Here is a 57,671-nt window from a genome sequence, read left to right as displayed (position 1 = left end):
AGGACTCGGCCAGTTCGGCCAGGGGGATCGCGAGGGCCTCGGCGAGGCCGACGACAGTGCCGAAGGCCGGAGAGGGCAGCCGGCCCGACTCGATCTTGCGCAGCGTCTCCGGGGAGATACCGGCTCGCAGGGCCACCTCGGCGAGGTCGCGGTCGCCGCGGGCGGTGCGAAGGCGGCGGCCGAGACGACGGCCCGCTTCGACCTGCGCGGGGCTGAGCGGGAGACGGACCATGCGCTCGATGGTATGTCCTCGCGAACAGGTTGGCCAAGTCGAGTAGGGATCTCCGTTTCGCCTCGCCCGGGGCGGTGGCGGTGGTAGGTGTCAAGGGAGGACATCGAGGTTCGAAAGGCATGGGAATGACACGACGGTTCGAGGGCAAGGTCGCTTTCGTCACGGGAGCGGCGCGCGGGCAGGGCAGGGCGGAGGCGGTGCGTTTCGCCGAGGAAGGCGCCGACGTGATCGCGATCGACGCGTGCGCGGAGTTCGCCAGCACCAGCTACCCGGGCGCGACGGAGGCGGATCTGGCCGAGACCGTGAAGCTGGTCGAAGCGGCAGGCGGCAAGATCGTCGCGAGCAAGGTCGATGTGCGCGATTTCGACGCGCTCTCGGCGGCGCTGACGGCGGGCATCGAACAGTTGGGCAGGCTCGATGTGGTGGTGGCCAACGCGGGGATCTGTTCGGCGGCGATGTCGTGGGAGATCACCGCCGAGCAGTGGCGCGAGACCATCGACGTCAACCTCACGGGCGTCTTTCACACCGCGAAAGCCGCTGTGCCACACCTGATCGCGCAGGGCGAGGGCGGCGCGATGGTGTTCACCAGTTCGGTGGCGGGCATCAAGGGCATTCCGTTCACCGGTCACTACGTCGCGACCAAACACGCGATCACGGGGCTGGCCAAGACGATGGCGAACGAGCTCGGCGCACATCGGATCCGGGTGAACACCATCCACCCGGCGGGGGTGGCGACCGGCATGCAGATCAACGAGATGGGGCCATTGTTCGAGGAATACGGCGCCACCCTCGCGCCCATCTTCATGAACGCGCTGCCCAGCCACATCTGCCAGCCCGAGGAGATCGCGGCGACCGTGGCGTGGTTGTGCTCGTACGAGGCGAGCCAGATCACCGGCGCGCAGATTCCCGTGGACATGGGCAACCTGAACCGCTGAGATTGGTATTTTTATACCGCCGCCGCTAGTGTCGGTATGAAAATACCAATGGAGGCGTGATGGTGGAGTTGAAATCGCCCGCGGAGATCGAGCGCATGCGGGTGACCGGCCGGTTCGTCGCCGACGTGCTGGCCGGGGTGCGCGACCGCGCGGCGGTCGGGGTGAACCTGCTCGAGCTGGAAGCGTATGTGCGGGAACGGATTCGCGAGCGCGGCGCGGTGTCGTGCTACTGGGACTACTCGCCGTCGTTCGGGCGCGGACCGTTCCGCAATACGGTGTGCCTGGCGGTGAACGATGCTGTGCTGCACGGACTTCCGCACGACTACGTGCTGCGCGAAGGCGACCTGTTGACGGCTGACCTGGCCGTGTCGATCGACGGGTGGGTCGCCGACTCGGCGATCTCGTTCATCGTCGGAGCCCCGGCGCCCGCGGACGAGCGCCTGGTGCGGGCCACCGAGGAAGCTCTGGCCGCCGGGATCGCGGCCGCGCAGCCGGACAACCGGATCGGTGACATCTCCGCCGCGATCGCGCAGGTCGCACGCGGGTACGGATATCCGGTCAACACCGAGTTCGGTGGGCACGGACTCGGGCGGACCATGCACGAGGATCCGCATATCGCCAACGATGGCAGGGCGGGCCGTGGGTTCCGGCTGCGACCCGGTCTCACCGTCGCAATCGAGCCGTGGTTCGCGGCGAGCACCGCGAAGGTCTACACCGACGCCGACGGATGGACCATCCGCTCCGCCGACGGCTCTCGCTGTGCGCACAGCGAGCACACCATCGCCGTCACCGCCGACGGCCCGCGGATTCTCACCTCCCAGGACTGACCTGTCGTTCCCTAGCGACTGCGTCGCTGCTATCCGCGTCGGCTGTCGACGAAGGCATTGTCGGTGAGCACCGGCACCGTGGAGTCGGCATCCCGTTCGATCGCGATGGCTACATCGTCGGCGAAGCCGATCGCGGCGAGTTCGCGGCCGGACGCGCAGTCGGTGATCGAGGCGCCGACGTCTGCTGTCGCCTCGAACGCGTTCGCCGCCGTGTGTGCTTCGGGGGAGGGGGTGGTGAGGCCGCGATCGATCAGCGCGGCGGCGAGCGCACCGGCGCCGAGCCAGTCCTCGAGCGCCGGTCGCACGGTATCGGTGCCCGGCCAGTGCTCGCCCGAGGCGATGATCGCGATCGGGTGATCGGCAGTGCCCCAGTGCTGGGAGACGAGCCAGTCGGCAACCGCGCTGACATTGCGCAGGCACGCCGCGACGACCGGCGTCCCCTCGACAGCGGCGGCGATGGTGGAGCCGTTGGGTGAGGGCAACACCAGTCGGGGGGTGAACGGTGCCCGCCGGATCGCCGCGGGCGACAACGACCACGGACCGGCCTCCCGCCGTCCGACGGCCAGTTCGGCGGCGTTCTCCTGGGCGAAGACCCGCGCCGACTCGTCCCGCCACCGATACGGGAACACCGCGGTGCCCGCCGCGGTGGCGACCGATACCGATGTGGTGAACGACAGCACATCGATCACCACCAGGCACCGGACCCCGGGGCCCAGTACCGCCGCTCCGGTCCGCCCCCAATCGACCCGAATCCCGAACCCGTCCTGCCGTGCCCACTGCGGCGCCGATCGCACGCTGACCTCCCGATAGCCGAATTCGCCAGTCCACCAAGAAGATCGCCCATCGCGCTACTGCTCGACGCACGATGCGCGAAACTCCGATCGCTCCGGGTGCCCTGTCCGGCGAGGGGTCAACGGGCGAAGTACCGGCCCGGCGAGGTGCCGACCGCTCGTCGGAACGCGGCGACGTAAGCACTGGCACTGCGGTAGCCGACCCGGGCGGCGATGCGGGTCACCGGTACACCGTCGGCCAGGGGCGTCAGCGACGCGGCCAAACGGATCTGGGTCCGCCACTGCGCGAAGGTCATGCCGGTCTCGGCGCGGAACGCGCGGGCCAGGGTGCGGGCGCTGGCCGCGGCGTGCGGACCCCATGCTGCGAGGGTGCGGTCGTCGGCCGGGTTGTCGAGCAGGGCCTGGGCAACCACCCGAGCTCGTGGGTCGGTCGGCAGTGGTGCGCCGATCGGGATGACGTCGACCGGCTCGAGAAGGTCGAAGACCATCGCCTCGGCGCGTACTCGTTCATCGTCGGACAACTGTCGCGACGTCATGTGGTCGAAGAGTTCTCGCAGCAGCGCGGAGACGCTCAGCAGGGTGGGCCCGGCGAACAGGGCGGCGGGGCACCGGTCGGGTTCGACGAAGATGCCGCGCAGATCGGCGCCGGCCGTCGTCCCGGTGCGATGGGCGATCCCGCCGGGGATCCACAAGGCCCTGGTCGGCGGTAGCACCCACTGGTTGGCGCCGATCTCGATTCCGATGACTCCTCTTCCCGCCCAGGCAATCTGGTGCTGGGGATGGCGGTGCTCATCGAACCAGTACCCGGCCGGGAGCACTCCGGCGCCGAACACCATCGCCGTCGGACCGGTGTCCGCGGCCAGAACAAGCTGTTGTCTGTTCTGCGACATGGTCTGTCAGTGTAGTGACTATCGGCCACGGCCCAGGGCTCCTAGCGTCGTAGCCATGGCGATGAATTATTGGCACAGGCTGATGTGTCGGACCGCGGCGTGGGAGTGGGTGACGGCGACACAGATCGTGCCGTGGGTGACGCGCGAGGTGGAACTCGGCCCGTCGGCATTGGAGATCGGCCCGGGTTTCGGCGCGAATGTGGCGCCCCTGCGGGACCGGACGGTCGCCCTCGCCGGCCTCGAGATCGACCCGATACTGGCCGCGCGGCTCCGCACCCGATTCGCCGGAAGTCTGCGGGTGGTGGACGGCGACGCGACAGCGATGCCGTTGCCGGACAAGGAGTTCGACTCGGTCGTCTGCTTCACGATGCTGCACCACGTGCCGTCGCCGGCTCAGCAGGACGACCTGTTCGCCGAAGCGCTGCGGGTGTTGCGACCGGGCGGAGTCTTCGCGGGCTCGGACGGCCTCGACAATCGCCTGTTTCGGCTCCAGCACCTGGGTGACACGTGTGTGCCGGTCCCGCCGGACACCCTCGCCGACCGACTGGCATCGGCAGGCTTCACGGGCATCGACGTCGAAACCGGCCGTGCCATGTTCCGTTTCCGGGCCGAGCGACCCGCCGACCGGCCATCGGCGGAGGGTTTCAGCGAACGAAGGAAGGCGTGAGGTCCAGCGCGGCAGGCGGGCGGAGGCGACGGAGGGTGCCGTCGATGCTGGTGACGTAGAGGGACCAGGCTCCGGTGGTGGGGTCGGGGGCGAGGCGGGCCGAGGTGGGGCCGATGGGCGGAGGGGTGGGAAGGGGCCCTCGCGGGGTGGTCCAGCCGGTGGCGAGGGTGCACCAGGTGCCCGTGGCCGGGTCGACCTGGTAGACACTGCCGGAATAGTCGCCGGTGACGAAGGCGAGCCCGGCGGCGGTGACATCGAGGTCGTCGAGTGCGGGCAGCAGGCCGTCGTTCACGGTGGCGAGAGGGGTGGGGCGGTCGGGCGCATCGAGGGGGACTCGCAGGAGTTGGGAGGTCAGCACGTCCTCGGTGATCACTGCCCGGTGGTCGGGTGTGAGTGCGAGGCCGTTGGGGCGGGGCACGGGGGACCAGGCGAGGGTGAATTCGCCGGTGGCCGGGCGGTAGCGGCTGATGCCGACCGGGGGCCAGGGGACGGAGAGCTGGGAGATGAGCAGGTCGCCGTCGGGGAGCAGGAGCAATCCGTTGGGCTGCACCAGATTCGGAAGCAGGACGGTGACTTCGCCGGTGCCGAGGTGGAGTCGGCTCAGGGTGCCGCCGCCGTTCGGTGTGGTGCCGTCACCGGTGACGAAATAGAGGTCCTCGCCGATCAGCCGTAGCCCGGCGGGGTTGTCCAGACCGGTGCGGACGGTGGAGACGTGCCCGTCGGCGTCGATGTGCAGGAGCTCGCCGCGAACGATGCCACTGAGGTAGAAGCCGCCGCGTCCGTCGTACTCGAGATTCTCCAAGCCGCCGAGATCGGCCGCCAGCACCTCGGCGTGCCAGCCGTCGGCGCACGAGGGCGCACCGGCCTGTGCGGTACCCACCGGGCCGACCCCGAGGACGGCGGCAACCGTGACTGCTGTTGCCAGACAACGGGTCCGCCGCCCACGGGTGGCGAGTTCCTTCGATCGACCGCGCATGGTCGAAGCCTACTGGCCGACCGGAGGTGAGGCCGGTTCAGTCGGTCACGGTGGGCGCGGCCGTGAGTAGATCGTCCGCGATCGCCGCGCGTTGCTCGGCGGTCAATTCGACGGTGTCGAGTTCGGCTTTCCAGTGTGCGAGCCGGTCGCTGTCCTCGGCGACGCCGGCGAGTTCGGCGAGGGCGGTGTAGGCGCGAGCCCGGTCGAGCGCGGTCGCGGTGGCGCCGAACCGGCGCAAGCCGGTCTCCAAAACACGGGTGGCCGCGCGGTCGTCGTTCTTGAAATCGCGCAGGATGCGGGCATTGTCGAGAACCCGGGCCAGGCCTTCGAGCTCGCGCGAGCCGCCGTACTCGAGTTCCATGGGCTCGTCGCGCTGGATCACGAGGACGGTGTTGCCGACCGGATCGACCAGGGAGAACCGGGACTGACCCGGACGGAACCGGGTGATCCGCGGGCGACCCTTGCTCGGAATCCTGCCGTAGTGCGCGCGCAGTGCGGCGGTGTACTCGGCATGGCGTGCGGCCACGTCGTCGACCATCACCAGCGCGCCCGCGTGCTCCACCGGCAGCTCGATGCCCTTCGGCGCGGGTGCGAAATGCAGGGCGCAGCCGTGGTGTTCGATCGCGCCGTAGACATAGGGGCGGGTTTGCTCATGGGTCACGGTGTAGCCGAGCGCCCGGTAGAACTCGAGGGTGCTCGGCAGGTCTCCGCTCCACAGCAGGGGTACCGCGGTATCGGTCATCGTCGGCCTTTCGCCAGAGAGTCGATTCGTTTCCGAGGCTACGAAGACTTTCGCGCGAGCGCCCATAATCTTTCGACCGATTAGGCTGCGGACATGACTAACCGCCTCGGCGAACTGGCGACCGCGAATTACGTACTCCTCACCACCTTCCGCAAAGACGGCACACCGGTCGGGACGCCGCTGTGGGCTGTCGCCCGCGAGGACAAGCTGTATGTCTGGACGGTCACCGACAGCTGGAAAGTGAAGCGCATCCGACGCAATCCGGAGGTGACGCTGCAACCGTGCAACGCGCGTGGAGCCGCACACGGCGCCGTCGTCACCGGGACCGCCCGACTGCTCGACGCCGCCGAAACCGAGCAGGTGCGGTCGGGGGTGCGCCGTAAGTACTGGCTGACCGGGCCGCTGGTGATCCTCGCCAGCAACTTGCGCCGCGGGAAAGCGGGCACGATCGGCATCGAGATCACGCCGGCCTGATCCCGTTCCCGGAATCAGTACCTAGTACTGCCGGTATCGGATACCGTGGGGGTTCACTCGCTCTTCGAGAGGACCCCCATGGCCGAAAAGCGCCGCCGCGCCGTTGTCGTCGCGGGTGCTCGCACCCCCTTCGTGCGCGCGTTCACCGACTTCACCCGCCTCGACAGCATCGCCTTGGCCGGTGCGGCCGTCCAGGGGCTGATCGAACGCACCGGGATCGCGCCCGGCGAGATCGAGTCGATCGTCTGGGGCGGGGTGGTCCTGCCCAGTCACGCGCCGAATATCGCGCGCGAGATCGCCCTTGACCTGAATCTGGACTTCGGTTGTGAGGGGTACACGGTCACCCGCGCGTGCGCGTCCGGCCTGCAGGCGGTGACCTCGGCGGCGGCGGCGATCGAGCGCGGTGAGTACGACATCATGATCGCCGGCGGTAGCGACTCCACCAGCAATGCCGAGATCAAGTTGCCGCAGAAGGTCGTGCACGCGGTCGCGCCGGTGGCACTGGGCAAGCCCAAGGCGATGGACTACCTCGACGTGGTCCGCCAGCTCGCGCCGTTCACCGACATCCTGCCGCGTCAGCCGAAGATCGCCGAGCGCACCACCGGCGAGGTGATGGGCGAGTCCGCGGAGAAGATGGCCCGCATCAACGGGATCTCACGCGCTGATCAAGACGCGTTCGCCGCCCGATCGCACCAGCGTGCCGCGGCGGCGATCGCCTCGGGACGTTTCGACGACGAGGTCGTGGCGGTCACCACCCCGTCGGGCACGCTGATCGATGTCGACGGACTGGTCCGCGCGAACACCAGCATCGAGAAGCTCGCCACTCTGAAGCCGGTGTTCGAGAAGAACGGTACGGTCACCGCGGGCAATGCCAGCCCGCTCACCGACGGTGCGTCGGCGGTGTTGCTGATGAGCGAGGAGAAGGCGCGCGCCCTCGGGTTCACCCCGCAGGCCGCTTTCCGCTCCTGGAGTTTCGTCAGTGTCGACCCCGCCGATCAGGTCCTCATCGGTCCCGCGATCTCGATGCCGCGCGCCCTCGACAAGGCGGGCATGACTCTGGCTGACATCGACCTCGTCGATATCCACGAAGCCTTTGCCGCGCAGACTCTTTCGGTGCTGCGCATGCTCGAGAGCACCGACTGGGCCAAGGCCAGGCTCGATCGTGACGAGCCGGTCGGCTCCGTCGACATCGACAAGCTGAACGTGCACGGCGGCTCGATCTCGCTGGGTCATCCCTTCGGCGCCACCGGTGCCCGCATGGTCACCACCATGGCCAACGAACTGGCCCGCACGGGGAAAGAGACCGCGCTGCTGGGGATCTGCGCGGCAGGCGGCATCGGCGCGTCGGCGGTGCTCGAGCGGGTCTGAGGAGATCAGCCGGGCGCACCGGGGCGGGGACGGTGCGCCCGGATGTCCACCGGGCGTCCATCGGGGTCCTCGGCTGACATCGTCCACTGTGTGGGCAGGGTTTCGATCGGGCCGACCGGCAAACCGGCCGCCGCGAGGCGATCACGGACCGCGCGGAGTCCCTCGAGCGTGCCCACGCGCAGACCCCATCCCGCGCGGCCGAGGGGATCGCGATCGGTGCGCGGCGCGGTGGTGGTCTCCACGAGCATCAGGTGGTCGGCGCCGCCGACGTCGACGACGGCGATCCGGGGGTCGGTCGAGGTGGCAGACCGCTCGAAAGCCATAGTCGCGCCGAGGAATTCGGTGTAGTACCGGACGAGCCGATCGAGGTCGGTGGTCGCGAGCGTCAGATGATTGATTCCGAGAAGATCAGGCATGGTCGGTCCAGACTAGCGGCGCAGTACGGCCGAATATCGGCTCAGCGCGGCGGCGGCGTCGAGCATGGCGATGCCCTGGGCGGTGAGTCCGGCTCGCCAGTCGGCGAGGGCTTTCGCCAACGCTTCGGTGCTGCCCGCGGCGCGGATCTGCCCGATGACGGTGGCGATGTGGTCGAGGCGGTAGTGGCCGCGGCGCAGGATGTGCGCCAGTTCGGCATCGCGGAGATCGGTGGGGCCGTAGCGGCGGTACCCGGTGGTCGGATCGCGGTCGGGGGACAGGATGCCCGCCGCTTCCCAGGCTCGGAGAGTGGCCGGGGTGACCCGGAGATGGTGGGCGAGTTCGCCGATGGTTCTGGAGCCCGCTGAATGTGTTGTGTCAGAGCTCGATTCGGTGATCAGGTGGTCGACGGCTCGGTGTACCGAGGTGAGGGTCTCACGGTCTCGCAGGAGCCGACTGTGCCCACGGTCGATGATCGTGAGGGCCTTGTCGAGGTCGTCCTCGTGCAGTGCGCGCATGATGTCGCCCGCTCTCGCGTGGCCGTAGGCGGGGATCAGGGTCAGGTAGGTGCGCAGCGCCGTCGCGTGCAGCTCGGTGTAGATCCGATAGCCGGTGGGGGTGCGCTCGGCCGGTGGGAGGCAGCCGTCCTGTTCGTAGTTGCGGACTGCCTGGGTCGAGATCGCGTGCTCGCGGGCCAGGTCGGACGGTCGTAGGGTTCTCACTGTTTTGAGACTTTACGACATAGTGTGCGAAGAGTGCCTGATCAAGTCTCAACCGTTCTTTCAACGATACGATTGATAGATATGAGTCAGAAAATCAGCGACTTCGTCCGCTCGTCCTGTGAACTGCTTGCGCTCGGGGAACCGACGCACAAAGAACCCGGCTTCGCGTCGGTCCGTAACGAACTGTTCGTCGAGTTGGTGGCCGGTGGGTTCCGATCGATCGCGCTGGAAACAGATCGGGTCGCCGCGCTCGCCGTGGACGAGTTCGTTCGAGGTGGCCACGGCGACTTCGACGAGGTGATGCGAACGGGCTTCTCGCACGAATTCGGCGAACTCACCGGGAACAGGGAACTGGTCGCTTGGCTGCGCGACCACAACGCGGGCCTGTCGGCTGAGGACCAGGTCGGCTTCTACGGATTCGACGCCGCGATGGAAACGATGAGTGCGCCCAGCCCGCGGACCTATCTCGAATTCGCCCGCGACTACCTGGAGCTCGACTTCGACATCAGCGGGCCTGCCGGCAGCGACGAGCGATGGAGCCGCGCCGAGGCGGTCCTGGACGCGAACGTCTCGCCCGGGACCACCCCCGAGGCCGAGCGGTTGCGGGTGATCGCCGACGACCTGCTCACCCTGCTCTACACGCGCGCGCCGGAGCGGATCGCGGCCACGTCGCTCGCCGAGTGGCGAAGGGCCGAAGTCCATCTCACCGCCGGGCTCGGCTTGCTGCGCTATCACCGGCAGGCGGCGCAGCCGACCGAGGACGGCGTGCGATGGAACAGCCTGGCCGCCTCCCGGGACGCGCTCATGGCCCAGAACCTGCTCGACATCCGGTCCATCGAAGCGCGCCGCGGGCCGACCCTGGTGTACTCGCACAACCTGCACCTGCGGCGCAACACCAGCGTCATGCCCATGGGGTCGATGGAGCTCGTCTGGTCCGGCGCCGGGGCGATCGTCGGATCGCTACTGGGGGAGCACTACGGAGTGATCCTCGGCAGTCTGGGACGCAGTGACGGCCTCGAACTCGCCGAACCCGCGCCGGGCACCTTCGAACACACGCTGCAGAACCGCGTCGACACGTGGGGTCTGCTCCCGGCGTCGGACATCGGACCCGGACGAACCCGCACCGATGTCACCCAGGAGCAGGGCTACTTCCCGCTGGACACCGACACCGTGGACGTAACCGATGCGATCCTGCATCTCAGCGTCGGTCGGGCGCCGACCTCTGTCAGCTAGCCGAGTCGCGCGGTGCCGAACCCACCAATTCCTCCAGGTAGGAGGCGACACCGTCCTCGTCGTTGGTCGGGAGCACCCGGTCGGCCAGTGCGATGACCTCGGGTGCCGCGTTGGCCGGAACCAGCGCGGTACCCGCCCAGGTCAGCATGGCGACATCGTTGAGCGCGTCCCCCGCGGCCGCGACCTCCGAGAGGTGGATGCCGTCGAGTGCGCACAATCGGGCCAGCGCGCTGGCCTTCGACACACCCTCCGCGGCCATCTCCATGTACGCGGCACCGGAGTGGGTCAGCTCCACACCGGTGATCCCGACCGCCACCGCCTGGCGGTACAGCTGCGCGCCCGGTAGCTCGGGATGACGGGCGACGATCTTCACCATCGCCTCGACGCCCGTCGGCAAGGTGTCCGACAATTCCATCTCGTGCGGGTCCCGGTGATGATCGGTGAACTCGCACAGGGCGGCATAGGCGGGCTCGGCGACGAACCGGGTGGCGCCCACATTGGCGAAGACGACACCGGGAATCAGCGCGCGGATCTGCGCCATCACCGCACCCGCCGCGCCGGTGTCGATCGAGACGGTGTCGATGATCTCCGGTGTGCCGTCGGCGAGGTCGAGCAGCACGGCGCCGTTGGCGCACACCGCTTTACCCCGGAAACCGCACGACTGCGCCAACTCGTGCACCGAATGGCGGGCACGCGCCGTCGCCCACACCACCTCGATGCCCGCGGCCTGTGCACCGGCCATGGCCTCGGCGGTACGCGCCGAGACGGTGCGATCGGAACGCAGCAAGGTGCCGTCGAGGTCGGTGGCGAACATCCGGATACCGGTCACCCGATCATGCTGTCACGCGCCGACCATGGCGCAGTCGGTCGGGCCGGTGCGTGCCCGCACCCGCTAGGTGGCCTGGCTCACCGACGACATGTGGAAGTCGGGGATGCGCAGCGGGGGCATGGCGGTGCGGGTGAACCAGTCCTTCCACTCCCGGGGGAGGGTGATCTCGGTGGCGCCCGCTTCCGACACCCGTCGCAGCAGGTCGAGCGGACTCTCGTTGAAGCGGAAGTTGTTGACCGAACCGGTCACCTGACCGTCCTCGACGAGGTAGACGCCGTCACGGGTCAATCCCGTGAGCAGCAGCGTGGCGGGGTCGACCTCGCGGATGTACCAGAGGCAGGTGAGGAGCAGGCCGCGTTCGGTGCGCGCGATCATGTCGTCCAGCGACGCGTCGCCGCCGCCGGTGAGCAGCAGGTTCTCCCCGGGAACCGTTGCGGGGGCGGAGAATTCGGCAGCTGTGGCGCGCGGATAGACCAGCGATTCGATGACGCCGTCGCTGATCCAGTCCACCCGCTGCGCGGACAGTCCGTTGTCGAACACCGACAGCGACTCCGACGACGACGGCGTCGCCACGAACGGCCGATATTCCAGACCGCTCGCATTCGGGTCGGAGAACAGGGTCAGCGCGATGTCGCCGAGCCGTTCACCCATGCGCGTGCCACCGGCGCGGGAGAAGGCGGTGTGGCCTTCGTGCGCACCGCGGCCCTCCATGCTCCACGCCAGATAGATCATCAGATCGGCGACCGACGACGGCGGCAACAGCGTTTCGTAGCGGCCCGCGGGCAGCTCGATGCGGCGCTTGGACCAGTCGAGGCGTCGTGACAGCTCGGCGAGGAGGCCCGGGGTGTCGACGTCGGTGAAGTCGGCGGTGCCGACCCCCACCCACGCGCTCGCCAGGTCTTTGCCCTCGCCCCGCTTGCCGTTGATCTCCACCGAACCGGTGGGCTGACTGAACCGTCGGCGGATACCGGTCGAGGTGCCCAGCCAGGTGGTGTGCACCTGGTGGTGGGCGAAACCGTAGAGGCGATCGGTGCCGTCGAATCCGGTGGACAGCTCGCGCGCCAACCCGGTGAACACCTCGATTTCGGTGGCGCCGGGCGCCTGATCCCAGGTGGCGGTGTCGTCGTCGGTGGGTTCGAGCAGCGGCATCGCGTCGCGGGCGGGAGCCGCCGTGCGAGCGGCCTGCTCGCTGGCGCGCACCACGGCCTCGATCTCGGTGGGGTCGACGCTGGTGGAGCTGATGGAGCCGACCCGCGCGGTGTTCGGGCCGTCACGGAACACCGAGATCACCGCCCAATCCCGCGAGATCGACGAACCATTGGTGGTCATCGAGTTGCCGGCCCACCGCAGCGACGCATCGTGCGCGTCGGTGACGATCACGATCGCCTCGTCGGCTTTCGACGCCGCGAGCGCACGCTCGACCACCGCGCCCGCCGGGAACAGACCCTCGTTCACTGACCGCCCTCCGTCCGGGTATTGAGAATGTTGACCCCGCGCACCAGCACCGACGGGCAGCCGTGGCTCACCGCCGCCACCTGACCGGGCTGCGCCTTACCGCAGTTGAACGCGCCACCGAGCTGCCAGGTACTCGGCCCGCCGATCGCTTCCATCGACCCCCAGAAATCGGTGGTGGTCGCCTGGTAGGCGACATCGCGCAGTTGCCCGTCCAGTTCGCCGTTGCGAATCCGGAAGAAGCGCTGACCCGTGAACTGGAAGTTGTAGCGCTGCATATCGATCGACCACGACTTGTCGCCCATGATGTAGATGCCGTCCTGCACCCGGGAGATCAACTCGGCGGTGCTGGTGTCGCGTTCGGGATCGGGCTGCAACGACACGTTCGCCATCCGCTGGATCGGAACATGGTGCGGCGAATCGGCATACGAGCAACCGTTGGAGCGGTCGAGGCCCAGCCGCGGGGCGAACACGCGGTCGAGCTGGTAGCCGACCAGGACGCCGTCGCGCACCAGATCCCACTGCTGGCCGGCCACGCCCTCGTCGTCGTAACCGACGGTGCTCAAGCCGTTGACCTGGGTGCGGTCGCCGGTGACGTGCATGATCGGCGTGCCGTACCGCAGCGTGCCGAGCTGATCGGGAGTCGCGAACGAGGTACCCGCGTACGCGGATTCGTAGCCGATCGCGCGGTCGTATTCGGTGGCATGGCCGATGGATTCGTGAATCGTCAGCCACAGGTTCGTCGGGTCGATCACCAGATCGGTGGGGCCCGCGACGACACTGGGCGCCTTCACCTTCTCGGCCAGCCAGCCGGGGATCCGGGCGAGTTCGTCGCTCCAGTCCCATGTTCCGTCGGCGCCGGTGACGTACTCCCAGCCGCGGCCCGCGGGCGCGGCTAGAGTGCGCATCGTCTCGAACACCCCGGACGCGGAATCGACGGTGACCGCGGCCAGCTGTGGGTGCAAGCGCACCCGCTGCTGGGTGATCGACGAACCCGCGGTGTCGGCGTAGAACGTCTGCTCCTTGACCTGCAGGACCGAGGCGGTGACATGGTCGACACCATCGGCGGCCGACAGGCGTTCGGAATAGTCCTGCAGCAGCGCCACTTTGTCGGCCGTCGGCACCGCGAACGGGTCGAGGTCGTAGGCCGAGACCCACGAGACATCGTCGTAGCGCGGCTCGTCGGCCAGCTCGACGCGCTCGCGATTCAGCGAACGCAGCGCCCTCGCCACGGTCACCGCGCGGCGCGCGACCTCGGCGGCGATCTCGGGCGTGAGCGCGGCATGGGAGGCGAAACCCCAGGTGCCGTCGACGATCACGCGGACGGCCAGCCCCAGCTCGGTGGAGTCGGTGACGGCTTCGACGCGACCGTCGCGCAACCGGATCGACTGCGACACCAAGCGTTGCACGCGCAGATCGGCATGCTCGGCCCCGGCCGCGCGGGCCGCCGACAACGCGGCCTCGGCCAGGGTCGCGAGCCCGAGCGCGCGGAACTCCTCGTCCACATCTCTGGAAGTCGTGGTATCCCTCACCGCACCTACGCTAACCGGTGCCACCGACACATGTGTGCCGGAACCGCTTCCGGCGCACCGTCATGTCGGGTTGTGGTCGTGACGCGCGGACTCCGGTCATCCCGCGAGCGACGCCGAGAATGCCGTAGGGTCGCCGCCGTGCCGCCATCTGCCCTGCGTGATCGAAAAAGGGAACGAACCCGCCGTGCGATCCTCGTGGCCGCCGTCGAATTGTTCGAGGCCAGAGGGTATGAGGAAACGACCGTCGCCGAGATCGCGGCCGCGGCCGAGGTCGGCACCCGGACCTTCTTCAACTACTTCGCGAGCAAAGAAGATCTGCTCTTCCCCGAGAGCGACGAACGGGTTCGCGCGGCGGTCGCCGCCATCGCCACGCGTCGCCCCGGCGAGCGGCCGGTGGAAGTGTTGCTGCGGGCCCTGCGCGCCGCGGGCGACAATCCCGGCGAACGCCTCGTCGACGACATCAGTTCGCGGGTGGCCGCGCTGCGGGCACGGGTCTCGCGCACGGTCCCCTCGGTGAGCGGTCGTGCCGCGCACGCGCAATTGGTCGCCCAGCGCGAGATCGCCCATCAGTTGCACATCGCGTTCCCGCACGAACTCGACGAGGTCGGCGCCGCGGCGCTGGTCGGCGCCGTGGTCGGCGCGGTATCGGGGGCGCTGACCGTGCTGTTCCAACAGCCACAGCACGGCGTCGACGACGGCGAACGCCTGCACCGCAAGATCCACGAGACCACCTCGCGGGTCCTGCAGCCCTGGCTGGCCGCCTCCGCGCCCTCCGAGCCGGCCCGCTAACCGAACTGCTGCCACCCCAGGCGGATCACCATCACCACCACGACCACGAGCAACACGATCCGAACGAACTCGGCGCCCTTGGCCAGTGCCATCCGCGAACCGATCAGGGCACCCAGGACATTGGCCACCGCCATGCCCGCGCCGAGGCCCCACAGGATGTGGCCGGTCGCGCCGAGGAACAGCAGCGCACCCACGTTCGACCCGCAGTTGATCACTTTCGCCATCGCGGCCGCCCGCACGAACTCGGTGCCGAGCAGCGTCGCGAAGGTGATGATCAAGAAGGTTCCGGTGCCCGGTCCGAGCAGCCCGTCGTAGAGGCCGATCAGTCCGGACGCGAGGCCGACGACCAGGATCACCTTGCGCCGCGTCGGCGGATGGGTGGCCATCGTCAGGCCGACCGAGGGGCGCAGGGTCACGAACACCGCCACGCCGACGAGCACCACCATCACCAGGGGGATGAAGAGCTCGCGGTCGATCAGCGACACCGCCGCCGCGCCGCACGCGGCGGTGATCGCGGCGATCACCGCACCGGGCAGCAGGACCTTCCACTGCATCGGCACCCTGCGCGCGAAGGTCGCCACCGCGGTCGCGGTACCCGCCAGGGCGGCGAGCTTGTTGGTGCCGAGCGCGGTCTGCGGTGCGATGCCGGGGACGACGAGCAACAGCGTCGGCAGAATGATCAGCCCACCGCCGCCGACCACGGCGTCGACCCAGCCCGCCGCCGCGGCGGCCACCAGTAGGACCGTCCAGTCTCCGAGTTGCACGCGTTCAGGCAATCAAGATCACGGCCGGAAAGCCAGCCGGGGCTACGCTGGCCTCGTGCGCCGGTTCAGCCTGTGGCTACGCGGACGACCCATCGTCGCCGACTCGATGCTCGCGGGATTGCTCCTGCTGCTCGACGCCCTCGGGGTGGGCGACGAACGCAACAAGATCGTCTATCTGTTCTTCTCGGTGATCCTGCCGTTGCCGCTGATCCTGCGCCGGGTGTACCCGCGGGCGGTCTCGGCGGTGCTGCTGGTGTTGTCGCTGCTGAACACCCTGATCGGCTACCTGACCGATGAACACGCCGCCGACCACGTCGCCTTGATCGGCCTCGGGGTGATGCTCTACACGCTCGTCGCCTACGTCGGCCGACGTGAGGGTCTCATCTTCCTCGCCTTCCTCGCGCTCGACATGGCGTTGTCGGTCCTGCTGCTCGACCAGCCGAGGGGTGGAGATCTGGCGATGGCCGGGCTCATCTACGCGCTGTGCTGGACGCTGGCCGAGTTCAACGGCGCCCGGCACGCGTACGACTCCGAGGTCGCGGCCCGGCTCGCGGTCGCCGACTACGACAAGGAACGGCGCGCGCACGACGCGGTCGCCGCCGAACGCACCCGCATCGCCCGTGAACTCCACGATGTGGTCGCGCACGCGGTGAGCGTGATCATCGTGCAGGCCGACGGTGCCAAATACGCCCTGCGCGAGGACCCCGAAACCGCCGAACGCGCGCTCGCCACCATCGCGGGAACCGGGCGCGAGGCCCTGCGCGAGCTGCGCCGCACCGTCGCACTGCTGCGCACCGAGCACGCCCCGGAACTGCTGCCCCAACACGGCAGCGCGGGTATCGCGAAACTGGCCCAGATGATGCGCGAGGCGGGTCTGGCCGTGGACCTCGAACTGACCGGTGAACTCGACGACATCGCCCCCGAGGTGAGCCTCGGCCTGCACCGCATCGTGCAGGAATCGCTCACCAACACCCTGCGCCACGCGGGGACGGAGCCGAAGGCCGTGGTCCGGGTGCACCGCCGTGACGAGGACATCCTCGTCGAGGTCACCGACAGCGGCGGCGTTCCCGCGCAGGTGAGCCCCGGCGCCGAGATTCCCGGCACCGGGATGGGGCTGGTCGGGATGCGCGAACGAGTCGCGGTGCTCGGCGGCACCCTGAGCGCGGGCAGGCTCGACGACGGCCGCTGGCGGGTGCGCGCCGACCTCCCGCTGCGCACCGAAACGGACTGACCACTCGCCGCGGCCTGCGCGAAATAACGGGGGAACGCTGCGCGGCTGCGCGCGTTAGGGTGAGGCAATGCCGATCAGCGTGCTCGTGGTGGACGATCAGGAACTCATGCGGATGGGCCTGAAGATGGTGCTGGGCGCACATCCCGACATCGAGGTGATCGGCGAAGCGGGCAACGGCGACGAGGCCGTGCGGCGCGCGAGCGAGCTGCGCCCCGATGTGGTGCTGATGGACGTGCGGATGCCCGTCGTCGACGGGGTGACCGCCACCGCGCGGATCGTGGCCGCGGGCGAGGGTGTGCGGGTGCTCGTGATGACCACCTTCGACCTCGACGAACACGCTCTCGGCGCCCTGCGCGCCGGTGCGAGCGGATTCCTGCTCAAGGACACCCCACCCGAGGACCTCATCTCGGCCATCCGCAGCGTCGCCGGCGGTGACGCGGTGGTCTCGCCCAAGGTCACCAAGCGATTGCTGGACCGGCTCGTCGCCGAGGACCCGACGAGTCTGCGCGACCCGAAGATCCTCGACGTCCTCACCGCCCGCGAACGCGAAGTGCTCGAGCAGATCGCGGTCGGCCGCTCGAACGCCGAGATCGCCGCGGCGCTGTTCCTGTCGGAGGCGACGGTGAAGACCCATGTCGGCCGAGTGCTCACCAAACTCGGCTTGCGCGACCGGGTGCAGGCGGTGGTGCTGGCCTACGAGACCGGGCTCGTCCGGCCCGGTAGCTGAATACACGGTCCCGCTCGGGAGAAAAATCGGGCGCTCGTGCGTTGACGGGATAGATCGTCCGAAAGGATCGCCATGACCGCTCTGCTGTTCGTCCTCTACCTCGTCGTCGAGATCGCCGCCCTCGTCGGTCTCGCCCAGCTGATCGGCATCGGCTGGGCGCTGGTCGCGCTGGTCGCGGTGTCGGGCGTGGGGTTGGTGCTGCTCGCACGGCAGGGCAGGCGGGTGTTCGACCGATTCCGGCGGGCCTCACGCGGCGAGGTGACCGCCGAGAGCGCGGTCGCCGACGGCGTGATCGTCGCCACCGGATCGGTGCTGCTGTTCGTGCCGGGCCTGGTCACCGGACTCGTCGGTCTGCTCGCGCTGTTCCCGCCGACCAGGGCACTGCTGCGACCGGCGCTGGAGAAGCTCGGGACCCGGCGCTTCGGCCCGTTACCCTCGTTCGCGCCCTCGCCGTATCGCGGGATGGTGGTCGACGCCGACGGCGATGTGGTGGACGGCACCGTGGTCGGGCAGTGGTACGACGACGGTCACACCGCTGGCCCGCGCGCGCTCGGCCCCGCCTGAATTCGAAAAGGCTCCGAGCGACATGCCCTAGCTCGGCGGCGAAGGGTCTACAGTACCGACATGGCCACCGAGCAGATCACCGTCACGGTGAGCGAGGAACTGGCCGACGCGGTGCGTAGAGCGAGCGCCGCTGCCGGACAGTCGATGTCGGACTTCACCACCGCCGCATGGCGGTTGGAACTGATCGCCGTGGAGGCGGGCGGGCACTGTCCCGCCGGGTTCGGCGACGCCGAAGTGCGCGCCGCGCTGTCGTTGCCGACCTGACGCCCTCGCCGCCCGGCTGAGGCTGTCCCTGCCGAGGTGACGATCCGTCGATACGGCAGACTGGGGCATCGTGAGTACCCAGTTGCTGATCGGTGGTCGTTTCTACAGTTCCAGTTCCCCGGACGCGACCGCGATGGCGGTCACCGACGGCACCGTGGTGTGGCTGGGCGCTGAAGCGCCGGGGCGCGCGATGCATCCCGATGCGGAGATCGTCGACCTCGACGGTGCCTTCGTCGCGCCCGCGTTCGTCGACCCGCATGTGCACGTCACCGCGCTGGGACTGCAGCTGACCGGGCTCGACGTGAGCGGGGCCGGATCCCTGGCCGCACTGCTCGAGACGATCCGTGCGCACGCCGCGAACCAGCCGGACGGGGTGATCATCGGCGAGGGCTGGGACGACACCGCCTGGCCCGAACAGCGCCCGCCCACGGTGGCCGAACTCGACGAGGCCGCCGGTGCGGGCAGGTTCGTCTACCTGGCGCGCGTCGACGCGCATTCGGCCGTGGCATCCTCGGCGCTGCTCGACGCGGCGGGCGACCTCGGCGACGGATATCAGCGCGGCGAACTGCTGCGTGCCGACGCCCACCACCGGGTGCGCACGGTCGCCTTCGCTGAACTCACCCGCGCCCAGCGAGATTCGGCGCGCGAGGCCGCGCTGGACGCGGCGGCCGCGCAGGGCATCGTCGCTGTGCACGAATGCGCGGGGCCCGATATCTCCGGCCGCGACGACATCCGCGAACTGCTCGCGTTCGAACACGGCGTGGCTGTGCGCGCCTACTGGGGTCAGGCCGTGCGGACCGCGGACGAGGCGCGCGCCCTGATCGCCGAACTCGGGGTGCACGCGCTCGGCGGCGACCTGTTCGTCGACGGTTCACTCGGCTCGCACACCGCCCTGCTGCGTGCGCCCTACGCCGACGCGGCGGGCTGCGGCACGAGCTTCCTCGACGAAGACACCGTCACCGCGCATCTCCGCGCGTGCACCGAGGCGGGCATCCAGGCGGGCTTCCACGCCATCGGCGACGCCGCCATGGATACCGTCGTCGCCGGATTCGCCCGTGTCGCGGCCGAACTCGGAGGTCCGGCGATCGCCGCACGCGGGCACCGGGTGGAGCACGCGGAGATGACCGACGCCGCCGCGATCGAACAGCTCGCCGCGCTCGGCGTGATCGCCTCCGTGCAGCCCGGCTTCGACGCCGCCTGGGGCGGGCCCGACGGGATGTACGCGACGCGCCTGGGCGCCGAGCGCGCCGCGGGCCTCAACCCCTTCTCGGCGATGGCGGCGGCGGGCATCTCCCTCGCCATCGGTTCCGACGCACCCGTGACCGCCATGAAACCGTGGGAACAGGTGCGCGCGGCCGTGCACCACCGCACCGCCGGCCACGGACTGTCCCCGCGCGCCGCCTTCGCCGCCGCCACCCGCGGCGCCTGGCGAGCGGGCGGCGTGCGCGACGGCATGGCGGGCACGCTGGTGCCCGGTGCTCCCGCCTCCTACGCCGTCTGGGACGCGGGCGACCTCGTCGTCGCCGCGGCCGCCGATACCGTGCAGCGCTGGTCCACCGACCCCCGCTCCCGGGTGCCCGGGCTCCCACGCCTCGACCCGGGCGCCCCGTTGCCGACCTGCCTGCGCACCGTGCACAACGGCACCACGATCTACACCGCCTGACCCGCCGTCGGCACCGCGCCGACAATGAATCACGGAGCAGCACACCATGATCGACCCCGCCACGGCCCATCCCGACGCTACGACGTCCGGCGCCGCCGACCCGGACAAGGGACAGAACTCCACGATGATGCTGCGGATGCTGATGGCGACGGCGGGTGGGTTGTTGCTGTTCGGCAGCTTCCCGCCCCGCCCGTTCTGGTTCCTCGCGCCGGTCGCCATCGCCCTGCTCACCGTCGCGGTGCGCGGGCCGGGCACGCTGCGGGGTGGGTTCGGCTACGGGATGCTCGGCGGGCTGGCGTTCTTCGTGCCGTTGCTGCCATGGACCGGGATCTATGTCGGGCCGGTGCCGTGGCTGGCGCTCTCGACGGTGTGCGCGGTGTACGTCGGACTGTGGGGCGTGCTCGCCCGGTGGTTGAGCGCGCTGCCGGGCTGGCCGGTATGGCTCGCGCTGGCGTGGACCGCGAGCGAATGGCTCAGGTCGAGTTTCCCGTTCGGTGGATTCCCGTGGGGGCGTGTCGCGTTCGGGCAAGCCGACGGTTGGTATCTGCCGCTGGCCGCCTACGGCGGTGCGCCGCTGGTCGGCTTCGCGGTCGCGCTGACCGGCACCGGTCTGGCCGCCCTCGCCCTACGCCTGCTCGCCTGGGCACGCACCCCCGCGCCGCGCGCGAATACCCGCGCCGCGCGCATGGGATTTGCCACCGCCGTGGTGACCGTGGCTATCATGCCCCTGGCCGGAGTGATCCTGCGGCCGACGCTGCCCGCCCCGGATGCAGGCACCCGGACTATCACGGTCGCCGCCATCCAGGGCAGTGTGCCGCGGCTCGGGCTCGACTTCAACGCCCAGCGCCGCGCGGTGTTGGACAACCACGTCCGGCGCACCGAGGAGTTGGCCGACGCCGTCACCCGCGGACAGGCCGCACAGCCCGACATCGTGATCTGGCCGGAGAACTCCTCCGATATCGATCCGCTGCGTAATGCCGACGCCGCCGCGGAGATCACCGAAGCCTCGGTGAAGATCGGCGCCCCGATCCTGGTCGGCGCAGTCCTGGTGAATGGTGACCGCACGACCACCAACTCGGTGATCGTGTGGAACGGCACGGCCGGCCCGGGGGAGCGGCACGACAAGAAGATCATCCAACCGTTCGGCGAATACCTGCCGATGCGAGGTTTCTTCCGTTTGTTCTCTTCCTATGCCGATCGCGCGGGCTATTTCGTGCCGGGTAACGGCGACGGAACGGTGACGGCCGCCGGTGTTCCGATCGGGGTGGCGACCTGTTACGAGGTCGCTTTCGATCGAGCGTTTCGGGAATCTCTCGCCGCGGGCGCCCAACTGCTGACAGTGCCCACCAACAACGCCACGTTCGGTGAGAGCGAGATGACCTATCAGCAATTGGCCATGTCGCGGGTGCGCGCGGTCGAACACGGGCGTGCGCTCGTGGTCGCAGCAACCACCGGAGTCAGCGGGATCATCACTGCTGACGGCGTGCTCAGGCAGCAGACCGATCAGGTCGTCCCCGCCGCGCTGGTGGCTCAGCTACCTTTGCGCGACGCGACGACGATCGCTACCCGAATCGGCGCGTGGCCCGAATTGGCGTCCGTTATCCTGACCGCGATCGGCGTCGGGCTGGTGTTTCTTCGACGCCGCCGAGCGAATCCGGCGAAGACTGTGCGGATTTCGGACAATTCTGAATAAGCGGTTTGTTTCAACCCGGGGGAAGCGGCACGAAGTCGCTGCTGCAGGGGCGTAATCCAAAGAGATCGAAATAAATCCAACTCGGTAGCCATCCGGCTGCCGGAGTACTCCGAATCATGGGCGTGGTAAAGCCACGCCCTGGGTCCTCGTGTGCCCGGGCGCTGCTCGGGGAGTTGTGACACAAGGCAGAAACGGAGTGCTTGATGAGTTCTTTGGCCACCGACCACGTCAGCTCGAGCGTCACCGACGAGGACCCGGGCCAACCGTTCGCCCTCTCACCCGGTCAGACAGCACTGTGGTACGCGCAACGGATCCGGCCCGACATCCCGCTCACCATCGCCCATTACGTCGAACTGCACGGTGATCTCGATGTCGGGAGGCTGCTCTACGCGGTGGAGCGCTACGGCGCGGAATCCCAGGTGGGACATGTCCGCCTACTCGAGATCGACGGCGTACCCCACCAACGAGTGGACCCGACGTGGCGGCCCGGCTGGGCGCGGATCGACCTGCGCGGCGAATCCGACCCGCGGGCCGCGGCTCTGGGATGGATGAACTCCCACGCCAGCACCCCCATCGACATGGAGCACGAGCCCCTCACCATCAATGTGGTGTTGCGGGTCGGTGACCGGGAATGGTTCTGGTACGAGCGCGGACACCACATCGTCATCGACGGCTACGGCGCGATGAACGCGCTCTCGCGCACCGCCGAGATCTACACTGCCGTCGGCGAGCAGCGCGAACCCTCGGTCTCCCGAGCCGCCGCGCTCGTCGACCTCTACGCCGACGAATCCCGCTACCGTGAGTCCACCCGGTTCCGCGCCGACCGCGAGTACTGGATGGAACAGCTCGCCGGCGTGGGCGAGCCGATGACACTGTCGTCGGTCACCGCCGCGGGCGATCCCCACGACGCCGGTCGCCACCGCGCCACCGCGGTGCTCGACACCGACCTCGACACCCTGCTCACCGACGCGATCGCCACCCACGGTTCGGCCAACTCGGCCCTCATCGTCGCCGCGCTGGCCGCCTACGTCCGCTCGGTCACCGGCGATCCCGATGTCGTACTGAGCCTGCCGGTTTCGGCCCGTACCACCGTCGCGTTGCGCCGTTCGGCGGGCGTGGTATCGAACGTGGTGCCGCTGCGGGTCCGGTTCGACGAGCACACCACCGTCGCCGACGTCGTGCGCCAGACCGAACTGCAGATCACCGGCGCGTTGCGGCACCAGCGCTACCGCTCCGACGACATCCGTCGCGACTGCGGCTACTCCCGCGACGCGCGTGGCTTCTTCGGTCCGATGGTCAACATCATGCTGTTCCACGACGAACTGAAGTTCGACGATATCGCCGGCCAGGTCAACGTTCTCGCCACCGGACCCGTCGAAGACCTCTCGATCAACATCTACAACGGTGACGGCGGCCGCATCCAACTCGACTTCGAGGCCAACCCGAAGCTCTACGGCGAGTCCGAGAACGCGGCCCACCACGCCCGCTACCTCGACTTCCTCGCGCGCTTCCTCGCCGCCGACCCGACCACCCCCACCTACACGCTCACCGCGATCACCGCCGCCGAGAACGACCGGGTGCTGCGGGAGTGGAACGTCACCGAGATGCCGATGCAGGCCGCGACCCTGGTCTCGCTGTTCGAGGAGCAGGTGCGCCGCAGCCCGCACGCCGTCGGTCTCGAATTCGGTGACCGCACCATCGGATACACCGAACTCGGCGACCGGGTGAACCAGCTGGCGCGTGAACTCATCGCCCGCGGTGCGGGCCCGGAGACCACCGTCGGTGTGTGCCTGCATCGCAGTATCGATCTGGTCGTCGGGATCTACGCGGTGCTCGCGACCGGCGCGGCCTACCTGCCGCTGGATCCCGAGCATCCGGTCGATCGCATCGAAGCGGTAGTGGCACAGGCGGATCCGGTGTGCGTGCTCACCGCCGATCGTGACGGGGTCCGGCTGCCCGCGGGCACGGTCCGGGTCGATCTGGACGCGCTCGACGTGAGCGGCAACGATGTCGCGCCGATCACCGACGCCGACCGGCGCGCGCCCTTGCGGCCCGAGCACCTCGCCTACGTCATCTTCACCTCCGGCTCCACCGGTAAGCCCAAGGGCGTCGGCGTCACGCATGCCGCGATCGTGAACCGGTTGCGCTGGATGCAGGCCGAATACCCCATCGATCACACCGACGCGGTCCTGCAGAAGACCCCGGCCACCTTCGATGTGTCGGTGTGGGAGTTCTTCTGGCCGCTGCAGGTGGGTGCGCGCCTGGTGGTCGCCGCTCCCGAAGGGCATCGCGACCCGGCCTACCTGGCGCGGATCATCACCGAAAGAGCCATCACCACAGCACATTTCGTGCCGTCGATGCTGTCGCTGTTCGTCACCGACCCGCGCGTGCGCGGCGGGGCGGGGCTGCGCCGGGTGTTCTGCAGTGGCGAGGCGCTACCGGGCGCCACCGTGCGCGATTTCCATGCCGCGCTGCACGGTCCCGACGGGGGACCGGAGCTGCACAATCTCTACGGCCCCACCGAGGCCGCGGTCGACGTCACCTACTGGCCGTGCCCGGCCGACGCCACCACGGTGCCGATCGGTTCGCCGGTGTGGAACACCCAGACCTACGTGCTCGACGCACATCTGCGACCGGTGCCGCCCGGTGTCGCGGGCGAGTTGTACCTGGCCGGCGTGCAGCTGGCTCGCGGTTACCTGGGGCGCCCCGACCTGACCGCCGACCGATTCGTCGCCAATCCGTTCACACCGGGGCAGCGGATGTATCGCACCGGTGACCTGGCGCGCTGGCAGATCGCCGGCGGTGTTCTGGAATACCTGGGCCGCACCGACTTCCAGGTGAAGATCCGCGGACTGCGGATCGAGCTCGGTGAGATCGAATCCGCGTTGCTCGCCCAGGACGGGATCGCCCGCGCTGTCTGCGTCGCGCGCGCCGGGCGTACCGGTGACGACGAACTCGTCGCCTACGTGGTCGCCACGCGGGGCGCCACCGCGCCGGAGCCCACCGCCTTGCTCTCGACGCTGCGCCGCGGCCTGCCGTCCTACATGGTGCCCTCGGCGCTGGTCGTGCTCGACGAACTGCCGTTGAGCGCCAACGGCAAGGTCGACCGCAAAGCGCTGCCCGCGCCGGAGGTGGGTGTGCGGGTCACCACCGGCGCCGCGGCGCCGCGGACCGAACTGGAATGCGCGCTCGCGGAGATCTTCACCGAGGTTCTCGCCTTGGACGGCACCACGATCGGTGTCGAGGACAGCTTCTTCGACCTCGGCGGCAACTCCCTGGTCGCCGCCCGCGCGGTCGCCAGGATCAACACCACCCTGGACGCGAACCTCACCATCCGGGAAATGTTCGAGTCGCCCAACATCGCCGCGCTGGCCGCCTACATCAGCACCCATCGGCCCGAAACCTCCACGCCGAAACTGGTTCCCGTGCGCAGGCCCGAACAGGTGCCGCTGTCGCTGGCCCAGCAGCGGCTGTGGATCCTCAACCGCTTCGCCGAACACGCCGCCGCCTACAACATGCCCTTGGCCCTGCGGCTCACCGGACACCTGGGCCTCGACGCGTTGCGTGCGGGTCTGCGTGACGTGCTCGACCGCCACGAGAGCCTGCGGACCAGTTTCCCCGAGGGTCCCGACGGCCCGTACCAGCTCATCCACCCGGCGGCAGGGGTGGAACCCGAACTCGCTCCGGTGGACGTGTCCGCCGCCGAGATCCCCGCGCTGGCAGCGCAGGTGGCGGGGCGCGGTTTCGATCTGCGGACCGAGACACCGCTGCGGGTCGCGCTGTACCGGGTCGGCGCCGAGGATCACCTGCTGCTCGTGGTGCTGCACCACATCAGCGGTGACGGCTGGTCGGTCGCCCCGTTGGCCCGGGATCTGATGGTCGCGGTGTCGGCGCGCGCGGGCGGCGGCGCACCCCAGTGGGCGGCGCTGCCGGTGCAGTACGCCGATTTCGCGCTGTGGCAGCGCGAACTGCTCGGTGAGGAAACCGACCCCGAAGCGCCTATCGCGCGTCAGCTCGGGCACTGGCGCGCGACGCTGGCCGGGCTGCCCGATCAGCTCGACCTGCCGCTCGATCGGCCACGACCGATGCACCGTGGCACCGGTGGGGACACCGTCGAATTCGTCATCGACGCCGAAACCCGGCGTGCGGCAGCCGAACTCGCGACCGGTCGCGGGGTGAGCATGTTCATGGTGCTGCACGCGGCGCTGGCCACCCTGCTGGCCCGGCTGTGCGCGAGTACCGACGTCACCATCGGCACGCCCATCGCGGGCCGGTCCGATCCGGCGCTGGACGAGCTGGTCGGCATGTTCGTCAACACCCTGGTGTTGCGCACCGACGTGAACCTCGATGCCGGGTTCGACCGCATGCTCGACCTGGTCCGCGAGACCGATCTCGATGCCTTCGCCAACCCCGACGTGCCCTTCGAACGGCTCGTGGAACTGGTCAACCCCGATCGCTCGACCAGCAGGCATCCGCTGTTCCAGGTGATGCTGTCCTACGACCGCACTCCCGAGCTGCGCGTCGAGTTGCCCGGTGTCACAGCGGAACTGGTGCCGATCGAGATCGGTGTGGCCAAGTTCGACCTGCAGCTCGAGGTGCGCGACAACCACGACGACGGACCGCTGTACGCCGAATTCGGTTTCGCCACCGACGTCTTCGATCGCGCCTCGGTGGAGGCCATCGCCCGTCGGTTCACCACGCTGCTGGCCGCTGCCGTCGCGGCCCCGGACACGGCCGTCGGCGACCTCGACGTGCTCGATCGCCGCGAGATCGCCCGCCTGGTTCCGGTGGCCGGCGCGCCCGCCGAGCCTGCGTGCACGCTGGCCCGCCTGCTCAGTGACACCGCGCAGCACCTGCCCGACTCGGTGGCGGTGCGCTACCTCGGCTTCGACACCACCTATCGGGAACTCGACGAACGCTCGAACCGGTTGGCGCGCAGCCTGATCGCGCACGGCGCCGCCCCCGAATCGGTGGTGGCCGTCGCGCTGCCGCGCAGCCTCGAGTCGATCATCGCCATCTGGGCGGTCGCCAAAACCGGCGCCGCGTACGTGCCCGTCGATCCCGCCTACCCGAGCGAACGCATCGCGCACATGATCGGCGATTCCGGCGCCACGCTCGGGCTCACCCTGCCCGAACACCTCGCCGCGCTGCCCACTGCCACCGGCAAGCACCGGCGGGCGCCGGAGTGGATGGTGTTCGGGACGGCCGATTTCGAGGCCGACTGCGCGGTCCGCTCCGCGACCCCGCTGTCGGACGCCGACCGCAGGAATCCGATGCGGGCGGGTCAGCCCGCCTACCTCATCTACACCTCGGGCTCGACCGGCATCCCCAAGGCCGTCGTGGTCACCCACGCGGGCATCGCCTCGCTGGCCAGCGAACAGACTCAGCTGTTCAAGGTGACCGAGCACGCGCGCACCATGCACTTCTCCTCGCCCAGCTTCGATGCCTCGGTGCTCGAACTGCTGCTCGGGTTCGCCGCGGGCGCGACGATCGTCGTCGCCCCGGCCGATCTCTACGGCGGTGCGGAACTGGCCGGTTTCCTGCGCTCGGAACGCATCACCCACGCGTTCATCACCCCCGCCGCGCTGGCCACGGTGCCCGCGGGTGAGTTCCCGGCTCTCGGTACGGTCATCGTCGGCGGTGAGGCGTGCTCGGACGAGCTCGTCGACGCCTGGGCCACGAAATACCGCATGCACAACATGTACGGCCCGTCCGAGGCCACCGTGGCGGTCACCGCGAGCGCGGCCATGGTGCCGGGAGAGCCGGTGCCGCTGGGCGCGCCCGTGCGCGGCATGCGGTTGTTCGTCCTCGACGGCAGGATGAACCCGGTGCCGCCGGGGACGCCGGGCGAGCTGTATGTCTCCGGGCCCGGTCTGGCCCGCGGGTACCTCGGCAAGCTGGCACTCACCGCGCAGCGATTCGTCGCCAATCCGCACGGACGAGTCGGTGAAAGGATGTATCGCACAGGCGATCTCGTGGTCGCCGAGGTGACCGGCCGCCTGCGTTTCCTCGGCCGCGCCGACGATCAGATCAAGATCCGCGGCTTCCGCGTCGAACTGCGCGAAATCGACCATGTGCTGCGCGAACACCCGGGCGTGCGGTCCGCGCTGACGATTGTCCACGTCGACGAGCAGGGGCAGCAGCGGCTCGCGTCCTACGTCACCGCCGATGGCCCGGTCGAACCGGCCGCCCTGCTCGACACCGCCCGCAGCAGGCTGCCCGGCTACATGGTGCCCGCCGCGCTGGCGGTGCTCGACGCGATGCCGGTCACCCCGGCGGGCAAACTGGACCGAAAGGCGCTGCCCACACCGGAATTCGTGGTCAACGGTGGGTCGCGCGCACCACGCACGCACCTCGAGATGCGGGTGGCCGCGGTGTTCACCGAGATTCTCGGTCGCCCGATTCCCGGCGCCGAGGACAGCTTCTTCGACATCGGCGGCAACTCGCTGCTGGCCACCCGGCTCGCCGCCGCGCTGCACGCCGACTTCGAGGTGGACCTGCCGGTCCGGCAGATCTTCGAGGCGCCGACCGTGGCGGGCATCGCCCGGCTGATCACGGAAGCGCCCCGGACGCAGCGGGTGGCGCTGGCGGTACACACCCCGCGCCCGGGACGCATACCACTGTCGTTGCCGCAGCAACGACTGTGGTTCCTGAACCGATTGTCCCCCGAATCCAGTGCCTACAACATCGCATTCGTCTTGCGAATCGGCGGAGATCTGGACGTCGACGCGCTGCGGGGCGCCCTCACCGACCTGGTGGAGCGTCACGAAGTACTGCGCACGGTATTCCCGGAAGACCTCTCCGGCGCCCAGCAGGTGATCCTGCCGCTCGCGCAGGCCATGCCGGTGATCGAGGTCGTCGACTCCGCACCGGATCGGGCGCGGGCGGCGCTGACCGCGCTGGCACGCCAGGGCTTCGACCTCACCCGGCAGACGCCGTTGCGCGTGTCGTTGCAGCGCACCGCGTCCGACGAGCACCTGCTCGGCGTCGTCGTGCACCACATCGCCGCCGATGGTTGGTCGCTCGGCCCGCTGACGCGGGATCTCGCCATGGCGTACGTGGCGCGGACCGGCGGCACCGCCCTCGCGCACGCGCCGCTGCCCGTGCAGTACGCCGACTTCAGCCTGTGGCAGCGGGCCGTCCTCGGTACCGACGACGATCCCGACAGCATCACCGCCACCCAGCTCGCGTTCTGGCGCGAAACCCTGTCCGAGCTGCCCGACGAGTTGCCGCTGCCGTTCGACCGCCCCCGTCCGGTCGAACCGACCGGGACGGCGGGCACTGTGACCTGCCAGGTCTCGACGCCGCTGCAACAAGCACTGGCCGAGCTGGCAGGCGATACCGGTGTCAGCCTGTTCATGGTCGTGCGCTCTGCCCTGGCGGTGCTGCTGCGCAGCGTCACCGGCGGACGCGACATCCCCATCGGCACGCCGGTCGCCGGGCGCACCGATATCCAGCTCGACGATCTCGTCGGCATGTTCGTCAACACCCTGGTGCTGCGCTCCGATGTCGACCCCGACCGCAGCTTCACCGAACTGCTGCACGCCGACCGCGACAGCGAACTGGCCGCCCTCGCCCACGCCGATGTGCCGTTCGAACGCGTCGTCGACGCGCTCGGCCGGGAGAGCAGGGCGAGCAACCGGCACCCGCTTTTCCAGGTCGCGCTGAGCATGCAGGACAACCGGCCACCGACGCTGGAACTGCCCGGCCTGCGGCTGGACGCGCAGGAACTCGACATCGCGCTGGCCAAATTCGACCTGGAACTGCGGGTGGCGCCCGCCGACGAGGACGGGCTGCGGTTCGAGTTCGTCTACGCCGCCGAACTGTTCGACGCCGCCACCATCGACACCCTCGCCGAACGGTTCGTGCGGATTCTCACCCAGGTGACCGCCGACCCACGGCGACGCGTGTGCGATCTGGACCCGCTCACCGTGGTCGAACATCGCGAGCACGTCCCCGCACAGGGACCGGCCGCGGTCACCCCGGTCATCCTGGCCGACATTCTCGACGGCGCGGCGACGATGTATCCGCATCGGCCCGCGTTGCGCTGGTTCGCCGAGGGCAGTGTCAGTGGGGAAGTGGGCGAGCTCGACTACGCCGAAGTCGCCCGCCGGGCACACCGGCTCGGTCGCGCACTGATCGCGCGCGGGATCGGCACCGGCGACCGCGTGGCCGTCGGTCTGACCCGTTCACTGGACTGCGCCCTCGCCATCTTCGGCGTCGCGGCCTCCGGTGCGGCGTTCGTTCCCGTGGATCCGCGCTACCCGGCCGACCGGGTGCGGCACATGCTCACCGACTCCGGTGCGGGCGCGGTCATCACCGTGCGCGCCGACGCGGACGCACTGCGCGACGCCGCGGGCCCGCTCGACACCCAGTGGTTGCTGATGGACGACGACGAGCTGACCGCCGAACTGGCGGGCTACGACGGGGTCCGGATCAGCAACGCCGAGCGGATCCGTCCGGTACGCACCGCCGACCTGGCGTATCAGATCTACACCTCCGGCTCCACCGGTCTGCCCAAGGGCGTCGCCGTCACCCACAGCGGTCTCACCAGCCTCGCACTCGACCTGCGCGAACGCATGGGTCTCGACCGGTTCTCCAGGACGTTCTTCTTCTCCACGCCCAGCTTCGACGTCTCGGTGCTCGACATGCTCCTCGCCGTCTACTCGGGCGCGGAGATGGTGATCGGCCCGATCGACATCTACGGCGGTGACGAACTCGGAGCCCTGCTCGAACACGAACAGATCACCCACACCTTCCTGACGCCCGCGGTGCTGGCCTCCATCGATGCCACCCGCCACCCGCTGCCGATGCTGCGCGGTCTGATGGCCGGTGGCGAGGCGGTGCCACCGGACCTGGTGGAGAACTGGGCGCCGGGCCGACGGTTCGTCAACGCCTACGGCCCCACCGAGTTCACCGTCATCGCCGCGATGTCGGAGCTGCGGGTGGGTGTCCCGGTGGTCATCGGAACGCCTGTGCGCGGTTCACGGGCCCTCGTGCTCGACGAACGGCTGCGGCCGGTCGTCACCGGAGTGCCGGGCGAGCTCTACCTCGGCGGCGCCGGTATCGCGCAGGGCTATCACGAGCGCTTCGGCCTGACCGCCGGACGGTTCATCGCCGATCCGTTCGGTCCGGCGGGCAGCCGGATGTACCGCACCGGCGACGTGGTGCGCTGGACCGCGGGTGGGGAGATCGACTACCTCGGTCGCAGTGACCATCAGGTCAAGGTGCGTGGTTTCCGGATCGAACTCGGCGAGATCAGCGCCGTCCTCGGCAGCCATCCCGAGGTCCGCTTCGCGCACACCGAGGTGCGCCGGATCGCGGGCGACGATCGGATCGTCTCCTGGATCCAGCTGAACGAGGGCATCGACCCGGCCGAAGTGGCCGGGGTGAAGCGGCATGCGATGGTCCGGTTGGCCGGGCACATGGTTCCGGCCTCGCTGAACCTGATCGACCAGGTGCCGCTCACGCCGGTCGGCAAGCTGGACCGCACCGCGCTGCCCGAGCCGGAATTCACCGCCACCGCGGGCCGGGCGCCACAGACCGACGCCGAGCGGACCGTCGCGCGGGTGTTCGAGGATCTGGTCGGGGCGAGCGAGGTCAGCGCCACCGACAGCTTCTTCGACATCGGCGGCAACTCGCTGCTGGCCACCCAGCTGGTGGCCCGCTTGGCCGCGGCCAGCAATGTGCGCTTGGAAGTGCGCACCGTGTTCGCGACGCCGACTGTCGCCGAGCTCGCCGCGCTCATCGAGTCCGGACCGTCCGGCGACGAGTACCGACCGGACCTGGTGCCGCAGCGCCGACCGGAGCGGATTCCGCTGTCGGCGGCGCAGCGCAGGCTGTGGTTCCTCAACCGCTTCAACTCGGGCGCCGATGGCGCGAGCCAATCGTCGGGGGCCTACAACATCCCGGTCGTGCTGCGGCTGCACGGGACCGTCGACCTCGATGCGCTCATCGCCGCTTTGCATACGGTGCAACGTCGACACGAGACGCTGCGCACGGTGTTCCCGGAAAGCTCGGGCGAGCCCGAGCAGTTGGTGCTCGACCCGGCGATCGCCGCCGTCACCCTGTTCCACGCGACGGCCACCGCCCGCGAGGTCGAAACGGCCGTGACCCGTTTCGTCACCCCGGGATTCGACCTGTCGGCCTCCGTGCCGATGCGGGCGGCGCTGATCAGCGTCGACCACACCGGGCAGGCGGCGCCGACCAAGGCCAAGTTCGCCGTCGCCCGGTCGACCGAGCACGTGCTGGTGCTGGTCGTGCACCACATCGCGATGGACGGCTGGTCGCTGGAACCGCTCGCCGCCGAAGTGGCCGCCGCCTACCGTGGCATCCAGATCGGTGAACCGTTCGGCGAGCATATCCCGCAGATCCAGTACGCCGACTACACGCTGTGGCAGCAGGACCTCCTCGGTACCGAGGACGATCCCGATTCGCTGATCAGCAAGCAGCTCGACCACTGGCGCGGCGTGCTCGACGGCCTGCCCGAACTGCTCACCGTGCCCGCCGATCGGTCGCGCCCGCCGGTGCCCTCCTATCGGGGCGGCACCGTCGACTGCGCGGTCGACGCCGCGACTCACCGGGCGCTGCGTGGCATCGCCACCGCGAACAACGTCAGCATGTTCATGGTGTTGCACGCGGCCCTGGCGGTGCTGCTGCACCGGGTCACCGGCACCGAGGACATCGCCGTCGGCACCGCCAGCGCCGGCCGCGGGCATCCCGCGCTCGACGCGATGATCGGCATGTTCGTCAACACCCTGGTGCTGCGCACCGAGGTGACCGACGAGCGCGCGTTCGTCGATCTGCTGCGCACCGTGCGCGACGGAGACCTCGACGCCTTCGCCAATGCCGACCTGCCGTTCGAACGGCTCGTCGAAGTGGTGAACCCGGCACGCTCCCAGGCACATCACCCGCTGTTCCAGGTGATGCTCTCGGTGCGCAACACCCCCGTGCGCATGCTGGAACTGCCCGGCCTGCGGATCGAAGCGGTCGACGCCGACGCCGGCATCGCCAAGTTCGACCTGCAGTTCACCTTCATCGAAACCCAGACCGCCGACCGGGTGGGCGACGGCATCAGCCTGTCGGTGAACTACGCGGCCGATCTGTTCGACGAGGTCACCGCGCGCAAGCTCGGCGACCGTCTGGTCCGGTTGCTCACTGCCGTGGCCGCCGACCCGAACACCGCGGTCGGCGACCTGGCCTTGCTCGACGCGGTCGAGTGGACCGCGCTGGCGCCGGTGCACGGCGCCCGCGCCGATCAGCCGCAGACATTGCCCGCGGTCTTCGGTGCGGCCGTGGCTCGCTCGCGCGACGGCGTCGCGCTGTGCGCCGGCGACACGGTGGTCACCTACGACGCGCTCGACCGGTGGACCAACCGGCTCGCCCGCGTCCTCATCGGCCAGGGCGTCGGTCCGGAAACCCTGGTGGCACTGGGTATTCCGCGTTCGGTGGAATCGGTGGCGACCATGCTCGCGGTCGCCAAGGCGGGCGCGGCGTTCGTGCCCGTCGACCCGAACTACCCGGCACAACGGATCAGTCATATGCTCACCGATTCCGATGCGGCACTGGGTCTGACGCTGCTCGAGCACCGCGACCGGCTGCCCACCGACACCCGCTGGCTGGTCCTCGACGATCCGCAGACCAGGGCCACCGTGCTCGGCACCGACGACTCGCCGATCACCGACGCCGAGCGTGTTCGTCCACTGCGCCTGCACAATCCGGCGTACGTGATCTACACCTCGGGCTCCACGGGGACACCGAAGGGCGTCGTCGTCACCCACGGTGGTCTGTCGAACTTCGCCGCCGAGACCGCCGACCGCTTCGACGTGCGTCCCGGCAGCCGGGTGCTGCACTTCGCCACCCCGAGCTTCGACGCCGCGATGCTCGACATCCTGTTCGCGCTCGGTGGTGCGGCGACGCTGGTGATCTCCCCGGCCGGGGTGGTCGGCGGCGAGGATCTGCGGCAGGTGTTCATCCGGGAGCGGATCACCCACGCGTTCGTCACCACCGCCGCGCTCGGCACCGTCGACCCGGCGGGCGTGCACTCCCTTGCCCATGTGCTCACCGGTGGTGAAGCGCTGCCGCCGGAACTGCTCGCCCGCTGGGCGCCGGGGCGCAACTTCTACAACGTGTACGGCCCCACCGAGACGACCATCGTCACGTTGATGCCGCAGGCGATGAGCCCGCGGGGTCCGATCACCATCGGTGGGCCGATCCGCGGCGTCGCGGCGACCGTGCTGGACCGGCGACTGCATCCGACGCCGATCGGCGTCACCGGTGAACTGCAGTTGGCCGGGTCGGCGCTGGCCCGTGGCTACCTGAACCGGCCGGGTCTGACCGCCCAGCGGTTCGTCGCCGATCCCTATGGCGCACCGGGCGAACGGATGTATCGCACGGGCGACCTGGTGCGTTGGCGCAGCGGCGCGCGGTCGGCGCTGGACGTGGAGTACGTCGGCCGTACCGACCATCAGGTGAAGGTGCGCGGTTTCCGGATCGAACTCGGCGAGATCGACGTCGCGTTCGCCCGGCACGCCGATGTCGAGCTCGCGCTCACCGTCGGTCACACCACTCAGGCCGGGGTCACGGCGCTGGTCACCTATGTGAAGGCGCGCAACGGGTCCGCGCCGAGCGTGCCCGATCTGCTCGCCCACGTCGCCGGGCACGTGCCCAACTACATGGTCCCGCAGGCGATCATGCTGCTCGACGAGGTACCGCTGAGCCCGGTCGGCAAGCTCGATCGCGCCCGGCTGCCCGAGCCGGTGTTCACGGCGTCCGGTGGTTACCGCGCGCCCGTGACCGCCGCCGAGAGGGCACTGTGCGCGGTGTTCACCGAGGTGCTCGGGGTGGAGCGGGTCGGCGTGGACGACGGGTTCTTCGAACTCGGCGGCAACTCGTTGCTGGCCACCAAAGTCGTTGCGGCACTGCGTGAACAGGGCTACGAGATGCCTGTCCAGCTGATGTTCGGCGACGCCACTCCCTCGGCCATCGCGGCCAAGATCGACGGCGCCGACCCGGAGGCGGTGATCGAGGCGGCGACCAGTCCGGTGCTGCCCATCCGCCCGTCCACCAGTCCACACGACACCCCGCTGTTCTGCGTGCACCCGGCGATCGGTCTGGCCTGGTGCTACGCGGGACTGCTCGCTCATCTCGCCCCGCAGCGCCCGGTCTACGGCCTGCAGGCCCCGCACGTGTCCGGCGACGACAGCTTCACCTCGATTCCCGAAGCCGCCGGACACTATGTCGCCCATATCAAGTCGATCCAGCCGCACGGTCCCTACCACCTGCTCGGCTGGTCGCTCGGCGGCCTGATCGCGCAGGAGATCGCGGTGCAACTGCAGGAAGCGGGTGAAGACGTCGCACTACTCGCGATGATGGACAGCTACCAACTCGGTGACCGCTGGCTCGACACCTCGATGCCCAGCGTCGCCGATATCCTCGGCGAGTTCGGCGCCGACCTGGTCGACGGCGCACCGTTGCCCGCCGACCTCGACCTGCACGAAGCGGCGAATCTGCTGCGGACACAGGCGGGCCCGTTCGCCGCGCTCTCGGTGGACCACCTGCAACGCCTCTACACCGGGTACGCCGACGGCACCGTCATGGCGAACCGGTTCCGGCCGCGCACCTTCGACGGCGATCTCGTGTTCTTCACCGCCACGGCGGACGAGATCAACGCCGCCGATCCGAGCCGGTGTGCCCAAGCCTGGCAGCCGTTCGTCACCGGCAACATCCACAACCACGACCTGCCCTGCAGGCACGCGGCGATGACCACACCGGAATCGCTGGCGGCGATCGGCCCCGTGCTGCATCGCCACCTCGACGCGATCCCGGAGATCACCGTGTGCGGCAGCGGCCAGAAGGAGATGCATCCGTGAGTCTCGCGGTAGAAGTGCGTGGCCTGGCCAAGAGTTACGGCAAGGTGCGCGTCCTGAAGGAAATCGATCTGGAGATCCCGGCGGGCACCGTCTTGGGGCTGTTGGGTCCCAACGGCGCCGGCAAGACCACCACCGTGCGGATCGTCACCACGCTGTTGCGACCCGACGCCGGTTCGGTGCGGGTCGCCGGTATCGACGTGCTGGCCGATCCGGCCACCGCGCGCACCAGGATCGGGTTGTCCGGCCAGTACGCGGCGGTCGACGCGAACCTGACCGGGTACGAGAACCTGCGCATGGTGGCTCGCCTGTACGGAATGGGCCGCAAGCAGGCGGTCACCCGCGTGGAGGAACTGCTCACCGCGTTCGGACTCGACCACGCGGCGGGCAGGCGGGCGGGCACCTACTCCGGCGGTATGGCCCGTCGCCTCGACCTGGCCGGTGCGCTGGTGGCGCGACCGCCCGTGGTGGTGCTCGACGAACCGACCACCGGCCTCGACCCGCGCGGTCGCCTCGACATGTGGCAGGTGATCGGCGATCTCGTCGACGACGGCACCACCGTGCTGCTCACCACCCAGTACCTCGAAGAGGCCGACCTGCTCGCCGACCGGATCACCGTCATCGACAAGGGCACCGTCATCGCCCGTGGTTCCGCCGACGAACTCAAGACCTCCATCGGCGGCGACCGGCTCACCGTCACCCTCGCCGCCGGGCAGAGCCCGTGGCCGGCGATGTCGGTGCTGCACCAGGTGGGCGTCGGCGAACCCCTTCACGAACCCGGCAGCGACGAGGTGTCGGTGGTTGTCGGCAACGGCTCACGCACGATGGTCGAAGCGCTTCGCCGCCTCGACGACGCCGGGGTCTGCGTCCTCGACGCGACCGTCGTACGCCCGACTCTCGACGATGTCTTCCTGTCGCTCACCGGCACCCCGGCCGAGCCGATCCCCGAACCCGAAACCGACGATGTGCAAGAGGAGGTTCTGTCGTGAGTGCCCCCGAGGTCACGGTGGACGAGTACGAAACCCGCGACCTGCCGGTCCAGTCGACCACCCCGCGGTCGACCGGCCCCGAGGAGATGGAACCGCGGGCCCGGTTCGTGCGTGACAGCGCGATCGTCGCCTACCGCAACCTGCTCACCATCCTGCGAGTACCGACGCTGCTGGTCACCGCCACCATCCAGCCGCTGATGTTCGTGTTCCTGTTCGCCTACATCTTCGGCGCCTCGCTCGGCGGCGATCAGTACCGCGAATTCCTGCTGGCGGGCATCTTCACCCAGACCGTGGCGTTCAATGCCGCGTTCACCACCGTCGGGCTGGCCGGTGACCTGCAGAAGGGCATCATCGACCGGATGCGGACGCTGCCGATGTCGCGGCTGGCGGTGCTGATGGGACGCACCCTGTCGGACCTGGTCGTCAATATCGTGAGCCTCGGCGTGATGTCGGTCTGCGGGTACATCGTGGGCTGGCGCATCCACGGCAGCTTCGGCGACGCCGTGATCGCCTTCTCGATCATCTTGTTGTTCGCGTTCGCGATGTCGTGGGTCGGCGCACTGACCGGTCTGGTCTCGCCGACGGTGGAGGTGGCACAGAGCGCGGGCCTGATCTGGCTGTTCCCGCTGACGTTCATCTCCTCGGCGTTCATCTCCGCCGAAACGCTGCCCGGACCGCTGCGCGCCATCGCCGAATGGAACCCGATCACCGCGGTCTCGGCAGCGGGTCGCAAGCTCTTCGAGAACGACTCGCCGCCCACCTTCGTCCCGGCGACGGGGTGGGCCGCGGAGAACTGCATCCTCTACGCGATCATCTGCTCGCTGGTCATTCTGGCCATCGCGATGCCTGCCGCCCTCCTGCAGTACCGCAAGGTCGCGAGCCACTGACCGAGCCCTCGAACGCCGAAGGCCGCCTTCCCCGGTGGGGGAGGCGGCCTTCGGCGTTGTGCGGTCGAACCGTCTTACCCGCGGCGGCGGGTCTTCAGGATGTCGAGGCGCTCTTTGAGCAGCTCCTCGAGCTCCTCCTTGCTGCGACGTTCCAGCAACATGTCCCAGTGGGTGCGCGGCGGCTTGACCTTCTTGGTCTCCACGGAGGTGCCCTCCATGAGCTGCCCCTCCTGGCCGTTACGGCACAACCAGGTGGGCGGGATCTCCGCGTCGTCGGCGAACGGGACGTCGAATTCCTCACCGTTGTCGGTGCGGTAGCGGGCGATCCGGCGCGGGGCCAGGTCGTGGTCGCGATCGGTCTCGTAGCTCACCGCTCCGAGCCGACTGCCCCGGAGTACGCGATCTGCCATGTGTGCTCCTGTAATTTTTGGCGGCTTGCGCCGCGGGTTCCTGTGCCTGTCGGCGGCCGGCGGCGCGGTTCTCGGCGCCGAACTCGCCGAGAACAGGTCGTCGTAGTACTACGTCAACGCACGGGAAGTCTGAACTGTTCCATTGTAGTCGTAGGGCTGGACAGGGCGTTCGACCCCCGAAACGCGCAGCGTCGCCTCGACCGACATCGAGAGGGTGCCCGCTCAGCGAGACCTGAACCGGCGAAGACCGGTGCGGGCCGATAGGGTTTCCGATCATGTCGCGCAGTCGCCTGCTGTCCTGCCTGTGGTGCGGGCGGGAGATCGTGGATTCGGAGTCCGGTCGGCGTCGCCGCTATTGCCGCCAGTCGTGCCGCCAACGTGCCTACGAACACCGCAGCAGTCTCAAGGGAACCGGGATTCCCGAGGACGCGGTCGTGCTGACCGCGCAGGAAGCCGCGGATCTGGCGGATCGGTGGTTCGCGGCGCGGTGTGCGGCCGAGGACGTGGCGACAGCGGTGGGCGAGGGCGCCTCCCCGGCGGAGTTGGCGCAGTTGAGCGCGACGTTGCTGCAGTTGGCTCGGGAAGCCGAACGGCTCCGCTGATGGCGCGAAACCCCGCGCTTCCCACTGTGATTCGGTGGGCGACACGGGGCCTCGGCATCGGGCGGGCGACAGCGGCGTCAGGTCGACAACGCCTCGCGCGAACGTAGGTACACGGCCGTGACGCCGCCTGCGACGAACAGCGCGAGGGCCGCGGCGGCGCCGACGGTCGCGAGGTCGGGGCTGGTGAGGGCCTGTCCGCGCAACGCCTGCCAGGCCACCAGCGTGAGCAGGCCGAAGTAGCCGAGGACGGCGACCACGAGCAGGGCGGCGCGGGTCGTCTCGGTGCGCAACCAGGCATATCGAGGCGCGAGGGCGACCAGGACGACGGCGAGCAGGAGCAGCACCTGGATGCCGTGCAGGCCGACGAAGTGCGGGATGCGCAGGTCGCCGCCGATGGTGCTCCAGTGGGTGACCGGCATGCCCGCCGCACTGTCACGTGCTGTATCGCCGGGCCGCACCGTGTGACCGGCCACCAATCCCACCACGGTGCCGTCGGCCTGGCGGACGAGCTGCGGCCCGGTGAGCCCCATCAGATACCCGAGCGCCATCCCGGTCACCGCCAGCCACAGCCCCGCCTTCAAGGCGATCCTGGTCGGCTGGTCGGCCAGCTTCTGCCAGGAAATGATCACTGCCAGGACGAGATTGGCGAGGAACAATCCGGGCACGCCGGAGGCGAACACCTGTTGCCCGATCTCGTTGACCGGATCGGCCGAGTCGTTGAAATGGCTGAACGTCCCGCGTGCCGCCTGGATCGCGATGAACCCCACATCGACGACGCCGGTGATCGCGAAGACGGTGCCCAGCCACCAGGTGGCCCGCCGCCCGCGATGCGGCAGCCGCAGAATCCAGGCCAGGGTCACGCCGTAGAGGGCGAAGGCGAGGCCGAACTTGGCAGGCTTGAGCCACACCGACTCGCCGAGCAGCAGCCGGTCGTCGACCACCATTCCGACGATCGACACCACGACCAACGCGGCCATGAGCGCGGAGTTCACCAGCAGCGGGCCGTGCCAGGGGACGCGGTCGGTGCCATCGCGCGCGGTGTGGAACCTGATCCGGGACAGGGTGTGGGTGAGGTCGATCGTCGCCATGGATCGAAGGTAGAAATCCGGTGCGCCACACCACGTCCCGCTACGGAACGGTTCGTCCCCGATACTCGGGTACGGGTCGTCCTACCTGGGTTCTAGGGGTTGTCTCAGATTCCCATGCGCCAGATCGCGGCGTCGACCGCGCGGGGGGAGACGAGCGCGAGTGCCTGCAGAACACGGGTGTAGGTCGGGTACAACTCGACCGGACGGGTCCGGATCGCGGTGGTGATCCAGTCGGCGGCCTCCTCGGCCGACAGCGCCGCCGCGTCGGCGTATTTGCCGGTGGGTGCGATCATCTCCGTGCGGACCAGCGGATAGCCGATCGTGGTCACGTGCACGCCGCGGCGCCGGGTCTCCGCGCCGAGACTGCGTCCGAACGCGCCCAGCGCCGCCTTCGACGCGTGATAGGCGGTGAACAGCGGCATCGACCCGGCGGCCACGCCCCACGTCGCGACATTGATGACGTGTCCGGTGCCCGCGTCGAGCATCGACGGCAGCAGTCCCATGGTGAGCCGCGTCGCCCCGAAGTAGTTCAGCGCCATCGTGCGCTCGTAGTCGTGGAACCGGTCGGTGGTGTCGGCGGCGCCGCGGCGGATCGAACGGCCCGCGTTGTTCACCAGGACGTCGACGGTTCCGAACTGCTCGAGCAGCGCCTTGGCCAGTGCGTCGTTCTGCTCGGCGTCGGCGAGGTCGCAGGTGATCATCTCTGCATTCCCGCCGTCGGCGCGGACCGCGTCGCGCACCTCGGCCAGTGGTTCGGCGTTCCTGGCGACGAGAACCACCCGCGCCCCTTCCCCGCCGAGGGCATGCGCCGCGGCCTTACCGACACCCGAGGAGGCTCCCGTCAACACGACGGTCTTGCCCGCGATCTGCTGCCGCTCACCACGTACCCATCGCGCGAGCAGGCCGGGAAGTGCGGGCGGGTTGAGCAGCACCGATTGTGCGACTTCGGCGAACACGGGGACTCCTGTCGAGTCGAGCGGTGGGGGCGAACAGTGAATTGACTTAATAGTAAATTACAAAGCGGCCAATTGGGTGTCAACCGGCGGGGGGTCGAATGGTTGGATGGCTGGGTGAGCACAGCCGGTACCAAGGGCGTCCCGCGCCCCGAGCGCGAACAGCAGATCCTCGACGCGGCGGTCGCCGAGATCGGCCGTGTGGGTTACGCGGGGCTCTCCCTCGCCGACGTCGCGCACCGCGCCGGCGTGTCCAAGCCGCTGGTGTACACCTACTTCCACTCCAAGGACGGGCTCTACATCGCGTGCGTGGACCGGGCGGCGGGTGTGCTGTTCGACGCGATCGAGTCCGCGATCGCCGGGGCGGGTGGTCTCAGCAAGGCCGAACGTACCCTCGACGCGATCTTCGTCGCGCTGGCACCGCGCCCGCACGACTGGACCGTGCTCTTCGATCGATCCCACCCCGATGACGGACCCGCCGCCGACGCCGTTCGCGCGGCCCGTCGCCGGATCGCCGCCCAGGCCGCTCGCGGTGTCGCCGACGCCATCGGTGCCGTCGAGCTCACCGACCCCACCGACCTGTCCGCGCTGACCGATGTCTGGATGGGCGCGGTGACCTCGCTGGTCCTGTGGTGGTTGCGCCACCCCGATCAGACGGCCGCCCAGATGACCGCCCGCAGCCACCGCCTGATCGGCGCGCTCCTGACGGCCCCACGATGAACGCAATCCGCACCCCGACTGCTGCCGGGGTGCGGATTCTGTTGTGCGACAGACGCTTACGAGGCAACGCCCGTGGTCGCTCCGGCCGGCGGGAGCAATTCCGCGAGCAGTGGGGCCCATTCGTAGCGGCGTTCGGGGAAGCAGCGTTCGAGCAGATCCCGCATGATCGACGGCGCGATGGAGGCGCCGGGAGAGGCGCCGAGAAGCCCGGCGATGCTGCCGTCGGCGCCGGAGACCAGTTCGGTCCCGAATTCGAGTACTCCGCCGCGCCGAGGATCGGGTTTCACCAGCTGGGCGCGTTGCCCGGCCTGGATCAAGGTCCAGTCGGCGGGGTCGGCGGTCGGGTAGAAGCGTTGCAGCTGTCCGAACTTGCGCCGGGGTGAGGCCAGCAGCTCGGTGACGAGGTAGCGGACCAGATCGAAGTTCCGCAGGCCGACCGCGACCAGCGGGACGATATTGTGCGGGCGCAGGGTGGTGAACAGGTCGGTGAGCTTGCCGTGGCGCAGCAGTCGGGTGCTGAATGTCGCGTAGGGGCCGAACAGCAACGCGCCCGCGCCGTCGACCTCGCGACGATCCAGATGCGGCACCGACATCGGCGGTGCGCCCAGCGCGGCCTGGCTGTAGACCTTGGCATGATGCTCGGCGACGACCTCGGGATTATCGGTCCGCAGGAACTGCGCACCCAGCGGGAACACTCCGTACCCCCGCACCTCCGGCAGCCCGGCCCGCTGCAACAGGCGCAACGCGTATCCGCCCGCGCCGACGAACACGAACCGGGCTCGCACCCGGAACCGCCGTCCACTGTCGAGATCGCGCCCGCGCACGGTCCACAGTCCGTCCTTGCCACGGGTGAGACCGGTGATCTCCCGATGCATCCGCACCGCGTTGCCCGCCGCGCGCATCGTCGACAACAGCGACCTGGTCAGCGCGCCGAAGTCGACATCGGTGCCCGCGGTGTGCCGGGTGGCCGCCATCGCCTCGCCGTCGGCCCGACCGCGCACGAGTAGCGGCGCCCAGTCGGCGATCACCGCGTGGTCCTCGGTGTACTCCATCTCCGCGAACGCGGGCAGTTCCCGCAGCGTCGCGTAGCGTCGGCGCAGGTAGGCGATGTCGGCCTCGCCGAACACCGCCGTGACGTGCGGTGTCGGGGTGAGGAACGTGGCGGGTTCCAGCTCGCCGCGGTGGGCCAGCGCGGACCAGAACCGGCGCGAGAGCGCGAACTGGTCGGCGATCCCGGCCGCCTTGGCGCCCTCGCTCGGGTCGGGCATGTAGTTGAGTTCGCACATCCCGGAATGTCCGGTGCCCGCGTTGTTCCACGGATGACTGCTCTCGGCCGCCGGTTCGCCGAGGCGCTCGAACAGTGCGATCGACCAGTCCGGCGCGAGTGTGCTCAGCAGCGCGCCGAGCGTGGCCGACATGATGCCGCCGCCGATCAGCACCGCGTCGAGAATGTCTTCGCCACTGCCGGATTCGGGCCGGATGGGTGTGGTGTCGTTCATTGTCGAACCTCCCGTGAGCTGTGTTCCCCTATCGTCACGCCGGGAGCAGTGATCCGTCCAACACGGAATCGCCGAGGATATGATCCGGATATGGATGATTCATCGGAGTCGGGAGCGCAGGCGCTGGCGCCGCTTCTCGCCGCCTTCGACGCGGCAGCCGAAGAAGGTCACTTCACCCGGGCCGCTCAGCGTCTCGGCGTGCCGCAGTCCTCGCTGAGCCGCCGCGTCAAAACGATGGAGCACCTACTCGGAGTGGCCCTGTTCCAGCCGGTCGGGCGCGGCGTCACGCTCACCCCGCAGGGTCGTGACCTCTATGAACGCACGCGCGGACTGGTGCGCGCACTAGACGACGCGGTGCACCGGGTGCGTGCCGACGCCGACCCCGACAGCGGGCTGGTGCGTTTCGGGTTCCCGCTCACGCTGGGTCCGGTCAGCATTCCCTCGCTGCTGGCGCAGTTCCACACCCGCGCGCCGCGGATCCGGCTGCATCTGGTGCAGGCACACGGCGAGGCGTTGGCCGAGCAGGTGCGCGACGGCAGGCTCGATCTCGCGGTGATGATCCCGCCCCCCGCCGACCTGCCGACGGTCGACCTCGGACGTCAGCGCATCGACCTGCACGTAGCGCGCACGCATCCGCTGGCCCGGCGCACCCGCGTCGACCTCGCCGAACTGGCCGAGGAGGCATTCATCGCGAATCCGCCCAGTTATCAGCTACGCACCCTGCTCGACACCTGGTGTGCCGCAGCGGGGTTCACACCACGGGTGGTATTCGAGATCACCGAGTTCGAGACCCTGCGCGCCCTGGTCGCGCTCGGGCAGGGGGTCGCGCTCCTGCCCGCCGCCGAGGTCGACAACCCCGACCTGGCGGTGATCTTCATCGATGGCGAACGCGACCGCGAGGTCGGCCTGGTCTCGGGAGACCATGACTCGACGCTCGCGGTCGCGCGGCTTCGGGAATTTCTGATCGCGCGTCGGGCGGCGATCAGTGGGTGAGGATCAGTCCTGGGCGACGCCGGCGTCGATCCCACGCGCGGCGAGCCACGGGTGCGGGTCGATCGGGGCGCCGTAGAGCGAGCCGTCCGGCACGTGCACCTCGTAGTGCAGGTGGGGGCCGGTGGAGTTGCCGCGGTTACCGACGGTGGCGATGGTGTCACCGGCGCTGACGTGCTGACCGACCTGAACCAGGATGTCGTTCACGTGGCCGAACACGCCGATGGTGCCGTCGTCCTGCTGGACGCGGACCCACAGGCCGAAGCCCGAAGCCGGACCGGCCTCGATCACGGTACCGTCGGTGACGGCGAAGATCGGTGCGCCGATCGGGTCGCCGAAGTCGATGCCGTTGTGCGCGGTGCCCCAGCGGGCGCCGTAGTAGGAGGTCAGCCTGCCGTTGACCGGGCGAACGGTCTGCGGGCGCGGCGGCGGCGGGGGAGCGATGAACGGCAGCGCCGGAAGTTCCAGGCCGACCGCTTCGCGGTGCTCTTCCCACGGGATCGGGGCGGAGGCGGGGACCTCGCCCTGCGGGCCCTGGGCCTCGGCAGGGGTGTACGCGGTGAAGCGGTACGGTGACTGGCCGGAGTTGATGGCCTCGGTGGCATCCGCGGCGATCGTGGTAGTGGGGACAGGGCTCTCGGGCTCACTGAAAGTGGCGACGGAGGTACCCACGAGTGCGGACAAAGCCACCGCACCCGCGACCACGCCTCCCCAACGACCTGCGAAGGCGTCGGAGACTCGAGCAGATAACGGGTTGGTCACGAACATGTCTAAGAACGTAGCTAAACCGTAACCTTCGCGGCGAATCCTGTGGCTGCGATCACGAAGCGGCAAAACCCCAGTTGATCTATAACAATAGCCTAACGATAGCTGGCATCCTCGGACTCACCGGGTGAAATGTCGCTGGTCAAGATCGTTGCCGAAATATCGCATCCCGGGGACACTGATTCAGTGGACGCTAACGGAGTCCGTGCCATCACGGCGTTATCCGACCCCACCCGGCGCGCGATCTTCGAATCGTTGCCGCAGGGTCCCCGGTCGGTGGCCGACCTCGCCACCGCTACCGGAATCACCAGTTCAGCCGCATCGCAGCACCTGCGCGTGCTGCGGGAGGCGCACCTGGTGCGCATGCGTCGCGACGGGAATCGGCACCTCTACTCCCTGGACCCCCGCGGGCTCAACGACGCCCGCGACTACCTCGACAAATACTGGCCGAGTGCCCTGGCGGCCCATGCCGCCGCGCTGCGCGATGCGGTCGGTGTCGACCCGGCTCAGCCCACGCGGCGGTAGCGCGACCTACCGGATTCGGCCCAGGCCTGTTTGTCCAGTTGCATGTCGACCGCCGAGATCACCTCGGGAACGCCGATCCGGAGCAGGCCCGGGTCGGGTGCGAGCCCGTCGGGATCGCCGACCTGTCCGGCCCACAGCACCGCGTGCCTGCCGAGCAGGTGTGCGGGCGGGCCGCCCCGGCGTGGCGGTCTGGGACCGAACAGCAGCACCGTGCGGGTGCCGAACGCTGTCGCCAGATGCGCGACGCCGGTATCGCCGCTGATCACGAGGGCGGCCTCGGCCACCGTCGCCGCGAGATCGGTGAGGTTCTGTCTCCCCGCGAGGACGCGGTCGTCGGGCAGGCCCGCTTGCGCGGCCACCTGTCGAGCGATGTCGTGCTCGAACGGGTCGCCGGTGAGCACCACGTCGCGGCCGAGCACCAGCAGGTGTCGCACCACCGCGGCGAAGCGTTCCGGCGGCCACCGGCGCGCGGGCGCACCCGCGCCGATGTGCACGACGATGCTGTCGCGGCGGCTGATCGAGGCCACCGGCGGAACCAATCCGAGGTTGCGTCGATCCGCGTCGATGCCCTCGCCTTCGAGTAGTCGGCACCACCGGTCGACCACATGTGCCTCCGGATCCCAGCGCGGACCGGCGAGCTTGGGTAAGGCGGGCGTTCGATGGCCGATGATCCGCTCGGCCCCGGTATCGGCCAGCGCTCGTGCGCTGGCGCCGTCGTGGCCGTGCAGGTTCACCGCCAATTCGGGCGCGGGACCATCCCAGATCAAGGCGGCCGGATCGGCGGTGGCGACGAGTTCGTCGACCGAGGAGATCAGGTCGACGATCTGCTCCAACCGATGCGGGGCCGCCAAGACGATCCGCTTGCGTGGTTCGGCCCGGCGCAGGGCACGCAGAGCCGGGACCGCGGCGAGAAGCTCACCGAGGCCCCGAGCTTGCAGCACGAGTACAACCGACACATTCTTCATCTACCCGAGAGGGTCGCCGACCAAACTTTTCGCCGCGGCAACGATGTGGCCGTCGGGTTCGGCAGCCGCGGCGGTCGGCGCAGCTGATCGCGACACGATTACAGCTCCAGCTATTTTCCGGGAAACGGAAGCAACCAGGCATAACATCTCGTTATGACGACAAATACCGTGATAGGGAGCCCGTTGACGGCTCTTGCCAAGAAGACCTGGCAAACAATTCTGGTCACCGGCCTCCTCGCGGTGGTCCTCGGCATCATCGTGCTGGTGTGGCCCGGTCCGTCACTGCTCGTGGCGGGCATTCTGTTCGGTATCTACATGGTTGTCAGCGGCATCTTCCAGCTGATCGCCGCCTTCACCCATCTGCCGAGCACCAGCTTTCGCGTGCTGTCCTTCATCAGCGGTGTGCTGTCGCTGATCATCGGCGTCTTCTGCTTCCGCGACGACCTGGCCTCGATCGTGCTGCTCGGGCTGTGGATCGGTATCAGCTGGCTGTTCCGCGGCGTGGCTGTGCTGTTCGCCGCGCTCTCGGAGTCGGGCGTGCCCGGGCGCGGCTGGCAGATCTTCTACGGCATCATCAGCGCGCTGGCCGGTGTCGTCTTGATCGTGTGGCCGATCTCGTCGCTGTCCACGCTGGTCTGGGTCGTCGGCATCTTCCTGATCATCATCGGTGTCATGGAGATCATCACCGCCTTCGGTGTTCGCAAGGACGCGCATCTGCTGGACCAGCAGGTGGGCTGAGCCTCCCCACGGAAGTTCGTCTGAACCGGCCGGTGCCTTCGGGCACCGGCCGCTTTCGTCTGAACTACGCTTTGCACCCATGGAATTCGTGTACAACCTGGTGGTCGTCACCCATCTGCTCGGCATGGCCGCGGTGGTCGGTGGCTACGTCGCGGGGCGCCCGGTGGTGTCGGAGCTGATGGTGTGGGGCGCTCGCGCGCAGCTGATCACCGGCGTGATCCTGGCCGGAATGGCCTCGGCCATCGACTCGCTCGACAAGGAGCCGGATACGGCGAAGCTGGCGGTGAAGCTCGCGCTCGCGGTCGCGGTGGCCGCGTTCGCCGAGATGGGCAGGGGTGATGCGAAGCGGGGCAAGCAGATCGACTGGATGACCGACGCCGCCGGTGGCCTCGCGATCGTGAACGTGCTGGTCGCGGTGCTCTGGACCTGAGCGGGGACAGCGACATGCGATTTCTCGGCGTCCACCACATCGCGATCATCGCGACGGACTACGCCCGCTCCAAGCGGTTCTATACCGAAACCCTCGGTGGCGCCGTCCTCGACGAGAACTACCGGGCCGATCGCGATTCGTGGAAGCTCGACATCGAGCTGTCCGGCGGAGTCCGCATCGAACTGTTCTCGTTCCCCGATCCGCCTGCCCGTCCGAGCAGGCCGGAAGCCGCGGGCTTGCGGCACCTGGCCCTCGCGGTCCCGAGCGTGCCCGCCGCCCTCGACGAGCTGCGGGCGCGGGGCGTCCGGACCGAGGAACTGCGCACCGATGAACACACCGGCAAGCAGATGGCCTTCTTCTTCGATCCGGACGACCTGCCGCTCGAGCTGTACGAGGCGTGATCAGGCCGTGGCGCGGGCCCGTCGGGTCAATTCCACCGTCGCCGCGCGCAATTCGCTGATCTCCGACAGCGGCGCGGCGTAGCCGACCCGGGTGCGCGCCACTCCGCGGGGGGATTCCACGCGCAGGTCGAGGCCGTAGCGGTCGGCGCGTTCGCAGGTGGCGGCGATGGCGTCGGGGAAGCCGCCCAGCTGCTGGGCCATCGCCAGCAGTGCTTCGGCGTGGTCGGCGTTGAGGTGGGCGATGCCGGGCGCGGCGTGCGCGACGATCGGGTCAGGCTGCGCGGCAAGATAATCGGCGGCCGAGGCCGAATCCATCCGGCCGTAGCCGCCGACCCAGCGCACCCGTTCGATCCGCAGTACCCAGAGCGTGAAATCGCTGTAGTCGATGTAGTACTTGGCCGCGGGGATCGCCGCCAGGTGGGCCGCGCGGGCCGCTTCGGCTTCGGCGCCGGTGGGCCGTTCCACGAAACCCGCGAGGGTGATCCTGGTGCCCGCGAGGGGGTCGGCGGGAATGTCGGGCGTGACGATCGCGATGCTGGCGCGCGGATCGGCGGCCAGGTTGCGGCCGTGTTCGGCCAGCCGCGACACGCTCAACACCGGTGCGCCGTCGAGCAATCCGTAGGTGATGAACGAGGCCCACGGTGCGCCGTCGGCGGTGAGGCTGGCCAGGGTGCCGGTATTGGTGCCGGCCGCGATTGTTCTGGCTTCTTCGGCCGGCGAGGGGCGGGCCTCGTTGGCCAGGGGAGCGGTCGGCAGCGGAATGGCAGGTGCGTCGCCCGGATCGCCGTGGTCGAGAGTCATGGCCACAGCGTATCCACCTGACGCGAGCGGCGGGGCGCGCTCGACAACCAACCGTGCAGCGCATCGTAGACAGCGTCGTGATTGAGCAGGCTGAAGTGGTTGGCACCGGGGATGTGCAGGCCGTTGACCGCGTCGAGATCCAGGCGCCTGGTCCGTCCGCGTCCCGACCCGCTGCCGGAGAGAACCATGCCGTCGCCGATGATCACGCCGAGTGGATGTTTCGGGCTGTGGGTGATGGTCGTGGTGACGAAGTAGTGATCGACGCCGGCCAGCAGCGGCACTTCCTTGACCGCCCGTGCGCGCAGGGTGTCCACATCGAGGTCGCGCCAGTCCTCGTCGACCAGCGAACCCTGACGCAGGTCCCGGATGCCCGCGCTGCGCCTACGCAGCAAGGTGCTCAGCGGCCGGGTCTCGGGCAGTCGGTCCAGTGCGGCCGAGGCATAGTGCACGAACTGTTCGAGCGGCGCACCGTGGTGCGGGGAACCGAGGCAGACGATCTGTCGCACCGATCGCACCCATGCCTCGCCCGACTCCTCGGCCTGATGGCAGGCGCTGCGCATGATCAGCCCGCCCATCGAGTGCCCGACCAGGCAGATCTCGTGCACCGGCATCGGCCAGCTGTCGACAAGGCGGGTCAGCAGGGCGCTGAGCTGGGCGGCGTTCTCGGAGATGTGCAAGCCGGAATTGAAGCGGACGAAGACCGGGATGTAGCCGAGATCGGCTTCCAGGCGCTCGCCGTAGGTGGGGCGGTGGCCGAGGCGCCAGGAGTGTTCGGTCTCCACGAGTCCGTGCAGGAGCACGACCAGCCTGGTCGTCGGCACCGGGACGTGGGCGGCGAACTCTTCGGGCGGAACAGGGACGCCCTCGATGCGAAAGGTCATGGGGGAGGACAGGATCGGGGTCTCGTCTTCCAGCGCGTCACCGATCAGCCCCTGGATCGCGGCCAGTACGCCCGAGCCCCACACCGTGCGCGACGGCGCGGTGACGCCGGGCAGCGTGACCGCGCTCGCGACCTCGCCGACGACGAATCCGGTGCCGCTGACGGCCGCGTAGATGCCGTCGGTGATGGCGTCGTGCACGACCTTCACCGGAGCCGCCGCCGGTCCGACGCCGAACCGCACCGCCGCGAACACCCGATCGGAGATGGCGCGGTGGATGGCCGCGATCCCATCGACCGCACCGACGAACTCGTCACCGGCGAGCCGCGTGAGCGCCTGTACTTCGGCCTGGGATTGGGGGAGCTGCTCCGTCACAGTCTTGAGAGTACAACTGTGCACTGAAAGGCGTCGGATCTGGGGGCGGCTTCGAGACCTGCGACGATGCCGAGCGGTCAGGTCTGGGGTCGATCACAAATACATAGTGATACAGCGATATGCGTATCAATGAATGTAGCGACACCAGGGCAACCGAGGGGCCGGCTGCGCCGACCGTGCTCAGGACGGCGGGGAGCCCCGCCGTCCCGGCGATCACGGCTGGTGCACGATCGCGTACCAGAGCGCGCCCATCGTGCCGAGCACGAACAGGGGAGAGATGACCCAGGTCTCGACCCGGTTCCCGGTCCGCTCGATCAGCGGCACCCGCGTACGCAACGGAAACGGCCACAGCAGTCGGCAGCCCCGGTCGGTCAGGCAGTCGCCGAGCAGGTGCGCCAGACACCCGAGGCCCACGCAGATCGGGAGCCATACCGGCCGATCGACGATCCAGTGATCGACGGCGAAGGTTCCTGCCGTGGCCAGCACGATCACGGTTCCGTAGGTCCGCACGCTCTTACCCGGCGGGCACAGATGCAGCGAGCGCACCGCCAGCGCGAGGAGGAAGAACACCAGGCCCAGCGTGAAGGGCCTGCCGAGATAGTGCTCGCCCGCCCAGGTCGCCGCGACCGCGACGACGACGAACAGCAGCGAATGTGTTCCGTGACGATGCCCGCCCGACGCCCAGGAGATGAACCGGCACAGGTGATGTGACACCGGGCCGAGCACGTGGGAGATGGTGCCGCTGGGATGATCCGCGTCCGGCAGCAGCGCCGCACCCGCGGTGAGCAGCGTGCCCATGATGAGTTCGGCGATACCGAATCGCGTTGTCTCGCTGTCGAACAGAGGGAAAGCCGCGACCGTGAGTGGTAGCGCCGCGGCAGTACCGGCCCAGGCCAGCGCCCCACTCGTCGCATGTGAATGTCCTAGCACCCCGCAACGTTAGAGTACGTCACGACTTCGGCGCATATGCCGTGGACAGCGCCGGAATGCGGGGCCCATCAAGATCGTTGGGGCAGGGGAGCTATCCAACGAGAGGACCACAACGACGCCATGGTGATCATCACCACGACCGGCGCGAAGTCCGGGCGCGCGATCACCAACCCGCTGGTGTATCTGCCCGACGGCGACCGGATCGTGCTGATCGCCTCCAACGGCGGCGCCGACAAGCATCCCGCGTGGTACTTCAACCTGCTCGCCGATTCGGAGCTCACCCTGGAGGTGGGATCCGAAACCTACAGGGGCAAGGCCGAACTCGTCGCCGATCCCGAGCGCACCGCCCTCTACGACCGAATGGTCGAACGACTGCCGGGCTTCGCCGAGTATCGCGACAAGACCAGCCGCGAGATTCCCGTGTTCGCGGTGTACCGCACGAGTTAGTCGCTGCCTCGAGCGGAATGGTTGCCGGGGTGGGTGAGCTGCTGGTTCTATCGCCCGGTGACCGAAACCATCGACGTGCCACGCATAGTCCACGCCTCCCGCGACGTCGCGGCGAGCCCCGCCGCGATCTTCGACCTGATCGCCGATCCCGAGCAGCAGCCCCGCTGGGACGGCAACGACAACCTCGCGCAGGCGAGCTCGGGCCAGCGGGTCCGCGCGGTCGGTGACGTGTTCACCACGACGCTGACCAACGGCGCCGACCGCGACAACCACATCGTGGAGTTCGAGGAGGGCCGTCGCATCGCGTGGAACCCGTCCGAGCGGGACAAGACCCCGCCCGGACACCTGTGGCGCTGGGAGCTCGAGCCGATCGACGACACCCACACCCGGGTGACCCACACCTACGACTGGACCCAACTGCACGACGAGCTGCGTCAGGTGCGGGCCAAGGCCACGACCGCCGAGAAGCTGCAGGCGTCGGTGGACCGGCTGGCCGAGCTCGCCGAGTCCTGACGGCAGCGACGAACACCCTGCGACGCACAGTGCGTCGCAGGGTGTTTCGCTGTTCGGATCAGGCTTTGACGTCGAACCGGTCGAGGTTGCTCACCTTGGTCCACGCGGCGACGAAGTCGTGCACGAACTTCTCCTTCGCGTCGTCGGTCGCGTAGGCCTCGGCCACCGCTCGCAGCTGCGAGTTGGAGCCGAACACCAGGTCGACCCGGCTACCGGTCCAGGTGACCGCGCCGGTGGCGCGGTCGCGGCCTTCGTAGACGTTGTCGTCGGCGGCCGACGGTGACCACTCGGTACCCATGTCGAGGAGGTTGACGAAGAAGTCGTTCGTCAGCGCACCCGGGGTCTCGGTGAACACACCCAGCGACGAGGACTGGTAGTTCGCGCCGAGCACGCGCAGACCACCGATGAGCACGGTCATCTCCGGCGCGCTGAGCGTGAGCAGGTTCGCCTTGTCGATCAGCAGGAACTCCGCGGGGATCTGCGCGTCCTTGGACACGTAGTTGCGGAACCCGTCGGCCGCGGTCTCGAGCGCGTCGAACGACTCGACGTCGGTCTGGTCCTGGGTCGCGTCGGTGCGGCCAGGAGTGAACGGCACCGTCACCGGGAAACCGGCGGCCTGGGCGGCCTGTTCGACACCGACGGCACCGCCGAGGACGACCAGATCGGCGAACGACACCTGCACGCCGCCGGTGGCGTTGAACGTGTCCTGGATGCCCTCGTAGACCCGTACCACCTGGGCGAGCTCATCGGGCTGGTTGACCGCCCAGCCGGCTTGCGGCTGCAGTCGGATCCGGCCACCGTTGGCGCCGCCACGCTTGTCGCTGCCGCGGAACGACGAGGCCGCCGCCCACGTCGTCGTCACCAGCTGGGCGATGGACAGGCCCGAGGCCTGGATCTGGCCCTTGAGGGCGGCGATCTCGGCGTCGCCGATGAGCGGGCCGTTCTGGGCGGGAACCGGGTCCTGCCAGAGCAGTTCCTCGGACGGCACCAGCGGGCCGAGGTAGCGCACGACCGGGCCCATATCGCGGTGGGTGAGCTTGTACCAGGCGCGCGCGAACGCGTCGGTGAACTCCGCGGGGTTTTCCAGCCAGCGGCGGGTGATCGGCCCGTAGATGGGGTCGAACCGCAGCGACAGGTCGGTGGTGAGCATGACCGGCGCGCGCTTCTTGCCCGCGATGAACGGATCGGGCACGGTATCGGCGCCCGCGCCGTCCTTCGGGATCCACTGATGCGCGCCCGCCGGGCTCTTCGACAGCTCCCATTCGAACCCGTAGAGGGTTTCGAGGAAGTTGTTGTCCCAGGTGATGGGGGTGCTGTTCCAGATGCCTTCCAGGCCGCTGGTGATCGCGTCCTCGCCGACGCCGGTGCCGAAGCTGCTCTTCCAGCCCAGCCCTTGCAGTTCCAGCGGCGCGGCTTCCGGTTCGACGCCGACCAGGTCCGCGTCGCCGGCACCGTGGGTCTTGCCGAAGGTGTGCCCGCCGGCGATGAGTGCGGCGGTCTCCTCGTCGTTCATCGCCATCCGGGCGAAGGTCTCGCGGATGTCGACGGCGGCGGCAAGGGGATCCGGATTGCCGTTGGGGCCTTCGGGGTTGACGTAGATCAGGCCCATCTGGACCGCGGCGAGCGGGCGCTGGAGGTTGCGTTCACCGGTGTAGCGTTCGTCGCCGAGCCAGGTGCGTTCCGGACCCCAGAACACGTCTTCCTCGGGCTCCCACGCGTCGACGCGGCCGCCACCGAACCCGAAGGTCGGCAAGCCCATCGACTCGAGCGCGACGTTGCCGGTGTAGACGATGAGGTCGGCCCAGGAGAGCTTGCGGCCGTACTTCTTCTTCACCGGCCACAGCAGGCGGCGTGCCTTGTCGAGGCTGGCGTTGTCGGGCCAGCTGTTGAGCGGGGCGAAGCGCTGCAGGCCCGCGCCCGCGCCGCCGCGGCCGTCACCGACCCGGTAGGTGCCCGCGGAGTGCCAGGCCATCCGGATGAAGAACGGGCCGTAGTGGCCGAAGTCGGCCGGCCACCAGGGCTGCGAGGTCGTCATGACCTGCTCGATATCGGCCTTCACCGCGGCGAGGTCGAGGGTGGCGAATTCGGCCGCGTAGTCGAAGTCTTCGCCCATCGGGTTCACCGAGGGCGGATTCTTCTGCAGCAGTGTGAGGTTGAGCTGGTTCGGCCACCATTCGCTGTTCGCTCCGCGCGCGTCGGTGGAGGCGAACGGACGATGCATGACGGGGCAACCACTGTCACCGGCTTCCGTGTTGGCTTCCGCGATAGGTGGGTGATCCTCGGGCACGGTGAATCCTTTCAGGAGAGTGATGGTGATGTCGTGCAGTCGGGGCACCTGCCCCAGTAGATGACTTCTGCCTCGTCGACGACGAAACCGCGGTCATCGAGGGGAGTCAGACAGGGTGCGTCGCCGACGGCGCACTCGACATCGACGATCACCCCACAGGATCGGCACACCAGGTGATGATGGTTGTCACCGACGCGGGTCTCATAGCGCGCGACGGTGCCCATCGGCTGTATTCGCCGGAGTAGTCCGGCGCTGGTGAGTGCCCGCAGTACGTCGTAGACGGCCTGCTGGCTGACGGCCCCGAGGGTGGCTCTGACTCGGCTCAGAATGGTGTCCGTGTCGGCATGTGGATGCTGGTGCACTGCGGTGAGCACCGCCAGGCGTGGCGCGGTGACGCGCAGTGAGGCTGCACGCAGCATCTGTTCGAAGTCCGATGTGGTGGACACATTCCAGATTATGACTCATTCCAGATGACGGGGGAAGGGTTTCGGGAAGGAGTTGTGATGACATCTCGGGCAATCCAGGCAATACTGGCGGGGAGACCGGCACGGGGAGTCCGGTCCAGAGGCATGGGGTGGGAACGAATGTCGAGTCGTCAGTGGTATGCCGTGTCCGCGATCGCGGCGGCCCTTCTGGTAGGTGGATGCGAGTCGGGGCAGTCCGTCGACGCCGCGCCGACGAGCAATGCGTCGAAGGCCACCACGACGCCGCGCGCGAGCACTCCGGCGGCGCCGCTGCTGAACCGTCGAGGCGAGAACGGTGCGGTGGTCCAGCAGGACGGGCTGGTCGGTGCGGGCAAGCTCGACATCGTCAACGGCAACAGCGACGACTTCGCGGTCGTGGTCACCAACGGCGATCCCAAGAAGCCGCAGGCCACCATCTACGTCCAGGGCAATTCCAATGCCACGCTCAACGGCATCGACGGCACCTACTACGTCTATCTGAAGACCGGCAAGGATTGGGACGAGGCGACGCTCGCCTTCACCCGCGAGCGCGAGTTCCAGAAGTTCGACGACCCGTTCGACGCCGACTCCGACTGGGAGATCACGCTGCAACCCTCGATCGGTGGCAATGCGAGCACCAGCGACGTACCCTCCTTCTGAGCGCGAAGGAAGGCGACAGAACTGTGAACTGTGCCAAGGAATGTCCGCTCCGCCTGCGCGTCGACTAGCCTGCCGGGTGTCCGTTCCCCGAACGAAGGTGATTCATAGTGACTTCCGTAGTCGATGTCCCGCCCGTCGATGCCCCTGATACTGCGTCGAAGGTAGGGCACTACTACCGGGTCGAGGGTGTCTACGAGGTCGGCCGCGAGAAGATCCGCGAATACGCTCGCGCGGTCCAGGACTTCCACCCCGCGCACTGGGAGGACGAGGCGGCCGCCGCGCTCGGCTACTCGGGTGTGGTCGCGCCGCTGACCTTCGTGTCCATCCCGGCTATGGCGGCCAACAAGCTGCTGTTCGAAACGGTGGTGGTCGGCTACGACATGTTCGTGCAGACCGAGCAGGTCTTCGAACAGCACAAGCCGATCGTGGCCGGTGACCGCCTCGTCGTCGACGTGGAGCTCTCGTCGGTGCGCACGATCGCGGGCAAGGACCTGATCACCGTCACCAACACCTTCGTCGACGAACTCGGCGAGACCGTCCACATCATGCACACCACGGTCGTCGGCATCACCGGTAACGACGGTGTCGATCCCGCGATCACCGCCGCGGTCGAGGACATCATGCTCCACGGCGTGAAGGTGTTCAGCCAGGACAAGAGCGCCGCGGTGGAGACCACGCTGCGCCCCGAGGGTGAGGTGCGACTGTCCGTCGACGGCGCCGCGCGCGTCCCGAGCACCACCACGTCGTTCGACGAGCTGACCGTCGGCGACGAACTTCCGCTGCGTGACGCTCGCGTCTCGCGTGGTGACCTCGTCAACTACGCGGGCGTCTCCGGCGACAACAACCCGATCCACTGGGACGAGAAGATCGCCGAGCTGGCCGGCCTGCCCGACATCATCGCCCACGGCATGCTGACGATGGGTCTGGGCGCGGGCTTCCTGTCCACCTGGTCCGGCGACCCCGGTGCCGTCACCCGCTACGGCGTCCGGCTCTCGAACTACGCCCTCGTCGCCAGGGAAGGCGGCCAGGTCGAATACACCGGCCGCGTGAAGTCGCTCGACCCGGCCACCCGCACCGCGGTGATCGCCATCGTCGCCAAGTCCGGCGGTCGCAAGATCTTCGGTCTCGCGACCGCTAACCTGCGCTTTCGCTGAACCCGACGCGGTGGACCCGGATTCCTGATCGGGTTCACCGCGGCGTGGCGGCTACCTCGGATCGTGGTGTGGCGTCCGGGATTTCGATCCCGACCGGGTTCACCCGTACCCACGTGCTGTTGACCGCCGAGGTGCCCGACAGGGCGTCGGTGCGGGCCGGGTCGTGCAACAGGTTGACATTGGCTCCCGGCAGTTTCGCCGCGACGGTCCAGCCGACCCCGGGTTCGCGGTGCCCCCACCCGTGCGGGATCGCCACCACCCCGGGGCGAATATCGCGGCTGATCTCCACCGGTACCTCGATCGAACCGACGGGGGATTCGATCGTCGCCGGATCACCGTCGGCAAGACCACGGGCGGCGGCGTCGTCGGGGTGGACGAGCACGGTGCAGCGGTCACGCCCCTTCACCATCGACGGGATGTTGTGCAGCCAGGAGTTGTTGCTGCGCAGGTGACGTCGTCCGATGAGTTGCAGGTCGTAGCCGGGTTCCGGCGTCGCGGTCGTCTCGTCGAGGACCGTGTGTATCGCCGCCAGGAAATCCGCGGGCACCAAGTGCGTCTTGCGGTCGCTGGTGCCGATCAGTTCGGGCAACCGTGGCCGTAACGGGCCGAGGTCGACACCGCCCGGTGTGTCGCGGATCTTGCCGAGCGTCAACCCTTTTCGTCCGCGGCGCAGGACGCCGTAGGGGCCTGTCGCGACAGCCGCCGCCGTCAATCGCAGGGGACTGAGCTGTTCGAACGCGGCGTTGAGCGCGCGGCCGGCGAACCGTCGTCCCGGCAGCGGTACCAGTTCGGTCACCAGCCGGGCCAGGATCTGCCAGTCCTCGAGTCCGTCGGCCGGTGGATCGAAGACCCTGGCGTCGTATCGAGCGTTGTTGCGAACGCTGAATATCGGGAACAGCAGGCTCAGTTCCTCGCGCTCGAGCGCCGAGACGGGCGGCAGGATGAAGTCGGCGTGCCGGGTCGTCTCGGTGACGTACATGTCGATCGCCACGTAGAAATCCAGTGATTCCAGCGCGGCGTCGAGCTTGTCCGCCTGCGGTGTCGAGAGCACCGGATTGCCCGCGTAGGTGATCATCGCCTTGATCTGGCCCGGTCCGGGAGTGAGGATCTCCTCGGCGAGGACCGCGACCGGCAGTTCGCTGCGGAACGACTTGTGCGCGCCGGACCGGTCGGTCCACGCGCCGTGGCCCATCGGCAGGTACTTCGCGTAGCGGGCGGCGTCGACGGCCGGGGAAGCGAACATCTGACCGCCCGCCCGATCGAGATTTCCGGTCACCGCGTTGATCGTGTTGACCAGCCAGTGGGTGAGCGTGCCCGTCTCTTGCTGGCACACCCCGATCCGCGCGTACAACACCGCGGAGGGCGCCGCCGCGTGGTCACGGGCCAGCCGTCGGATGGTGTCGGCGTCGACGCCGGCCAGCGGCGCCATGCGTTCGGCGGTGGTATCGGCGACCAGTTCGGCGAGCTCGTCCCAGCCGGTGCAGAGCGACCGCACCGCCCGTTCGTCGCACAGTTGCTCGGTGATCAGCACATGCAGCATCCCGAGCAGCAGGTAGACATCGCCGCCGGGACGG

The 57,671-nt window shown here is 69.0% G+C and carries 50 protein-coding genes (2 of these 50 cut by a window edge); 27 read left to right on the top strand and 23 right to left on the bottom strand.

Annotated elements, in window-relative coordinates:
* Positions 1 to 232: the 5' portion of a helix-turn-helix domain-containing protein gene (locus QX204_RS18405; RefSeq protein WP_301900960.1), read on the bottom strand. 32 nt of this gene lie to the left of the window's left edge; the window shows 232 of its 264 coding nt (coding positions 1-232); its start codon is at positions 230 to 232; the stop codon falls past the left edge of the window.
* 125 nt (positions 233 to 357) lie between these two features.
* Between QX204_RS18405 and QX204_RS18400 the strand changes: the two genes are divergently transcribed.
* Together QX204_RS18400 and map are read left to right on the top strand one after the other, a co-directional pair.
* Positions 358 to 1,167, top strand: a complete 810-nt coding sequence (locus QX204_RS18400) for a mycofactocin-coupled SDR family oxidoreductase (RefSeq protein ID WP_301908034.1) — start codon at positions 358 to 360, stop codon at positions 1,165 to 1,167.
* Between the two features lie 59 nt (positions 1,168 to 1,226).
* Positions 1,227 to 1,994, top strand: a complete 768-nt coding sequence (gene map, locus QX204_RS18395) for a type I methionyl aminopeptidase (protein WP_301900959.1) — start codon at positions 1,227 to 1,229, stop codon at positions 1,992 to 1,994.
* Positions 1,995 to 2,023: 29 nt separating this feature from the next.
* On the opposite strand, the gene QX204_RS18390 is transcribed toward map, so the two are convergent.
* Both QX204_RS18390 and QX204_RS18385 read right to left on the bottom strand, forming a co-directional pair.
* Positions 2,024 to 2,788 carry a 2-phosphosulfolactate phosphatase gene (locus tag QX204_RS18390; protein ID WP_301900958.1) on the bottom strand — a complete coding sequence of 255 codons (765 nt, stop codon included), beginning with the start codon at positions 2,786 to 2,788 and terminating at the stop codon, positions 2,024 to 2,026.
* Between the two features lie 116 nt (positions 2,789 to 2,904).
* Positions 2,905 to 3,675 (bottom strand): AraC family transcriptional regulator, encoded by a 771-nt coding sequence (locus tag QX204_RS18385; RefSeq protein WP_301900957.1) that lies wholly within the window; start codon positions 3,673 to 3,675, stop codon positions 2,905 to 2,907.
* 55 nt (positions 3,676 to 3,730) lie between these two features.
* Here QX204_RS18385 and QX204_RS18380 point away from each other — a divergent pair, with 55 nt between their 5' ends.
* Entirely contained in the window at positions 3,731 to 4,342 is a 612-nt protein-coding gene (locus tag QX204_RS18380; protein WP_301900956.1) for a class I SAM-dependent methyltransferase, read from the top strand.
* Here QX204_RS18380 and QX204_RS18375 read toward each other — a convergent pair.
* The gene (locus tag QX204_RS18375; protein ID WP_301900955.1) at positions 4,320 to 5,318 is read right to left on the bottom strand and encodes an SMP-30/gluconolactonase/LRE family protein; all 999 of its coding nucleotides are present in this window, start codon (positions 5,316 to 5,318) and stop codon (positions 4,320 to 4,322) included. The two genes, QX204_RS18380 and QX204_RS18375, sit on opposite strands and share 23 nt — an antisense overlap.
* A 37-nt stretch (positions 5,319 to 5,355) precedes the next feature.
* Positions 5,356 to 6,060 (bottom strand): DUF8817 family protein, encoded by a 705-nt coding sequence (locus QX204_RS18370; protein WP_301900954.1) that lies wholly within the window; start codon positions 6,058 to 6,060, stop codon positions 5,356 to 5,358.
* A 93-nt stretch (positions 6,061 to 6,153) separates the two neighbouring features.
* Here QX204_RS18370 and QX204_RS18365 point away from each other — a divergent pair, with 93 nt between their 5' ends.
* Both QX204_RS18365 and QX204_RS18360 read left to right on the top strand, forming a co-directional pair.
* On the top strand, positions 6,154 to 6,534 hold the full coding sequence (locus QX204_RS18365; protein ID WP_056809801.1) for a PPOX class F420-dependent oxidoreductase: 381 nt from the start codon (positions 6,154 to 6,156) through the stop codon (positions 6,532 to 6,534).
* Positions 6,535 to 6,612: 78 nt separating this feature from the next.
* Entirely contained in the window at positions 6,613 to 7,902 is a 1,290-nt protein-coding gene (locus QX204_RS18360; protein WP_301900953.1) for an acetyl-CoA C-acyltransferase, read from the top strand.
* Positions 7,903 to 7,907: 5 nt separating this feature from the next.
* Here the strand turns inward: QX204_RS18360 and QX204_RS18355 are convergent, their stop codons facing one another.
* Positions 7,908 to 8,318 carry a VOC family protein gene (locus QX204_RS18355; protein ID WP_301900952.1) on the bottom strand — a complete coding sequence of 137 codons (411 nt, stop codon included), beginning with the start codon at positions 8,316 to 8,318 and terminating at the stop codon, positions 7,908 to 7,910.
* Between the two features lie 12 nt (positions 8,319 to 8,330).
* Positions 8,331 to 9,038, bottom strand: coding sequence for a TioE family transcriptional regulator (locus QX204_RS18350; RefSeq protein WP_301900951.1), 708 nt, complete (start codon positions 9,036 to 9,038; stop codon positions 8,331 to 8,333).
* Between the two features lie 81 nt (positions 9,039 to 9,119).
* Between QX204_RS18350 and QX204_RS18345 the strand changes: the two genes are divergently transcribed.
* Complete coding sequence (locus tag QX204_RS18345; RefSeq protein ID WP_301900950.1) at positions 9,120 to 10,271, top strand: erythromycin esterase family protein; 1,152 nt, start codon at positions 9,120 to 9,122, stop codon at positions 10,269 to 10,271.
* On the opposite strand, the gene QX204_RS18340 is transcribed toward QX204_RS18345, so the two are convergent.
* The 3 genes from QX204_RS18340 to QX204_RS18330 all read right to left on the bottom strand — a co-directional run bounded on the left by QX204_RS18340 (position 10,264) and on the right by QX204_RS18330 (position 14,084).
* Positions 10,264 to 11,100: an HAD family hydrolase gene (locus tag QX204_RS18340; RefSeq protein ID WP_301900949.1), complete on the bottom strand. Its 837-nt coding sequence runs from the start codon at positions 11,098 to 11,100 to the stop codon at positions 10,264 to 10,266. The two genes, QX204_RS18345 and QX204_RS18340, sit on opposite strands and share 8 nt — an antisense overlap.
* 63 nt (positions 11,101 to 11,163) lie before the next feature.
* On the bottom strand, positions 11,164 to 12,543 hold the full coding sequence (locus QX204_RS18335) for a TldD/PmbA family protein (protein ID WP_301908033.1): 1,380 nt from the start codon (positions 12,541 to 12,543) through the stop codon (positions 11,164 to 11,166).
* Positions 12,544 to 12,551: 8 nt separating this feature from the next.
* Positions 12,552 to 14,084: a TldD/PmbA family protein gene (locus tag QX204_RS18330; protein ID WP_301900948.1), complete on the bottom strand. Its 1,533-nt coding sequence runs from the start codon at positions 14,082 to 14,084 to the stop codon at positions 12,552 to 12,554.
* A gap of 195 nt (positions 14,085 to 14,279) precedes the next feature.
* Between QX204_RS18330 and QX204_RS18325 the strand changes: the two genes are divergently transcribed.
* Positions 14,280 to 14,873 (top strand): TetR family transcriptional regulator, encoded by a 594-nt coding sequence (locus QX204_RS18325; RefSeq protein ID WP_301908032.1) that lies wholly within the window; start codon positions 14,280 to 14,282, stop codon positions 14,871 to 14,873.
* Here the strand turns inward: QX204_RS18325 and QX204_RS18320 are convergent.
* Entirely contained in the window at positions 14,870 to 15,637 is a 768-nt protein-coding gene (locus QX204_RS18320) for a TSUP family transporter (RefSeq protein WP_301900947.1), read from the bottom strand. The genes QX204_RS18325 and QX204_RS18320 overlap by 4 nt on opposite strands.
* A 55-nt stretch (positions 15,638 to 15,692) precedes the next feature.
* On the opposite strand from QX204_RS18320, the gene QX204_RS18315 reads away from it, so the two are divergent.
* The 9 genes from QX204_RS18315 to QX204_RS18275 all read left to right on the top strand — a co-directional run bounded on the left by QX204_RS18315 (position 15,693) and on the right by QX204_RS18275 (position 37,523).
* Positions 15,693 to 16,868, top strand: coding sequence for a sensor histidine kinase (locus QX204_RS18315; protein WP_301900946.1), 1,176 nt, complete (start codon positions 15,693 to 15,695; stop codon positions 16,866 to 16,868).
* 67 nt (positions 16,869 to 16,935) lie between these two features.
* Positions 16,936 to 17,595, top strand: coding sequence for a response regulator (locus QX204_RS18310; protein ID WP_301900945.1), 660 nt, complete (start codon positions 16,936 to 16,938; stop codon positions 17,593 to 17,595).
* 72 nt (positions 17,596 to 17,667) lie between these two features.
* Positions 17,668 to 18,159, top strand: coding sequence for an FxsA family protein (locus QX204_RS18305; protein WP_194824879.1), 492 nt, complete (start codon positions 17,668 to 17,670; stop codon positions 18,157 to 18,159).
* Between the two features lie 60 nt (positions 18,160 to 18,219).
* A complete protein-coding gene (locus QX204_RS18300; RefSeq protein ID WP_056809780.1) occupies positions 18,220 to 18,423 on the top strand; it encodes a hypothetical protein in 204 nt (67 codons plus the stop codon).
* A 70-nt stretch (positions 18,424 to 18,493) separates the two neighbouring features.
* Positions 18,494 to 20,086 carry an amidohydrolase gene (locus QX204_RS18295; protein ID WP_301900944.1) on the top strand — a complete coding sequence of 531 codons (1,593 nt, stop codon included), beginning with the start codon at positions 18,494 to 18,496 and terminating at the stop codon, positions 20,084 to 20,086.
* Between the two features lie 124 nt (positions 20,087 to 20,210).
* Positions 20,211 to 21,779 carry an apolipoprotein N-acyltransferase gene (lnt, locus tag QX204_RS18290; protein ID WP_301908031.1) on the top strand — a complete coding sequence of 523 codons (1,569 nt, stop codon included), beginning with the start codon at positions 20,211 to 20,213 and terminating at the stop codon, positions 21,777 to 21,779.
* A 203-nt stretch (positions 21,780 to 21,982) separates the two neighbouring features.
* Positions 21,983 to 35,650 (top strand): non-ribosomal peptide synthetase, encoded by a 13,668-nt coding sequence (locus QX204_RS18285; protein ID WP_301900943.1) that lies wholly within the window; start codon positions 21,983 to 21,985, stop codon positions 35,648 to 35,650.
* Positions 35,647 to 36,636 carry an efflux ABC transporter ATPase subunit, DrrA-related gene (locus QX204_RS18280; RefSeq protein WP_301900942.1) on the top strand — a complete coding sequence of 330 codons (990 nt, stop codon included), beginning with the start codon at positions 35,647 to 35,649 and terminating at the stop codon, positions 36,634 to 36,636. Before QX204_RS18285 ends, QX204_RS18280 begins: the two co-directional genes overlap by 4 nt.
* A gap of 86 nt (positions 36,637 to 36,722) precedes the next feature.
* Entirely contained in the window at positions 36,723 to 37,523 is an 801-nt protein-coding gene (locus tag QX204_RS18275; RefSeq protein ID WP_301908030.1) for an ABC transporter permease, read from the top strand.
* Positions 37,524 to 37,597: 74 nt separating this feature from the next.
* On the opposite strand, the gene QX204_RS18270 is transcribed toward QX204_RS18275, so the two are convergent.
* Entirely contained in the window at positions 37,598 to 37,933 is a 336-nt protein-coding gene (locus QX204_RS18270; protein ID WP_056809774.1) for an RNA polymerase-binding protein RbpA, read from the bottom strand.
* A 275-nt stretch (positions 37,934 to 38,208) separates the two neighbouring features.
* Here QX204_RS18270 and QX204_RS18265 point away from each other — a divergent pair, with 275 nt between their 5' ends.
* On the top strand, positions 38,209 to 38,535 hold the full coding sequence (locus QX204_RS18265) for a hypothetical protein (protein ID WP_101467383.1): 327 nt from the start codon (positions 38,209 to 38,211) through the stop codon (positions 38,533 to 38,535).
* Positions 38,536 to 38,612: 77 nt separating this feature from the next.
* Here QX204_RS18265 and QX204_RS18260 read toward each other — a convergent pair whose 3' ends face one another.
* The gene (locus tag QX204_RS18260; protein WP_301900941.1) at positions 38,613 to 39,623 is read right to left on the bottom strand and encodes a hypothetical protein; all 1,011 of its coding nucleotides are present in this window, start codon (positions 39,621 to 39,623) and stop codon (positions 38,613 to 38,615) included.
* A gap of 104 nt (positions 39,624 to 39,727) precedes the next feature.
* Entirely contained in the window at positions 39,728 to 40,579 is an 852-nt protein-coding gene (locus tag QX204_RS18255) for an SDR family oxidoreductase (RefSeq protein ID WP_301900940.1), read from the bottom strand.
* A 114-nt stretch (positions 40,580 to 40,693) separates the two neighbouring features.
* On the opposite strand from QX204_RS18255, the gene QX204_RS18250 reads away from it, so the two are divergent.
* Positions 40,694 to 41,296: a TetR/AcrR family transcriptional regulator gene (locus QX204_RS18250; protein ID WP_301900939.1), complete on the top strand. Its 603-nt coding sequence runs from the start codon at positions 40,694 to 40,696 to the stop codon at positions 41,294 to 41,296.
* 56 nt (positions 41,297 to 41,352) lie between these two features.
* Here QX204_RS18250 and mqo read toward each other — a convergent pair whose 3' ends face one another.
* Positions 41,353 to 42,795, bottom strand: a complete 1,443-nt coding sequence (mqo, locus tag QX204_RS18245) for a malate dehydrogenase (quinone) (RefSeq protein ID WP_301900938.1) — start codon at positions 42,793 to 42,795, stop codon at positions 41,353 to 41,355.
* A gap of 90 nt (positions 42,796 to 42,885) precedes the next feature.
* Between mqo and QX204_RS18240 the strand changes: the two genes are divergently transcribed.
* Positions 42,886 to 43,788: a LysR family transcriptional regulator gene (locus tag QX204_RS18240; protein ID WP_301900937.1), complete on the top strand. Its 903-nt coding sequence runs from the start codon at positions 42,886 to 42,888 to the stop codon at positions 43,786 to 43,788.
* 3 nt (positions 43,789 to 43,791) lie between these two features.
* Here QX204_RS18240 and QX204_RS18235 read toward each other — a convergent pair whose 3' ends face one another.
* The gene (locus tag QX204_RS18235) at positions 43,792 to 44,457 is read right to left on the bottom strand and encodes a M23 family metallopeptidase (RefSeq protein WP_301900936.1); all 666 of its coding nucleotides are present in this window, start codon (positions 44,455 to 44,457) and stop codon (positions 43,792 to 43,794) included.
* A 279-nt stretch (positions 44,458 to 44,736) separates the two neighbouring features.
* Between QX204_RS18235 and QX204_RS18230 the strand changes: the two genes are divergently transcribed.
* Positions 44,737 to 45,075 carry an ArsR/SmtB family transcription factor gene (locus tag QX204_RS18230; protein WP_301900935.1) on the top strand — a complete coding sequence of 113 codons (339 nt, stop codon included), beginning with the start codon at positions 44,737 to 44,739 and terminating at the stop codon, positions 45,073 to 45,075.
* Here the strand turns inward: QX204_RS18230 and QX204_RS18225 are convergent.
* The gene (locus QX204_RS18225; RefSeq protein ID WP_301908029.1) at positions 45,057 to 46,031 is read right to left on the bottom strand and encodes a glycosyltransferase family 9 protein; all 975 of its coding nucleotides are present in this window, start codon (positions 46,029 to 46,031) and stop codon (positions 45,057 to 45,059) included. The genes QX204_RS18230 and QX204_RS18225 overlap by 19 nt on opposite strands.
* A gap of 162 nt (positions 46,032 to 46,193) precedes the next feature.
* Here QX204_RS18225 and QX204_RS18220 point away from each other — a divergent pair, with 162 nt between their 5' ends.
* From QX204_RS18220 to QX204_RS18210, 3 genes are all read left to right on the top strand, one after another.
* Positions 46,194 to 46,778: an HdeD family acid-resistance protein gene (locus QX204_RS18220; protein ID WP_301900934.1), complete on the top strand. Its 585-nt coding sequence runs from the start codon at positions 46,194 to 46,196 to the stop codon at positions 46,776 to 46,778.
* Positions 46,779 to 46,857: 79 nt separating this feature from the next.
* Positions 46,858 to 47,208, top strand: a complete 351-nt coding sequence (locus tag QX204_RS18215) for a hypothetical protein (protein WP_301900933.1) — start codon at positions 46,858 to 46,860, stop codon at positions 47,206 to 47,208.
* Between the two features lie 14 nt (positions 47,209 to 47,222).
* Complete coding sequence (locus QX204_RS18210) at positions 47,223 to 47,609, top strand: SMU1112c/YaeR family gloxylase I-like metalloprotein (RefSeq protein ID WP_301900932.1); 387 nt, start codon at positions 47,223 to 47,225, stop codon at positions 47,607 to 47,609.
* On the opposite strand, the gene QX204_RS18205 is transcribed toward QX204_RS18210, so the two are convergent.
* The 3 genes from QX204_RS18205 to QX204_RS18195 form a co-directional block, all read right to left on the bottom strand.
* Entirely contained in the window at positions 47,610 to 48,410 is an 801-nt protein-coding gene (locus tag QX204_RS18205; protein ID WP_301900931.1) for a HugZ family pyridoxamine 5'-phosphate oxidase, read from the bottom strand.
* Complete coding sequence (locus tag QX204_RS18200; RefSeq protein ID WP_301900930.1) at positions 48,407 to 49,663, bottom strand: lipase family alpha/beta hydrolase; 1,257 nt, start codon at positions 49,661 to 49,663, stop codon at positions 48,407 to 48,409. The genes QX204_RS18205 and QX204_RS18200 overlap by 4 nt, the downstream gene beginning before the upstream one ends.
* A gap of 213 nt (positions 49,664 to 49,876) precedes the next feature.
* Entirely contained in the window at positions 49,877 to 50,593 is a 717-nt protein-coding gene (locus tag QX204_RS18195; protein WP_301900929.1) for a metal-dependent hydrolase, read from the bottom strand.
* 120 nt (positions 50,594 to 50,713) lie between these two features.
* On the opposite strand from QX204_RS18195, the gene QX204_RS18190 reads away from it, so the two are divergent.
* Both QX204_RS18190 and QX204_RS18185 read left to right on the top strand, forming a co-directional pair.
* Positions 50,714 to 51,040, top strand: a complete 327-nt coding sequence (locus QX204_RS18190) for a nitroreductase/quinone reductase family protein (protein WP_301900928.1) — start codon at positions 50,714 to 50,716, stop codon at positions 51,038 to 51,040.
* A gap of 57 nt (positions 51,041 to 51,097) precedes the next feature.
* Complete coding sequence (locus tag QX204_RS18185) at positions 51,098 to 51,553, top strand: SRPBCC family protein (protein ID WP_301900927.1); 456 nt, start codon at positions 51,098 to 51,100, stop codon at positions 51,551 to 51,553.
* A gap of 58 nt (positions 51,554 to 51,611) precedes the next feature.
* Here the strand turns inward: QX204_RS18185 and katG are convergent, their stop codons facing one another.
* Together katG and QX204_RS18175 are read right to left on the bottom strand one after the other, a co-directional pair.
* The gene (gene katG, locus QX204_RS18180) at positions 51,612 to 53,840 is read right to left on the bottom strand and encodes a catalase/peroxidase HPI (protein ID WP_301900926.1); all 2,229 of its coding nucleotides are present in this window, start codon (positions 53,838 to 53,840) and stop codon (positions 51,612 to 51,614) included.
* 11 nt (positions 53,841 to 53,851) lie between these two features.
* Positions 53,852 to 54,286 carry a Fur family transcriptional regulator gene (locus QX204_RS18175; protein WP_056809750.1) on the bottom strand — a complete coding sequence of 145 codons (435 nt, stop codon included), beginning with the start codon at positions 54,284 to 54,286 and terminating at the stop codon, positions 53,852 to 53,854.
* Positions 54,287 to 54,424: 138 nt separating this feature from the next.
* Between QX204_RS18175 and QX204_RS18170 the strand changes: the two genes are divergently transcribed.
* Together QX204_RS18170 and QX204_RS18165 are read left to right on the top strand one after the other, a co-directional pair.
* Positions 54,425 to 54,943 carry a hypothetical protein gene (locus QX204_RS18170; protein WP_301900925.1) on the top strand — a complete coding sequence of 173 codons (519 nt, stop codon included), beginning with the start codon at positions 54,425 to 54,427 and terminating at the stop codon, positions 54,941 to 54,943.
* Between the two features lie 107 nt (positions 54,944 to 55,050).
* Entirely contained in the window at positions 55,051 to 56,097 is a 1,047-nt protein-coding gene (locus tag QX204_RS18165; RefSeq protein ID WP_301900924.1) for a fused (3R)-hydroxyacyl-ACP dehydratase subunits HadA/HadB, read from the top strand.
* Between the two features lie 34 nt (positions 56,098 to 56,131).
* Here QX204_RS18165 and QX204_RS18160 read toward each other — a convergent pair whose 3' ends face one another.
* Positions 56,132 to 57,671 carry the 3' portion of a molybdopterin oxidoreductase family protein gene (locus QX204_RS18160; protein ID WP_301900923.1) on the bottom strand. Its footprint extends 656 nt past the window's final position, so the window shows 1,540 of its 2,196 coding nt (coding positions 657-2,196); the start codon falls outside the window, past its right edge; the stop codon is at positions 56,132 to 56,134.

This window comes from Nocardia sp. PE-7 (assembly GCF_030486425.1).
GTDB lineage: Bacteria > Actinomycetota > Actinomycetes > Mycobacteriales > Mycobacteriaceae > Nocardia > Nocardia salmonicida_A.
This window is presented reverse-complemented; position numbering and strand designations above follow the sequence as displayed.

What these genes read in the sequence shown, in the direction of transcription:
- QX204_RS18400 (WP_301908034.1), top strand. Translation starts at nt 358, where the DNA reads ATGACACGACGGTTCGAGGGCAAGGTCGCTTTCGTCACGGGAGCGGCG.
- map (WP_301900959.1), top strand. Translation starts at nt 1,227, where the DNA reads ATGGTGGAGTTGAAATCGCCCGCGGAGATCGAGCGCATGCGGGTGACC.
- QX204_RS18385 (WP_301900957.1), bottom strand. Translation starts at nt 3,675, where the DNA reads ATGTCGCAGAACAGACAACAGCTTGTTCTGGCCGCGGACACCGGTCCG.
- QX204_RS18380 (WP_301900956.1), top strand. Translation starts at nt 3,731, where the DNA reads ATGGCGATGAATTATTGGCACAGGCTGATGTGTCGGACCGCGGCGTGG.
- QX204_RS18375 (WP_301900955.1), bottom strand. Translation starts at nt 5,318, where the DNA reads ATGCGCGGTCGATCGAAGGAACTCGCCACCCGTGGGCGGCGGACCCGT.
- QX204_RS18370 (WP_301900954.1), bottom strand. Translation starts at nt 6,060, where the DNA reads ATGACCGATACCGCGGTACCCCTGCTGTGGAGCGGAGACCTGCCGAGC.
- QX204_RS18365 (WP_056809801.1), top strand. Translation starts at nt 6,154, where the DNA reads ATGACTAACCGCCTCGGCGAACTGGCGACCGCGAATTACGTACTCCTC.
- QX204_RS18360 (WP_301900953.1), top strand. Translation starts at nt 6,613, where the DNA reads ATGGCCGAAAAGCGCCGCCGCGCCGTTGTCGTCGCGGGTGCTCGCACC.
- QX204_RS18355 (WP_301900952.1), bottom strand. Translation starts at nt 8,318, where the DNA reads ATGCCTGATCTTCTCGGAATCAATCATCTGACGCTCGCGACCACCGAC.
- QX204_RS18345 (WP_301900950.1), top strand. Translation starts at nt 9,120, where the DNA reads ATGAGTCAGAAAATCAGCGACTTCGTCCGCTCGTCCTGTGAACTGCTT.
- QX204_RS18310 (WP_301900945.1), top strand. Translation starts at nt 16,936, where the DNA reads ATGCCGATCAGCGTGCTCGTGGTGGACGATCAGGAACTCATGCGGATG.
- QX204_RS18305 (WP_194824879.1), top strand. Translation starts at nt 17,668, where the DNA reads ATGACCGCTCTGCTGTTCGTCCTCTACCTCGTCGTCGAGATCGCCGCC.
- QX204_RS18300 (WP_056809780.1), top strand. Translation starts at nt 18,220, where the DNA reads ATGGCCACCGAGCAGATCACCGTCACGGTGAGCGAGGAACTGGCCGAC.
- lnt (WP_301908031.1), top strand. Translation starts at nt 20,211, where the DNA reads ATGATGCTGCGGATGCTGATGGCGACGGCGGGTGGGTTGTTGCTGTTC.
- QX204_RS18285 (WP_301900943.1), top strand. Translation starts at nt 21,983, where the DNA reads ATGAGTTCTTTGGCCACCGACCACGTCAGCTCGAGCGTCACCGACGAG.
- QX204_RS18275 (WP_301908030.1), top strand. Translation starts at nt 36,723, where the DNA reads ATGGAACCGCGGGCCCGGTTCGTGCGTGACAGCGCGATCGTCGCCTAC.
- QX204_RS18270 (WP_056809774.1), bottom strand. Translation starts at nt 37,933, where the DNA reads ATGGCAGATCGCGTACTCCGGGGCAGTCGGCTCGGAGCGGTGAGCTAC.
- QX204_RS18265 (WP_101467383.1), top strand. Translation starts at nt 38,209, where the DNA reads ATGTCGCGCAGTCGCCTGCTGTCCTGCCTGTGGTGCGGGCGGGAGATC.
- QX204_RS18260 (WP_301900941.1), bottom strand. Translation starts at nt 39,623, where the DNA reads ATGGCGACGATCGACCTCACCCACACCCTGTCCCGGATCAGGTTCCAC.
- mqo (WP_301900938.1), bottom strand. Translation starts at nt 42,795, where the DNA reads ATGAACGACACCACACCCATCCGGCCCGAATCCGGCAGTGGCGAAGAC.
- QX204_RS18240 (WP_301900937.1), top strand. Translation starts at nt 42,886, where the DNA reads ATGGATGATTCATCGGAGTCGGGAGCGCAGGCGCTGGCGCCGCTTCTC.
- QX204_RS18220 (WP_301900934.1), top strand. Translation starts at nt 46,194, where the DNA reads ATGACGACAAATACCGTGATAGGGAGCCCGTTGACGGCTCTTGCCAAG.
- QX204_RS18215 (WP_301900933.1), top strand. Translation starts at nt 46,858, where the DNA reads ATGGAATTCGTGTACAACCTGGTGGTCGTCACCCATCTGCTCGGCATG.
- QX204_RS18210 (WP_301900932.1), top strand. Translation starts at nt 47,223, where the DNA reads ATGCGATTTCTCGGCGTCCACCACATCGCGATCATCGCGACGGACTAC.
- QX204_RS18205 (WP_301900931.1), bottom strand. Translation starts at nt 48,410, where the DNA reads ATGACTCTCGACCACGGCGATCCGGGCGACGCACCTGCCATTCCGCTG.
- QX204_RS18190 (WP_301900928.1), top strand. Translation starts at nt 50,714, where the DNA reads ATGGTGATCATCACCACGACCGGCGCGAAGTCCGGGCGCGCGATCACC.
- QX204_RS18170 (WP_301900925.1), top strand. Translation starts at nt 54,425, where the DNA reads ATGTCGAGTCGTCAGTGGTATGCCGTGTCCGCGATCGCGGCGGCCCTT.